The organism is Streptomyces sp. SID10853 (assembly GCF_010548145.1).
Taxonomy (GTDB): Bacteria; Actinomycetota; Actinomycetes; order Streptomycetales; family Streptomycetaceae; genus Streptomyces.
This window is the reverse complement of sequence record NZ_JAAGLN010000019.1, coordinates 1-51,523: the sequence shown is the minus strand read 5'-3', so window position 1 is coordinate 51,523 and position 51,523 is coordinate 1. Positions and strand designations below refer to the sequence as shown.

Below are 51,523 nucleotides of genomic sequence, written 5' to 3'. Positions count from 1 at the left end.
CTCCGGGCGCGACAGGCCCCACGGTCCCGGCGGCGCCCGCCGGTTTTCCGCCGCCCCCGCAGTCACCGCCCCCCGGCTACGGCTACCCTCAGGCGGTCCCGGCCCAGCCCGCGGCGGAGCCCGCCCGCTCGGCATCCGGAAACAGCGAAGGGGGCCGAGGCGGAGCGCAGCGGAGCGGCTATCCGCAGCCGGCCGCGGCCGCGGCGCCCGCACCCGACCCGTACTTCCGGCTCCCGCCGATGGGACCGCAGTTCCTGCCGAGGTGACCGCGGCCCCTGCCCGAGCGACCGCAGTTCCCGCGCAGGCGACCACGGTTGCCGCACGAGCGACCACAGTTCCCGCGCAGGCGACCACGGTTGCCGCACGAGCGACCGCAGCTCCCGCGCAGGCGACCGCAGTTGCTGCACGAGCGACCGCAGTTGCTGCACGGGGGACCGCACCTCCCGGGCGGCGGCACACGTCACCGCCGTGTCCGTTCGGCGCCGTCTAGATCTTGGTCTTGTAGCCCCGGCCCCACTGGAGCCCCCAGCCGTACAGCCGGTCCAGCTCGGCCTGGAAGCCGTACACGAACTTCACCTCGCGGCGCACCACCATGTCGCCCTTGACCTTGTCGATGGCGAAGACCGCACACGAGCGGGCCTGCGGATGACGCTCGTCCAGCTGGATCTCGATCCGCGGGCCGTTGCTCGGGTAGAGCGTCACCACGGCGTGCGTACGGTCGAAGGCAGGGGTCTGGTCGTAGATGTAGACGAAGACCAGCAGCCGTTTGATCTCGTCCCGGTGGTCCAGATTGACGTAGAGCGTCTCGCCGGACGGTGAGCCGAACCGGTCGTCACCGCTGAGCTGTACGTACGGCGATTCGTTGAGCCCGCCCAGGAAGTTCCCCAGCGGCTGCACCACACCCTTGGTGCCGTCCTCCAGCTCGTAGAGGCAGCCCAGGTCGAGGTCGACGTTGACGACACCCTGGGTGTGCGCCTGGACGACGTCCGGCTGGAACATCTTGGACGGATGGCGCAGCAGACTTCCGCGCTGCCGCGTGCTGCCGCCGAAGTCCGACGACCGCATCCGCCAGGACAGGTTCACCCGCAGATTTCCGGTGGTCGCGCCCTGTTTGGTCAGGGAGACCATCGGGTGCCGCTTGGTCAGCTCGATCGCGTTGGACGCCGAGCTTCCCGAATCGAAGTGCGGCGACTTGTCCCGTCGGAGACTGTCCCAGAAGGCCATGTCCCACCCCCAGCTTGCTCGGTGACTGCTACCCGGTTCTTCCCCGGACTTCTTCCCCCACGCACACGGACACGCACACAGGCACGCGCGCAGACACGCGCACGGGGCGGTCAGGAGGCTCTCGCGTCCTGGCCGCCCCGTTCAGAGCGTTCCGCAATCCGGTACGGGTCACACCCCGGACGGCACTTCCGTCCGGTCGCCCGAGCTGTCCCCGCCCTCTGCGGCGATCCGCTTGTTCCTGCGGACCGACGACAGGAACGACCAGGCGATCAGCACGACTCCGACGAGCCCGGTGATGACCTCGTTGATCTCGTACTGGATGGTGACGAGCAGGATCACCGAGAGCGCGCCGATCGCGTAGTGCGCGCCGTGCTCCAGGTAGACGTAGTCGTCCAGAGTGCCCTGGCGGACCAGGTAGACGGTGAGCGACCTGACGTACATGGCGCCGATACCGAGGCCGAGCGCCATCAGCACGATGTCGTTGGTGATGGCGAAGGCGCCGATGACCCCGTCGAAGGAGAAGGAGGCGTCGAGGACTTCCAGGTAGAGGAACATGAAGAACGCGGCCTTGCCGGCCATCATGACCGCCGGGACGTTCGAGCCGGACTTCTTGGCCTCTTCCTCGGCCTCCTGTTCGCGCTCCTCGTCCTCCTCCAGCCGGTTCTCGAAGTAGCCGGAGAGCCCGCCCACCACCAGATAGGTGATGAGCCCGGCGATACCGGAGATGAGGACCGTCTGTGCCTTGTCCGCGTGCGCCCCGCCGTGCTGGTGGGCGTGGGTGGCGAAGGTGAAGGACGAGATCAGCAGCACGGCGAGCGCGATGCAGACCGAGAGCATGTCGACCTTGCCGAGCTTCGCCAGCGGGCGCTCGATCCAGCGCAGCCACTGGACGTCACGGTCCTCGAAGATGAAGTCGAGGAAGATCATCATCAGGAACATGCCACCGAAGGCGGCGATCGACGGATGGGCGTCCGTGACCAGCTGCTGGTAGTGGTCCTTCTCGTTGAAGGCCAGCTTCACCGCTTCGATCGGATTGATCTTGGCGCTGATGGCGACGATCACGACGGGGAAGACCAGCCGCATACCGAAGACGGCGATGAGCACACCGACGGTGAGGAAGATCTTCTGCCAGAAGGCGTTCATCTTCTTCAGGATTCCGGCGTTGATCACCGCGTTGTCGAAGGACAGCGAGATCTCCAGGACGCCCAGGATCGCCACGATACCCAGGGCAGTCCAGCCGTCGTAGATCACCGCCACGGCAAGACCGATCACGGTGATCACGAATGACCAACCGAAGGTTTTCAGAAGCACTGGCTACCCCATCGTGTGTGTTACGGGTTCCCCCGCGCCGCGCGCGGTCCTGGTGTCGTTCCAGTCCCGCATTCTCCCGGGGCGCGAACCCTGGACTCCCCACACGAAATCCGGGAGATCTCCCGGATTTGAACCGTGCCGGAAGAATGCTTTAGGAAACATTGACCCCGAAGTCTAGAGCGATGCCCCGCAGCCCCGACGCGTACCCCTGTCCCACGGCACGGAACTTCCATTCCCCGCCGTACCGGTAGAGCTCGCCGAAGATCATCGCGGTCTCCGTCGACGCGTCCTCGCTGAGGTCGTACCGCGCCAGCTCCTGGCCGTCCGCCTGGTTCACCACGCGGATGAAGGCGTTGGCCACCTGGCCGAAGGTCTGACCGCGGCTGTCCGCCTCATGGATCGAGACGGGGAAGACGATCTTGTCGCAGTGGGCGGGCACCTTGGTGAGGTCGACGATGATCGACTCGTCGTCGCCCTCGCCCTCACCCGTGAGGTTGTCACCGGTGTGCTCCACGGAGCCGTCCGGGCTGGTCAGCTGGTTGTAGAAAATGAAGTACTCGTCGCCGAGCACCCTTCCCGACTGGCACAGCAGCGCGCTGGCGTCGAGGTCGAAATCCGCTCCGGTGGTCGAGCGTGCGTCCCAGCCGAGCCCGACCAGGACTTGCGTGAGGTTGGGTGCGGCCTTCGAGAGGGAGACATTGCCCCCCTTGGCGAGCGTAACGCCCATGATCGCTGATCCTCCCCGAGGTGTGAACGGTTGATCTGCGGGACCTGGCACGTCCGGCGCCGCACAGGGGTGCGGCGCCGGACGGTGTGAATCCTGCTCAGACGTTGACGCCGAAGTCCTGCGCGATACCGCGCAGGCCCGACGCGTACCCCTGGCCGATGGCGCGGAACTTCCACTCCGCGCCGTTGCGGTACAGCTCGCCGAAGACCATGGCGGTCTCCGTCGACGCGTCCTCACTGAGGTCGTACCGCGCCAGCTCGGAGTTGTCCGCCTCGTTCACCACGCGGATGTACGCGTTGCGGACCTGGCCGAAGCTCTGCTGGCGGCTCTCGGCCTCGTAGATCGAGACCGGGAACACGATCTTCGCGACGTCGGCGGGCACGCCGGAGAGGTTCACCTTGATGACCTCGTCGTCGCCCTCGCCCTCACCGGTGAGGTTGTCACCGGTGTGCTCGACCGAGCCGTCGGGGCTCTTGAGGTTGTTGAAGAACACGAAGTTCGAGTCGTTGGCGACCTTGCCCTCTTCGTTCGTCAGCAGGGCGCTGGCGTCGAGGTCGAAGTCACCACCTGTGGTGGTGCGCGCATCCCATCCGAGACCGACGACGACCGCGGTCAGATTGGGTGCGGCCTTGGTCAGCGAGACGTTGCCGCCCTTGCTGAGGCTGACTCCCACGAGTCCTCCCAATTGGTTTCGAGGGGCCGAGGAGGGCCCTTGCCCCCGTATTTACGTGGCATCGGATCAACGAACCGATCCTAGTGACCGGTTCCCGGACACGGCAGGCACTTCACCGGCCGGGTCAGAGGGTGTCGAGCGCCTTGGCGTACTCGTTCAGGTCACGCGCGTCGGGCAGACCGTTGACGACGGTCCAGCGGACGACGCCCTCCTTGTCGATGATGAAGGTCCCGCGCACCGCGCACCCCTTGTCCTCGTCGAACACGCCGTACGCCCGCGAGGCGGCGCCGTGCGGCCAGAAGTCGGAGAGCAGCGGATATTCGAGGCCCTCCTGCTCGGCGAAGACACGCAGCGTGTGGATGGAGTCGTTGGAGACGGCGAGCAGCTGCACGTCGTCGTTGACGAACTTCGGCAGTTCGTCGCGGAGGGCGCAGAGCTCGCCGGTGCACACGCCGGTGAAAGCGAAGGGGTAGAAGAGGAGCACCACGTTCTTCTCGCCGCGGAAGTCCGAGAGGCGGACGGTCCGGCCGTGGTTGTCCTTCAGCTCGAAATCCGGGGCCTCGGTGCCGACCTCGATCGCCATGAAAACGCTTCCCTTCGGTGGGGCCATTCGGATGATGCCCACCCTATGGCCTCACCCTCCGGGCCGAGGGGGGCGCCCGGTCCGGGGCGGGCGCGCCGGGCCCCGCCCCGGACAGGGGGAAGCCCCCGCCGGCAGGACGGCCGGCGGGGGCTTCTCGGGGCTTGCGGCGACTCAGCGCTTGCCGGACCTTGCCACCTTCGGTGTGACCAGACGGCTCCCCGTCCAGTCCTTGCCGGCGTTGATGCTCTTGGTCTGGGCCAGACCGGCTGTCTGGGATGCCTCGTTGATGTCGCTCGGCTCGACGTAACCGTCACGGCCGGTCTTGGGGGTCAGCAGCCAGACCGCGCCGCCGTCGTCGACCAGACCGATGGCGTCCACCAGCGCGTCCGTAAGGTCGCCGTCCTCGTCGCGGAACCACAACACGACAGCGTCAGCCACGTCGTCGTAGTCCTCGTCGACGAGTTCCTGGCCGATGACACTCTCAATACCCTCACGGAGTTCCTGCTCGACGTCGTCGTCGTAGCCGATCTCCTGGACCACTTGTCCGGGCTCGAACCCCAGGCGTGCTGCCTGATTGGTCCGCTCCTCCGCGTGGTCCGCGGTCGCGCTCACGGTTTGCCTCCTGATCGTTTTTGGGAATGCACCAGCCACGCGCGTGCGCGGGGCGTTGGCCGTAGTCCACACGGGCGGGACCGATCGCGCAAGTACCCAGCGGTCGAGACAGCCGAAACGGTGATGTTTCCTGGCACCTCGTCCCGGTCTCCGGCAGGTTCTGACGTTCCCTGGTGATTCATCCCACACCGTTCATCCGTATTTGCGGGGTTCCGCGTCATCGGATACGTCAATTGTGCCCCGGATCCCTCGGGGAATGTCTGAGCGGGTCGGGCGTAAGGTTGCGATTTCGCCCGACCCAGCAGCGGCCTCCGGACGGGATGTCCCGCCGAGCGGCGGTTACCCCTCGGTAGAGATGACGTCAGCGTCCCGGCGGTACACGATGGTGGCGGCGTACGTCCCGATACCGCATGACCGAACAGCGAAGGAACAGCGTGGTTTCCGGATCCGATCGCAACCCGATCATCATTGGCGGCCTTCCGAGCCAGGTCCCGGACTTCGATCCTGAAGAGACCCAGGAATGGCTCGACTCCCTCGACGCCGCCGTCGACGAGCGCGGCCGAGAGCGTGCGCGCTATCTGATGCTCCGCCTCATCGAGCGCGCGCGCGAGAAGCGGGTGGCCGTGCCCGAGATGCGCAGCACGGACTACGTGAACACCATCGCCACCAAGGACGAGCCGTTCTTCCCCGGCAACGAGGAGATCGAGCGCAAGGTCCTGAACGCCACCCGCTGGAACGCGGCCGTGATGGTCTCGCGCGCCCAGCGCCCCGGCATCGGGGTCGGCGGCCACATCGCCACCTTCGCCTCATCGGCCTCGCTGTACGACGTGGGCTTCAACCACTTCTTCCGCGGCAAGGACGACGGCCTCGGCGGCGACCAGGTCTTCTTCCAGGGGCACGCGTCCCCCGGCATCTACGCCCGCGCCTTCCTCCTCGACCGGCTCAGCGAGCAGCAGCTCGACGGGTTCCGCCAGGAGAAGTCGAAGGCTCCGTACGGGCTGTCCAGCTACCCGCACCCGCGGCTGATGCCGGACTTCTGGGAGTTCCCGACCGTCTCGATGGGCCTCGGCCCGCTCGGCGCGATCTACCAGGCCCGGATGAACCGCTACATGGAGGCGCGCGGCATCGCGGACACCTCCAAGTCGCATGTCTGGGCCTACCTCGGCGACGGCGAGATGGACGAGCCCGAGTCGCTCGGCCAGCTCTCCATCGCCGCCCGTGAGGGCCTGGACAATCTGACCTTCGTCGTCAACTGCAACCTCCAGCGCCTCGACGGCCCGGTGCGCGGCAACGGCAAGATCATCCAGGAGCTGGAGTCGCAGTTCCGGGGCGCCGGCTGGAACGTCATCAAGCTGGTCTGGGACCGGAGCTGGGACCCGCTGCTGGCCCAGGACCGCGACGGCACCCTGGTCAACAAGATGAACACCACGCCCGACGGCCAGTTCCAGACGTACGCCACCGAGAGCGGCGCCTACATCCGTGAGCACTTCTTCGGCACCGACCAGCGGCTGCGCAAGATGGTCGAGGACATGTCGGACGAGCAGATCCTGCACCTCGGGCGCGGCGGGCACGACCACCGGAAGGTGTTCGCGGCCTACACGGCGGCCAAGGAGCACAAGGGCCAGCCGACGGTGATCCTCGCGCAGACCATCAAGGGCTGGACGCTGGGGCCGAACTTCGAGGGCCGCAACGCGACCCACCAGATGAAGAAGCTGACCGCGGACGACCTCAAGCGCTTCCGTGACCGGCTGCACCTGCCGATCGCGGACAAGGACCTGGAGGACGGCAACCCGCCGTACTACCACCCGGGCCGGGACTCCGAAGAGATCCAGTACATGCACGACCACCGCAAGTCGTGCGGGGGTTACGTACCGACCAGGGTGGTGCGCGCCAAGCCGCTGCCGCTGCCGTCCGACAAGACGTACGCCATCGCGAAGAAGGGTTCGGGGCAGCAGTCGATCGCCACCACCATGGCGTTCGTCCGGGTCCTGAAGGAGCTCATGCGGGACAAGGAGATCGGCAAGCGTTTCGTGCTGATCGCCCCCGACGAGTACCGCACCTTCGGTATGGACGCGTTCTTCCCGAGCGCGAAGATCTACAACCCGCTCGGCCAGCAGTACGAGTCGGTGGACCGCGAGCTGCTGCTCGCGTACAAGGAGTCGCCGACCGGGCAGATGCTGCACGACGGCATCTCGGAGGCCGGCTGCACGGCGTCGCTGATCGCGGCCGGTTCGGCGTACGCCACGCACGGCGAGCCGATGATCCCGGTCTACGTCTTCTACTCGATGTTCGGATTCCAGCGCACCGGCGACCAGTTCTGGCAGATGGGCGACCAGCTGGCACGCGGCTTCGTGCTCGGCGCGACCGCCGGGCGGACCACACTGACCGGTGAGGGTCTCCAGCACGCGGACGGCCACTCGCAGCTGCTGGCGTCGACCAACCCGGCCTGTGTCGCCTACGACCCGGCGTACGGCTACGAGATCGCGTACATCGTCCAGGACGGTCTGCGCCGGATGTACGGCGAGACGGCCGACGGCAAACCGGGCGAGGACGTCTTCTACTACCTCACCGTCTACAACGAGCCGATCCAGCACCCGGCGGAGCCCGGCGATGTCGACGTCGAGGGCATCCTCCAGGGCATCCACCGCGTCAAGCCGGCCGAACGGGGCCAGATCCCGGCGCAGATCATGGCGTCGGGTGTGGCCGTCCCGTGGGCCGTCGAGGCCCAGCAGATCCTCGCCGACGAGTGGGACGTGAAGGCCGACGTCTGGTCCGCGACCTCCTGGAACGAGCTGCGCCGCGAGGCCGTCGATGTGGAGCGGCACAATCTGCTCCACCCCGAGGAGGAGCAGCGCGTCCCGTACGTCACGCGGAAGCTCTCCGGCTCGGAAGGCCCGTTCGTGGCCGTGTCGGACTGGATGCGTTCGGTGCCGGACCAGATCGCCCGCTGGGTCCCCGGCCCGTACCAGTCGCTGGGAGCCGACGGCTTCGGCTTCGCCGACACCCGGGGTGCGGCGCGCCGCTTCTTCCACATCGACGCGCAGTCGATCGTCGTCTCGGTCCTCACCGAGCTGGCGAAGCAGGGCAAGGTGGACCGCTCGGCCCTGAAGCAGGCCATCGACCGCTACCAGCTCCTGGACGTGTCGTCGGCCGATCCCGGTGTGGCGGGCGGCGACGCGTAGCCACCGCTGTTACGGCAGGAGGGCGGCGGGACCACGGTGGTCCCGCCGCCCTTCCGTGTTTCCGTGTGCCCGGCGGCGCCGCCGCCCTTCCGTGTGCTCAGCGGGCGCTCAGTTCTCCCAGATCTTGAAAGCCCTGACCTGGTAAGGGGAGTTCGGCAGCCAGGTGCCGCCTCCCGGGTACGTCTCGAACTCGCCGGTCTCCGCGCACTCGGCGGACTGGTACGTGGTGACGGGGCGCCCGGTGCGGTTGGCGACGGACTGGGCGGTCGTCCCCGCGGGGAGCGGCGTACAGCTGTCGATGCCGGTGCCGGACAGGTCGTAGGTGCTGCGGGCGCCCTTGAAGCCGCCCTTCTCCCAGAGGCAGAGCTCGCCGGTCGCGCACTCCCCCATCCGGGGCTGCGCGGCGGCCAGCGCGGTGCGCGGGCCGAGCGCCTGGGGTGCGGCCAGCACGGTGGCGGTGACGATCCCGGCCGTGACGGTGGTGCGGAGCAGCGCCTTGCGGATACCGGCGGCGGGCGCACCGCTCTTCGTGGTGTTCGTCCTGGTGTTCATGGTGGTCCCCCGTGTGGTGCGTCGCGTGGTGCGTCGTACGTGTGGATCTTCCGGACCGCAGCTTGGCCCGTGATCGCGTACCACCGGAAGAGCGCACCGCCCGTACCACCCTGATAGGCGACAGCCCCGCCGGAAGGGTCCGACGGGGCTGTGGTGGGCGCGAGGTTGACGCCGGAGCGTCAGATGTGGGCGGCGCCCGAAGCCGCCTCCGGGTTGTCACCGCGCTTGGTGAGCAGGGCCACGAAGATGGCCACGACCGCGACACCGGTGGCGACCAGGCAGGCCAGCCCCATACCGGACATGAACGTGTCGTGCGCGACGCTCGTGATCTTCGCGGCGAGTCCGGCCGGCGCCTGCGGCGGCACCGGGGCCATACCGACCTGGACGGCCTGTGATGCCTGGTCCAGCTGACCGGGCCCGAACGGGGGAAGCTTGGCCGCCGCCCAGTTGTCCGGCAGGGCGCTGTCGACCTTGGAGGCCATGACCGCGCCGAGCACCGCCGTACCGAGGCTGCCGCCGATCTGCATGGCGGCCTGCTGGAGGCCGCCGGCGACGCCGGAGAGCTCCATCGGGGCGTTGCCGACGATGACTTCGGTGGCGCCGACCATGACCGGGGCGAGCCCCAGGCCGAGCAGCGCGAACCAGATCGACATCGGGACGCTGCCGGTGTCCGTCTCCAGCGTGGACATGCCGTACATCGCGACGGCCGTGCAGAGCATGCCGCCGGCCAGCGGGATACGCGGGCCGAGCTTGGTGATCACCGCGCCCGCGAGCGGGGAGGCGACGATCATCATGCCGGTGAGCGGCAGCAGATGCAGTCCGGCGTCGACCGGGCTCATGCCGTGCACGTTCTGGAGGTAGAAGGTGACGAAGAAGAGGCCGCCCATGAAGGCGATGGCCATGAGCACCATCAGCACCACGCCCGCGGAGAGCGGCACGGAGCGGAAGAGCGCCATCGGGATGAGCGGCTCCCTGACCTTCGTCTCCCAGAACGCGAAGGCCGCGAAGCAGACGACCGATACGGCCAGGAACATCCAGGCCTTGCCGTCGCCCCAGCCCCACGCCGGGGCCTTGATGAGCGCCCAGACCAGACAGAACATGGCCGCCGAGAGCAGCAGGATGCCCAGGATGTCGAAGGACTTCGGGGCGTTGGCGGCGCGGTGGTCCTTGAGGATGAACGCACCCACCACGAGCGCGATCACACCGACCGGCACGTTGATGAAGAAGACCGACTGCCAGCTGACGTGCTGGACGAGCAGGCCGCCGATGATCGGGCCGCCGGCGGTGGAGGCGCCGATGACCATGCCCCAGAGGCCGATGGCCATGTTGAGCTTCTCGGCGGGGAAGGTGGCGCGCAGCAGGCCGAGCGCCGCGGGCATCAGCAGCGCACCGAACAGGCCCTGGAGGACCCGGAAGGTCACGACCAGGCTGACGCTGTTGGAGAAGCCGATGGCGCCGGACGCGGCGGCGAAGCCGACCACGCCGATGAGGAACGTCTGGCGGTGGCCGAAGCGGTCACCGAGCTTGCCGGCGGTGATCAGCGCCACCGCGAGGGCGAGGAAGTAGCCATTGGTGATCCACTGGATCTGGGCGAAGGTGGCCCCGAGATCCTTCTGGATGGCCGGGTTGGCGATCGCGACGATCGTGCCGTCGAGCGCGACCATCATCACGCCGATGGCCACGGAGAAGAGCGTCAGCCAAGGGTGGCCGCGGAGCCCCTTGGCCGGCGGTGCCGCGGCTTCCTGCGGCGCCGGGTCGACAGTGGTCTGACTAGTCATAAGAGTCAGATTAGTGTCAGCCGCTGACAGTTGACAAACCAATTCACAAGTCGGTAGCTGTCACGTAGCTCACAGGTAACCTGGAGAGACAAAGCACCCGAAACGGGAAGCAGTTCAGACCGGAACGGCCGCAGCCACGCCACGCCGCACCACCCCCGCACCCCCACAAGCCCCACCACCCCCACAAGCCCCCCCACACCGAAAGAGGACCAGAACGTGACGATGGAGCAGACGGAGCCGTCGACGCCGGGCGCGCCGACCGGACTGCGGGAGCGCAAGAAACAGCGCACCCGGGAGGCCCTGCTGCGCGTCGCGCTCGAACTCTTCACGTCCAAGGGGTACGAGCAGACGACCATCGACGAGATCGCCGATGCCGTCGAGGTCTCCCAGCGCACCTTCTTCCGGTACTTCGCCAGCAAGGAGGAGGCCGCCTTCGCGGTGCACGACCTGGTGGAGTCGCACTTCTTCACGGCGCTGGAGGCGCGCCCCCCGCAGGAGAGGCCGTTCGACGCGATGCGCAACGCGGTGCTCGCCTCCTGGGACAGCATCAGCCTGACCATCGAGGACCTGGTCCCCGTCGATCTGTACATGCGGATCTGCCAGGTCATCGAGTCCTCCCCTGCCCTGCTCGCGATCCATCTGCGCCGCTCGGCCGAGCTGGAGGACCGGATCGCGCAGCTGATCGCCGACCGCGAGGGGCTGGACATGGACACCGATCCCCGACCGCGGGTGGCCGTCGCGGCGTTCGACGGCGTGATGCGGGCCACCGGGCGGATCTGGGGCAAGGGTGAGGATCTGAGCATCACGGCCATGCGGACGGTCGCCCTGGCTCATCTGGACCAGATCGGGCCCGCCCTGGCGGGGAACTGGCGTACGACCGACGCACACAACATGTAGTCATTCGGTTACATTCCCGGCATGAAACGTGATGTGTCTCACTGACTTCGCAAGCGCCCTTCCCCGTCTCCTAGGGTGGCGGGCAGTGACTTCCTTCGACTCCTCCCCCACTCTCACCGTCTGGCGCACTCTTCTCGCGCTCGCGGTGGTGTTCGTCATGCTGGCCACGACCGGCTGGACCGCCGTACACCACCAGAGAACCGCCGGACCCCGCCAAGCCGCGCTGACCGCCTGGGGCCGGGGCTCCATCGCGGGTCACCATCTGCCGTCGGCCAACGCGTCGCCGCACCGGCTGGCGCATTTCTTCGCCTCGCTCACCGCGAGCGACCGGGCCCGGCTCGCCGACCGCTATCCGCTGGTGGTCGGCAACCTCAACGGCGCCCCGGTGGACCTGCGGTACGACGCCAACAGGCAGGCGCTGAAGCAGGCCGCCGCGCAGGAACACGAACGGCTGACCGACCCCACGCTGAACAAGCTCGGCCAGCAGGACGCGCTGCAGACCTACGACCGCTACAACGCGCTGGCGCAGCGCGGCCGGCAGATCCTCGCCTTCGACCCGACCGGTACCGGCCGGGTCGCCGAGGTGATGGGCGATCTGCAGCAGGCCCGGCACATCTCCATCGTGGTGCCCGGCGTCGACACCAATCTGCTGACCTTCCAGAAGACACAGGACGCCTACTACACCGCGCCGGTCGGCATGGCGACGTCGCTGTACAGCGCCGAGCACACCGCGGACCCCGGGTCGCGGACCGCCGTCATCGCCTGGGCCGACTACACCTCGCCCGTGGGTATCGGTGTGGACGCCGCGATCGGCAGGCTCGCCGCCGAGGGGTCGCTGCGGCTGCACGCGCTGGTCGACGCGCTGCCGGGCCGCGCGCCCATCGCGCTGTTCTGCCACAGCTACGGCTCGGTGCTCTGCGGCGTGGCCGCCCGCAACCTCCCCTCCCGGGTCAGCGACATCGCGGTCGCGGGAAGCCCGGGGATGCGGGTCGAGAACGCCGCGCAGCTGGGCACGGACGCCCGGGTGTGGGCGATGCGGGACAGCAGCGACTGGATCCAGGACGTACCGCATCTGGATGTCGGCGGCCTCGGCCACGGCGCGGACCCCGTCTCGCCGTCGTTCGGCGCGCGCGTCGTTTCGGCGGGCGCGGCACAGGGTCACACCGGCTATTTCACGCCTGGCACCGAGAGTCTGCACAACTTCGCGGCGGTGGGCACCGGCGAGTTCGATTCGGTGACATGTGCGGCCGGTGGAGACGCCTGTCGCAGCTGATTCTGCGGTGACCTGTGAGGTTCACGCGCGTAGATGCCTGTTCATCAGGTCCGCCGCAGAGGGGCGACGTGCGGGCGCACGCCGCCTACGATGTGCCACATGGGTGATGTACTGGCCGGAATTCAAGCCACCTGGGAGTTCGCGACCGACTCCGTGCTCATCCGCTTCGAACGGGGGATTCGCACGCCGAAGCTCTTCCAGGCGCTGCGTCAGCGGCGCATCCCCCACGAGGCGCTGGGGTCGGTGTCGGTGACCGAGGGCAGACGGGGGACGGTGGTGCTGCGCGCGGCGCCGCGCGCGGGGGCCGACCCGCTGATGGAGGCCGCGTCGGGGCAGCTGAAGGAGGGGTGCGATCCGTACCGGCTGGTGCTCCCGGCCGCGCAGCGGACACTCGCGGAGTACTACGCGGACGAGCTGACGGCGCGTCTCGTGCCGGACGCGGCGGAGCCGGCCGAGCGGTTCCTGGTGGCGGCGCCCGAGGCGCCGCTCCACTTCAAGGCGTACGACGGCAAGGCGTCCTTCGACGGGTCGCGGGTCTCGTTCCGCTGGTCCTGGACGGGCGCTTCGTCGGCCAAGTGGAAGTCCGGTGACCAGAACTTCCCGGTGGCCGAGCTGACCGGTGTGGACTGGCGCTCCCCCGACACGTTCGACGGATATCTGCGGATGCTGCGGCTGGGCGGGCCGGACACGGCGCAGGCCGACCAGGATCCCGCTGCGGTCGTCTTCGGGCTCGGTTACGGGCCGGTCCACGAGTCGCTGCCGTTCGCCGCCGCGGTGCTGGGGGCGGCCCGCCACTCCAGGCCGGTGCCGGTGCCCGCCGTCGCGACCGGCCGGCGGGACCCGGCGGACATCGCGGAGCGGATACGGCACCTGGGCGAGCTGCACTCGTCCGGCCTGGTGACGGACGACGAGTTCACCGCGAAGAAGGCCGAACTGCTGGCGGAGCTGTAGCGGTTGTCCGCAGGGACACCGCAGGGGGCCCGCACCGCGCGGGCCCCCTGCGGTGTCACGCCCCGGTACGGCTACTCGCGGGCCGTCGCCGTCGACGACATGTCCGGGTAGCGGTCGCCCTTGACCTCGCCCGCGATCGGTTCGAGGAGCGCCAGCTCGTCGCTGGTCAGCCGCAGCCGCGTGGCACCGGTGTTCTCGATGAGGCGGGCGCGCTTACGGGTGCCGGGGATCGGTACGACCGCCCGGAGTCCGTGTACCTCGGCCCGCTGCTGCACCCAGGCGAGAGCCACCTGCGCGGCCGTCACACCACGCGCCGCGGCGATCTTGTGGACCGGCTCCAGGAGCGCCGCGTTCGCCTTGGCGTTGTCGCCGGTGAAGCGGGGCTGGAACTTCCGGAAATCCTTGCCCGGCAGGTCCTTGGCCGCGTCCGCGAAGGACCCGGTGAGGAAGCCGCGGCCGAGCGGCGAGTACGGCACGACACCCACACCGAGGTCGGCGGCCGCGCCGACCAGGCTGCGCTCCACGTCCCGGCTGAACAGCGACCACTCGGACTGCACGGCGGTGATCGGGTGCACGGCGTGCGCCTCGCGCAGCTCGGCCCCTGTCACCTCGCTCAGCCCCAGGTACCTGACCTTGCCCGCGGCCACCAGCTCGCCCATCGCGCCGACGGACTCGGAGAACGGCACACCGGGGTCGCGCCGGTGCATGTAGTAGAGGTCGATGACGTCGACGTTCAGCCGGCGCAGACTCGCCTCGACGGCCTGCCGGATGTACGGCGCGTCGTTGCGCACCCCCCGGTAGTGCTCGTCGTCGGGGCGCCGCTCGACGGAGAACTTGGTGGCCAGCGTGATCTCGTCGCGGTGCGCTGCGACGAACGGCGCCAGGAAGGTCTCGTTGGCGCCCTGTCCGTAGATGTCCGCGGTGTCGATCAGGGTGACCCCGGCCTCGACGGTGGCCTCCAGGGTGTCCCTGGCCGCCGCCGCGTCGGTCTCCCCGTAGAACTCGCTCATGCCCATGGCGCCGAAGCCCTGCACGCCGACCTCCGGGCCGTCCTGGCCGAGCCGCACCCTGTCGATCTTTTCGATGCTCATCAGGTTCAGTACCTCTCCGACGCCCGCCGGGCGTCCGCGTAAGAGTCGATCTTGAAGTCGAGTACGGAGAGCGTGTCCTGGAGTTCCGCGATGCGCAGCCGCACTTCTCTGCGGGTCTCCTCCAGGAGCTCCTGGCGCTCTTCGAAGGTGCTCACGCCCTCGCGTACGAGTTCGGCGTAGCGGACCATTTTCGCCACCGGCATTCCCGTCAGCCGCAGCTTGCCGACGAGGGCGAGCCAGTCCAGGTCGCGGTTGGAGAAGCGGCGCTGGCCGGTGTGCGACCGGTCGACGTGCGGCATCAGCCCGATCCTCTCGTACCAGCGCAGAGTGTGCGCGCTGAGACCGGTGAATGCCACGACCTGGCTGATCGTGTACTGGTCCTGCCCGTCGGGGAGCCGGTCCGGGGCGGGCGGTGCCGCACGGAGACCCCGGTGGTCCGCCACGGGCACGGTCTCGGTCACAGTCATGTGCTCCCAGCTCCTTCATCCTCGCGACAGCCCCAACGCTAGATCCTTGGAGTGCACTCCAGGCAAGCAGAAACGGGGGGAACTTCACGGCCGGTTCCCGTAGCCTCGCCGACCATGAGCACAGCCCGCCGCGCGAACCCCGACGACGCCGCCGAACTCGTACGCCTGCGCAAGCTGATGCAGGACTCCATGTCCGGCACCCCGCACCCGGACACCAGCTGGCAGCCGGCCGCCCTCGACACGCTCCGCAGGAAGCTGAAGGACCCCGACGCGGACCTGACCGCGTTCGTCGTCGACCGGCCGGACGGCGGTCTCGCCGCGTGCGTGGTCGGCACCGTCGAGTACCGGCTCGGCGGCCCCGGCAATCCGCACGGCACGAGCGGTTATGTCTTCAGCGTCGCGACCGACCCGGACATGCGCCGCCGGGGGTACTCGCGGGCCTGTATGGAGGCGCTGCTCGGCTGGTTCCGGGAGCGCGGGGTGAGCAAGGTCGACCTGCGCGCATCGGCCGACGGCGAGCCTCTGTACGCCTCCCTCGGGTTCGTGAGGACCCCCGATCCGGCGATGCGGCTGACCCTGTAGTTAGGCTCCTGTCCCATGAAGAGCCTGGCGATGACCGAGAACTGGCCGGTACCCGCGGTGGCCGCCGCCGTCGTACGAGCGGACGGCAGCGTCCCCGGTACGGTCGGCCCCACCGGCCGGCGCTTCCCGCTCGCCTCGGTCACCAAGCCGCTCGCCGCGTACGCCGCCCTCCTGGCGTACGAGGAGGGCGCCGTCGAGCTGGACGAGCCCGCCGGTCCCCCCGGGGCCACGGTCCGCCATCTGCTCGCCCACACCAGCGGCCTCGCCTTCGACGAGAACCGGGTGATGGCCGCCCCCGGCGAGCGCCGGATCTACTCCAACGCCGGGTTCGAGGCGCTCGGCGACCATATCGCCGCGGCCACCGGCATCCCGTTCGCCGATTACCTCCGCGAGGGGGTGCTCGAACCGCTCGGCATGGCGGACACCTCGCTGGAGGGCTCCCCCGCGAAGGACGGCGTGTCCAGCGCCGACGACCTGGCGAGGTTCGCCGCCGAGCTGCAGGCGCCCCGGCTGCTCGACCCGCGCACCGTCGCCGAGGCCACCTCGGTGGTCCACCCGGGGCTCAAGGGCGTACTGCCCGGATACGGCCTCCAGAACCCGAACGACTGGGGTCTCGGCTTCGAGATCCGTTCCGCCAAGTCCCCGCACTGGACGGGCGCTTCGTCGTCACCGCGCACCTTCGGCCACTTCGGCCAGTCGGGGACGTTCCTCTGGGTCGACCCGGAGGCGGGGGCCGCCTGTGTGGCGCTGACCGACCGGGCCTTCGGGCCGTGGGCGGTCGACGCCTGGCCGCCGTTCACGGACGCGGTGCTGGCCGAGCTTCGCTCCTGACGCCGACGGTCTGCCAGAAGCCACACTGGTGTTCCTGGGCGAGATCGACCGGTTCCGTCCTCCCCGGTTGCAGCGACTGCACGTGCCTGCCGGTTCCGAATCGGGGCCAGGGCGCTGTGCCGGGGCCGTTCGGGTCGCCGGTGTAGGCGAACCGGGCCCAGTAGCGCACCATCGTGTCCGCGAGCCGGTGCTGGGCGGGGGTCACGGGACCGGGGAGCTGCTCGTCGTCGAAGAGGTACTCCAGCTCGCTGCCGTGGAACGCCCCGGTGGGAAAGTCCGGCTTCTTGAGCGTGCTGAACCAGGGGGCCTTCTCGTCGTCGAACTCGTAGGCATAGGTCGGCACTTGCCGGTCCAGGGCCTGGTCCCGGCCGAGGGCCGTGCATCCCCAGGCCCAGTCGCTGACGACGGTGGACAGCGCCTCGCCGGGCGAGTGGAAGCGGCCGGCGGGGTAGCGGGCCAGGACGCGGGCCGCGTCTGCCGGGGTGAAGAGGGTCCGGATCTGCTGCCGGTAGTCGGCGTCGGTCGTCGTCCGGCCGGTCACGGCTTCGATGGCCGCCGTGAACAGGCGGTGTTCGTCCCGGGTGGTGCCCTGGATGACCGGGACCCGGTTGAAGTGGCCGGTGGCGAAAGCCTGTTCCGGGCTCATCGGCAGGACCCCGGCGCCGACCGACGGCCCTGATCCGAGTCCGTAGTCGGACCACTTGAGAAGTTCGTCCACGTGTACGCGGCGCAGGCAGGCCGCCGCCGCCCGGGCGTCGGAGCAGCCGACCTTGGCCGCCAGGTCGAGCCCGTGCTTCTCGCGCTCCGCGCGCGGCAGCGGGAACCAGGTCGGCGGGCCCGGTGACCATTTGCGTCCCGTGCACTGGGCGCTCTGCAGGATCGCCTTCTGGAAGAGGCCCGCCGACCCCGGAGCCACGAGGTGCGCGCAGACGCTGGTGCCGCCGGCCGACTCGCCGAAGAGCGTGACGTTCGCCGGGTCGCCGCCGAATGACGCCGCGTTGCGCTTCACCCACCGCAGGGCGGCCTGCTGGTCCTCCAGGCCGAAGTTGCCCGACAGGTGCTGGGCCGCACCGTGGTCGAGCGCGGGATGGTCGAGGAATCCGAAGACCCCGAGCCGGTAGTTGAAGCTGACCACGACCACCTTGCCCATGGCGGCCAGGCGCTGTGCGTCGTAAAGGCTCCCGGCGCCGTTGATGAAGCCGTTGCCGTGGATCCACACCATCACCGGCAGCTTGCGGGCGCTGCGCACCGGCGTGGTGACGTTCAGATAGAGGCAGTCCTCACTGGTGCTCTGCCGGTCGATGAGCCCGGCCGCCTGTGCACACCGGTTGCCGGGTGCGGTCGCGGGCCGTACGCCCGACCAGGACGCGGCCGGCTGGGGCGACGCCCACCGCAGCCGCCCGACCGGCGGGGCCGCGTAAGGGATCCCCTGGAACATCCGGGTGTCCGTGCCGAGGCGGCCTTCGACCGAGCCGGTGTCCGTCCTGACCACGGGGGCAGCGCCGCCCCGGCCGGCCTCGGCGAGGTGTGCCGCCTGCGAGCTTCCGGCCGCGCTGCTGATCATGGCGCCGCAGAGCAGAGCGGTCAGCAGGGCCCGTAGGCGCGGCCGCACCGTGACCTGCGATCCGCTATGACCTGGTAAGCGATTCCAGCGGTTCCAGCCTGTGAGATTCACCGGCGTTCACATCCTCGAAGAGTTCGTGTGGGGCCCACACTAATATAAAGTGTGAGGCACCCACAAAGTCAATGCCCGTGGACAGACATGGAGATGAGCCCGATGCCGACAAGCGACGACGAGCGGCTGCCCCCCGGCCTCGCCCTGGCGTGGGGGCTGACCGCCAAGACGGGGCGGCTGGGCCGGAAGCCCTCGCAGAGCGTCGAGGGAATCGTCGAAGCGGCCGTCGGGCTGGCCGACGCCGAAGGCTTCGCGGCCCTGTCCATGCCGAACATCGCCAGGCGGCTGGGGCTCACCGCCAACGCGGTCTACCGGTACGTCAGCTCGCGCGACGAACTGCTGGTACTCCTCGCCGAGACCGCGTGGGGCCCGGCGCCGGACCTGGACACCGGCACGGACCAGTGGCGAGCCGCGGCCGCCAGGTGGACCAGGGCCATGATCGAGCGGTGCGACACCCACCCATGGCTGCCCGACCTGCCCATCCGCGGGGCGCCCGCGACCCCGAACCTGCTGCGCTGGACAGAAGTGCTGCTGGAAGCACTCACCGGCGCCGGGCTGAGCTCTGCCGAATCACTGGGGTGCGCACTGCTGCTCGACGGCTACGCGCGGCGGATCGCCAGTGCCCGCCGCGACGTGCGCGACAGCAGTGCGGAGCCGGTCCAGTCGGCCGCCGTGTCACGCTTCCTTCAACCGCTCCTGCATGAGCACGGATATCCGATTCTGGCGTCCATGATGACGCAGAGCGAATACGACGATGCCATCGGCGACGACGACGTGGACTTCGGCCTGACCCGGATCCTGGACGGAATCGAGGTCCTGATCGCCCGCCGGACGCAGACCCGCTGAACCACCGCCCGGCACCAGGGAGTTCAGCCCTCCCCCGGTACGTCTGCCGCCTTCGCGGTCAGACACTCGAACCACACGGTCTTGCCCGACCCGTCCCGGAGCGGCTCCACGCCCCAGCTGTCGGTGAGGGCGTCGACCAGGACCAGCCCCCGCCCGCCCTCGTCCAGTTCGTCGCCGACCGCGGCGCGGGGCAGTCCTGGGCAGCCGTCCGCGACCTCGACCCGCACGCCCCGGGCCGGGAGCCGGAAGATGTACGTCTGACAGCGGCGGCCCGGGACATGCCGTACGACATTGGCGATCAGCTCGGTGAGCGCCAGCTCGGCCACGTCGGCCACTTCGAGAAGTCCCCAGCCGGTGAGGTACATCCGCAGGACGCGGCGCAGATGCAGCGCCGAGTGCTCGCTCACCGCGAAGGCGGCACGGTAGGCCGACCCCGCGACGTCGGCCGGGGAACCAGTTACGTCATTCATGCCACCAGCGTGCGACGTACTGGTTACGCTCGGCTACGTACTGAACCGAACGCCGCACGGCGTTGCAGGCCGGAGGTGCCCACGTGGCCAACATCCACTCTCTCGACCCCAGCGCGTCCCCGTTGGACTACTTCGGCTGGGAGCTGCGCCGCCAGCGGGAGGCCAACAGCCTGAAACAGGGGCAGCTCGGCGACATCATCTTCTGCACGGGCTCCCTGATCGGCCAGATCGAGACCACGAAGAAGATCCCGACCCGCGATTTCGCCGAGCGCGTGGACGCTGCGCTCGGCACGGACGGGGTGTTCTCACGGCTGGTCGGCCTGGTCCTGCGCAGCCAGTTGCCGACGTGGTTCCAGCCGTATGCCGAGATGGAGGCGCGTGCGGCCTACATCTCCACGTACCAGGCACAGTTGGTGTACGGGCTTCTCCAGACGGAGGAGTACGCGCGGGCGGTGCTGGCCACCGGCCTGCCGGACGATCTCGAAAGCCTGGTGGCGGCCCGGATGGAGCGCCAGCGCATCCTGGAACGGGAACGGCCGCCGCTCACCTGGGCGATCCTCGATGAGGCCGCACTGTACCGGCCGATCGGCGGCCGGGACGTCATGCGGAACCAACTGGCCCGGTTGTTGAACTACGCCGATCACCGCTGGACGCGGATCCAGGTACTGCCCTTCGCGGCAGGTGAACACGCGAGCCTGGCTGGGTCGTTCAACTCTCTCCGCTTCGACGACGACCCAGAGCTCGTCTACACAGAAGACGTCATCTCCGGCCACATGACCGCCAACCCCGAGACCATCCGGGAAGCCGCACTCCGTTACGCTCACCTGCAGGCTGCCGCCCTCTCCGTTGAGGACTCGGCGGCGCTGATCACCCGCGTGATGGAGGAGCGTTATGGAGACCGGTCGCGACCTACAGAACGCGCGGTGGCGTAAGTCCAGCTACAGCGGAAACACCGGCGGCGACTGCGTCGAGTGCACGGTGACCGACGGCGCGGTGTGGCGGACGTCGTCGTACAGCGGAAGCACCGGCGGCGAGTGCGTCGAGGTGGCCGACGGCCTCCCCGGTACCGTGCCGGTCCGGGACAGCAAGAACCCCGCCGGACCCACGCTGTTCGTCCACGCCGCAGCCTGGCAGACATTCGTGGACGGGCTCCACTAGAGGACGGTCACCCCGGGGTGCCCGTCGCCGCCGTGATCAGGGCGGCGGCCGCCGCGCGGGAGGTCGCGGCCACCGAGGAGTCGTGGTCCATCAGGGCGGAGACGCCCGCGCCGTCGTAGATGAACTGGAGCTGGTGGGCCAGGGCTTCGGGGTCGGCGGCGCCGGCCTCGGCGGCGAGGCGGGTGAAGAGTTCGCGCATCCAGCGGCGGAAGGTGTCCGCCGCCTCATGGACCAGCCCGTCGGGGCTGGCCTCGGCGCCGGCACGGATGAAGGCGCAGCCGTGGAAGTCGGGCCGGTCGAACTGCCGCCCCTGGGACTCGAAGACCGCCAGCATCTGCTCGCGGGGCGTGTCGCGCTCCGCGACGGCCCGGGTGATCCGGTCGGCGGTGCCCGCGTGCCGGGTGTCGAGGTACGCCCGGACGAGCTGCTCCTTGCCGCCGAAGGTGTTGTAGAGCGACGCCTTGGCCACGCCCGCGTGCTCGATGACCCGGTCGATCCCGACGCTCTGCACGCCCTCGGCGTAGAACAGCTCGTTCGCGGCGGCGAGCAGGCGCTCACGCGCCGAAGGTTTCACGGTGCTCCGTGCGCTCGCCATGACGGTCACTCCTTCAGACAGATCTGTCTACCATTATGCCCCGGGCAGGACCGCCGCCCCGTCCCGGCCGCCGCGCACCAGCCCGAGCAGCGCGAAGGCCGCGAGGACGATCACGGCGAGTCCGTACTCCTGCGCGGTGGCGGTCAGCCCGCCCGCGTGGACGACGAGGAACCCGGCGACCACGGCGGGTACCCCCATGCCCAGGTACGAGACGACGAAGAGCAGCGACAGCACCCCGGAACTCTCGTGCGGCCGGGCCAGCGGCATCACCGTACGGATACCGCCCTGGAACCCGCTGCCGAAGCCGACACCCGCGATGGCGGAGCCGACGAAGAAGCCGGTGGCGGACGAGCCGCGGATCGAGACAAGGGTGAGGGCCACCCCGGCGATCAGCGCGAGTATGCCGGTGAGCATCACCGTCCGGGTCGTCGCCTTCCGCAGGACCACCACCGATACGGCGGCCACCCCGGCGAGCACGAACAGGCTCATCCCGCCCAGGACTTCGGAGCCGGAGCCGGTCAACTGCCGTGCGAGGGAAGGGCCGAGCGACCCGTACAGCCCGGCCAGCGCCCAGACGGCGAACAGCACCGGCGCGGCCACCAGCATCGGGCGGCGTACGGCGCGCGGCAGCTTGATCTCGGGCGCCAGGCTGGCCAGCGCCCCCGGCTTGCGGGTCACCGTCTCCCCCATCAGCGCGACGGCGACGGCCTGGAGGGCGAAGACCGCCAGCAGTACGAGGTAGACCAGATGCGTGGGGGCGGGCAGGAACTGGACGACGAGGCCGGAGACCAGCGCGCCGGTCGCCGTGCCGATGCCCGGGACGACCGCGTTGGTGATCGTGCCGCGCGGCCGGTCGATGTCCATCATCCCCGCCCCGATCGCGCCGAGCGCGGCGCCGGTCGACAGCCCCTGGACGATCCGGGCGACCAGCAGCCCCGGCACGCCTCCGGCGGTGGCGAACACGACCATCGAGACGGCCTGCGCCGCCAGCGCGGCCAGCAGCACCGGCCGTCTGCCGACGTGGTCGGAGAGCTTGCCCATGGTGAGCAGCCCGAGCAGCACGGCCACCGCGTAGACGCCGAAGACCACGGTGGTGGTGATCGGGTCGAAGCCCCATTCGGCCTGGTAGACGGCGTAGAGCGGGGTCGGTGCGCTGGAGGCCGCCAGGAACGAGATGGTGATCGACGCGAGGACGTACAGCGCCACATTCGGCGGCAGCCGCCGGCCCCGCGCGGATATGCCGGCCGGGCCGGATGCGGCAGCCGGTCCGGATCCGACAGCCGGTCCGGCGTCGGCGGGCGCCGCGTCCGAGGTGCGCGCCGGATCGGACGCCGGGCCGACCGAAAGATTCGTCATGACCATTCCCGTCCGAAGTGTGAGTAGACCTGTCTGTCTAGTGACAGTCATATTAGACAGACAGGTCTACTCGGTCAACCGACGGTCGAACGACGGAGTGCGGCGTCAGGCGGCCCGCGCCGCACCGAAGGCAGTGGCGAGCCCGCGGACCTTGTCGTGGGCGGCCGTCATGGACGCCTCGTGCAGGGGAAGGAGCGGGGCCATGGCCGGAGCCACCGGAGCCATGGTCAGCTCGGGTATCACGGTGGTGACGTCCAGGCCGAGAAGGTTGTCGTGACCCAGGACGGCCTCCAGGGTGGGCACCACGTAGTCGAGGCCCTCGTTGGGGGTGCCGGGGCCGTAGCCGCCGCCCCGGGCGGAGATCAGCACGGCCGGACGGCCCGCGACCGGGGAGGGGCCACCGAAGATCAGGGTGCGGTCCGTGACGATGATCTGGTCCAGCCACGCCTTGAACACCGACGGCATCGAGAGGTTGTACATCGGCACCGTGAAGAGGTAGGCGCCGGCGCCCAGCAACTCCTCGATCAGCTCGTCCTGGAGCGCGGCCGCCTCCGCCTGCTCGGGAGTGTGCCGGTCCGGGTCGGTGGTGCGGGCCGTGACGCCCGCGGCGCTCAGGTGCGGCACCGGCGAGGCGGCGAGGTCGCGGTGGACGACCGGGCCGTGCCACTGGTCACGGAAGGACTGAGCGACCTGACGGGAGACGGACGCCTCGCCGAGCGAGGAGGAGTCGATGTGCAGCAGGTACGACATGGCTGTGCCTTTCACGGAGACAGGGGGCGAGAGAGCGACCCGGCGGGTTCCGTCCCGGGCGGTGCGCAGCAGGTCGAGCAGGGTGCCGCTGTCCTGCTCTGACCTCCAATTCCTCTCATTTGTTCGTAGCGCCATGATGCGCCAGTATGGGAGCCGGTACAAAAGGCACACAGGTGTGCGCGACGGAGAGGAATGGGCGCCATGCAGGACAGCGCTGATACGGGGACGACGGCCGCGATCGGGCCGTGCGCGGGCATCCCCGCCGACCGCATGGACTTCATCCGGCAGGTCCTTGACCGGGTCGGCGACAAATGGAGCATGCTGGTCTTCGGTGTCCTAAAGCACGGCTCGTTGCGCTACACCGACCTCCAGCGCCAGATCCCGGGCATCTCCCAGCGCATGCTCACCCGCACGCTGCGCCAGCTCCAGGAGGACGGCCTGATCACGCGCACCGCCTACGCGGAGGTGCCGCCGCGTGTGGAGTACGCCCTCACCCCGCTCAGCCGCGGGCTGAACGAGCTCGTCATGCAGCTGATCGGCTGGGCCGCCGACCACCACGACGAGATCCGCGCCAACCGCGCCCAGGCCGGCAGCACCTCGCCCCGGTCCTGAACCGCGGCGCCCGCGCCGAGCCGGGCCCAGCGGCTCCGGACCCGTCCGCGGGCACAGCGACCCTGGAGCCGCCCGCGGGCCCAGCGGCTCCGGGCCCGCCCGCCGGGGCCGCCCGGCTCAGGCCGTCTCCAGCTCCCAGAGCAGCACCTCGGCCGCCGTGTCCGCCACCAGGTCGAGCCCCTGCGCCCCGCTGATCCTGACCGAGTCGCCGGGGGCCAACTCCACATCCCCCAGCCGGACTTCGCCCCGTACGACATGCAGGTACACCCCCGGCACGTCCGGCACCGCCACCCGCTCGCCCGGGGACGGCCTGCGGACCGAGAGCAAGGCGCCCGCCGCGGGAACCGCGTAGGGCGTGGCGTCCGCGATGCCGCGCACGGTCTCGTACGCGGGCTCGCCGCCCGGCTCCAGGGGTGCCAGCCACATCTGGACGAAGACCAGTGGCTCCCGGCCCTCGTTGCGCTCCTCGTGGCGCACGCCACCGGCCGACGAGAGGTGCTGGACGTCGCCGGCCCGTACGACCGTGGCGCCGCCCGTCGAGTCGCGGTGGGTGAGTTCGCCCTCGACCACCCAGGTGACGATCTCGGTGTGGCTGTGCGGGTGTTCGTCGAAACCCGCACCCGGCGCGAGCCGCTCCTCGTTGCAGGCCAGGACCGGCCCGAAACGCAGATTGTCCGGGTCGTAGAACGTGCCGAACGAGAAGGCGTGGCGGGAGTCGATACCGGCCGCGGGGTCGCCTCCGCGGTAGCGCTCGCCGGAGCGCCGTACATCCATCACGCCGCCCACCGTAGCCCCGCCACGCCATACCCGGGTCCGGATAAGGCAGTCTTGTCCACGTGCCCCGACCCGATTCCGCGCAGCCCGGACCCCCTCCCGCACATCCGCACGCCGCGACGCTGAAGAGGCTGGAGCAGTCATCCGGCCGGCTCTCGGCGAACGCCATCGCCAGGATGGACGAGACCCTGCCGTGGTACCGGGCCATGCCACCGGAGAACCGTTCCTGGATCGGCCTGGTCGCGCAGGCCGGTATCGCCGCCTTCACCGAGTGGTTCCGGCACCCCGAGGCGCCCCAGGCGATCTCCACCGATGTCTTCGGCACCGCCCCGCGCGAGCTGACCCGGGCCATCACCCTGCGGCAGACCGTCGAGATGGTGCGCACCACGATCGAGGTCATGGAGACCGCGATCGAGGAAGTCGCCGCCCCGGGCGACGAGTCGATCCTCCGTGAGGCGCTGCTGGTCTACGCACGGGAGATCGCCTTCGCGACCGCCCAGGTGTACGCGCAGGCCGCCGAGGCCCGCGGGGCCTGGGACGCCCGCCTGGAGTCGCTGGTCGTCAACGCGGTGCTGTCCGGCGAGGCCGACGAGGGAGCGGTGTCCCGCGCGGCAGCCCTCGGCTGGAACTCGCCCGACCATGTCTGTGTGATCCTCGGCACCGCGCCCGAGGGCGACAGCGAACTGACCGTCGAGGCGATCCGCCGCGCCGCGCGGCACGCCAAGGTCCAGGTGCTGACCGGGGTGCTCGGCAACCGCCTCGTCGTCATCGCGGGCGGCAACGACAATCCGCTCCAGGTCGCCAAGGCCCTCATCGGCCCGTACGCGGCGGGGCCCGTGGTCGCAGGACCGATCGTGCCCGACCTGCTCGCGGCCACCCGCTCCGCGCAGGCGGCGGCCGCCGGGCTCAAGGCCGGATACGCCTGGCAGGACGCGCCGCGCCCGGTGCTCGCCGACGATCTGCTGCCGGAGCGCGCCATCGCCTCGGACCCCGCGGCGCGTGAGCAGTTGGTGGAGGAGATCTACAGACCTCTGGAGCAGGCGGGGTCGGCCCTCCTGGAAACGCTGAGTGTCTATCTGGAGCAGGCGAGCAGCCTGGAGGGCGCGGCCAGGATGCTCTTCGTACACCCCAACACCGTTCGCTACCGGCTCCGACGTGTGACCGACGTCACCGGGTGGTCGCCCTCCGATGTGCGCTCCGCATTCACTCTGCGCATCGCCCTGATCCTGGGGCGCCTGGCCGACGGGGATACGCAGCTCTAGACTTTTGTCGGACACCAACAATTACCCCACCGGTTCTTCGTCCCTGTCCCCACGGGCCTTTGGAACCGTCCACAAGAGAGAGTGTGAGGGTGCTCGTACTCGTCGCTCCCGGCCAAGGCGCTCAGACGCCCGGCTTCCTGACTCCCTGGCTCGAACTCCCCGGTGCCGCCGACCGTATCGCCGCGTGGTCGGACGCCATCGGGCTCGACCTCGCCCACTACGGCACCAAGGCCGACGCGGACGCCATCCGTGACACAGCGGTGGCCCAGCCGCTGCTGGTAGCGGCCGGTCTGCTGTCCGCTTCCGCACTGGGCGACTTCGTGCCCGGCGCCGTCGCAGGACACAGCGTCGGCGAGATCACGGCCGCGGCTTTCGCGGGCGTGATCGACGACGCGGCGGCGCTCGGTCTCGTACGGACCCGCGGACTGGCCATGGCCGAGGCCGCGGCCGTCACGGAGACCGGGATGGCCGCGCTCCTCGGCGGCGACCCCGAGACCGTGCTCCCGCACCTGGAGAAGCTCGGGCTGACCCCGGCGAACGTGAACGGCGCAGGCCAGATCGTCGCCGCGGGCACCGCCGAACAGATCGCCGCGCTCGTCGACGACAAGCCCGACGGGGTGCGCAGGGTCATGCCGCTCAAGGTGGCCGGCGCCTTCCACACGCACCACATGGCTCCGGCGGTCGCCGGACTCGGCAGGGCCGCCCAGGACCTGACCGTCGCCGACCCGGCCGTCCCGTACCTCTCGAACGCCGACGGCGAAGTGGTCACGACCGGCGCCGACGTCATCGCCCGGCTGGTCAACCAGGTCTCGAACCCGGTCCGCTGGGATCTGTGCATGGAGACCGCCCAGAAGCTGGGCGCGACCGCGCTCATCGAGGTCTGCCCCGGCGGCACCCTGGTGGGCATCGCCAAACGCGCCATGCCCGGCGTACGGACGCTGGCGCTCAAGACACCCGACGACCTCGACGCGGCCCGCGCCCTCATCGCCGAGAACCGATCACCTGCCGCTGACGCGGCGGGGGCCTAAGGAGCCCGAGAGAGCATGGCGAAGATCAAGCCCAGCCAGGGCGCCCCGTACGCACGGATCATGGGAGTCGGCGGCTACCGCCCGACCCGGGTCGTGCCCAACGAGGTCATCCTGGAGACGATCGACTCGTCCGACGAGTGGATCCGCTCCCGGTCCGGCATCGCGACCCGCCACTGGGCCTCCGACGAGGAGACCGTGGCCGCGATGTCCGTCGAGGCGGCCGGCAAGGCCATCGCGGACGCCGGGATCCCCGCCGACCGGATCGGCGGAGTGATCGTGTCGACGGTCTCGCACTTCGCGCAGACCCCGGCCATCGCGACCGACATCGCCTACAAGCTCGGCACCGACAAGGCGCCCGCCTTCGACATCTCCGCGGGCTGCGCAGGCTTCGGGTACGGTCTGACGCTCGCCAAGGGCATGATCGTCGAGGGTTCCGCCGAGTACGTGCTCGTCATCGGCGTCGAGCGGCTCAGCGACCTCACCGACCTGGAGGACCGCGCGACGGCCTTCCTCTTCGGTGACGGCGCGGGCGCGGTCGTGGTCGGTCCTTCCCAGGAGCCGCACATAGGACCCACGGTGTGGGGCTCGGAGGGCGACAAGTCCGAGACGATCAAGCAGACCGTGCCGTGGTCGGACTACCGCGACGGCAAGGGCCGCGAGAAGTTCCCCGCGATCACGCAGGAGGGTCAGGCGGTCTTCCGCTGGGCCGTGTTCGAGATGGCGAAGGTCGCTCAGCAGGCCCTGGACGCGGCCGGTATCGCCGCGGCCGACCTGGACGTCTTCATCCCGCACCAGGCCAACATGCGGATCATCGACTCGATGGTGAAGACCCTCAAGCTGCCGGACCACGTCACGGTCGCCCGTGACGTCGAGACCACCGGCAACACCTCCGCAGCCTCGATTCCGCTTGCGATGGAGCGGCTCCTGGCGACCGGTCAGGCGAAAAGCGGCGACACCGCACTGGTCATCGGCTTCGGGGCGGGTCTCGTCTACGCCGCGACTGTCGTTACCCTCCCCTAGGGCATTCCGGAGGAATCCGGTTCGCCGTTCGGACACCCCGAGGTTCGAACACCCCGAGCAGTCCCCGACACACACCGCTACACATCGAAGGAGCGCCGTCATGGCCGCCACTCAGGAACAGATCATCGAGGGTCTCGCCGAGATCGTCAACGAGATCGCCGGCATCCCGGTCGAGGACGTCCAGCTGGACAAGTCCTTCACCGACGACCTGGACGTCGACTCGCTGTCCATGGTCGAGGTCGTCGTCGCCGCCGAAGAGCGCTTCGACGTCAAGATCCCCGACGACGACGTCAAGAACCTCAAGACCGTCGGCGACGCTGCCGACTACATCTTGAAGCACCAGGCCTGACCCAGGCCCGCGGCTGACGCCACCCGGCGGTGGCGCCGTGATTCAGATCCCTCTACACGTGGAGAAGAAATTCCAGTGAGCTCGACCAATCGCACCGTGGTCGTCACCGGTATCGGCGCAACCACACCGCTGGGTGGCGACAGCGCATCGACCTGGGAAGGACTGCTCGCAGGCCGTTCCGGCGTCAAGCCGCTCACCGACGAGCGCTTCGCCGAGCTGCCGGTCCGCATCGCCGCCCCGGTGGCTGTCGACCCGAGCGAGGTCCTGGCGCGCCCCCTCGCCCGCAAACTGGACCGCTCGGCCCAGTTCGCGGTGATCGCCGCCCGTGAGGCATGGGCCGACGCGGGCTTCACCGCGAAGGCGGGTGAGGACGACGCCGTCCGCCCCGAGCGCCTCGGCGCGGTCGTCGCCTCCGGTATCGGTGGCATCACCACCCTGCTCGACCAGTACGACGTGCTCAAGGAGAAGGGCGTACGCCGCGTCTCCCCGCACACCGTCCCCATGCTCATGCCGAACGGCCCGTCCGCCAACGTCGGGCTCGAACTCGGCGCGCAGGCAGGCGTTCACGCGCTGGTCAGCGCGTGCGCGTCCGGCGCCGAAGCGGTCGGCTACGCGGCCGAGATGATCCGCTCCGGCCGTGCCGACGTCGTCGTCGCCGGTGGCACCGAGGCGACCATCCACCCGCTGCCCATCGCGGCCTTCGCCAACATGATGGCGATGTCGAAGAACAACGAGGACCCCGAGGGGGCCTCCCGCCCGTACGACAAGGGCCGCGACGGCTTCGTACTCGGCGAGGGCGCCGGCATCGTGGTCCTGGAGTCCGCCGAGCACGCCGCCGCGCGCGGCGCCAAGGTCTACTGCGAACTGGTGGGCCAGGGCCTGTCGTCGGACGCCCACCACATCGCGCAGCCGGAGCCGACCGGCCGCGGTATCGCCGCGGCGCTGCGGCACATGCTGGAGACCACCGACCTGAAGCCCTCCGAGGTCGCGCACGTCAACGCGCACGCCACGTCGACCCCGCAGGGCGACGTCGCCGAGATCAAGGCGCTCCGCCAGGTGCTGGGCGACGACCTCGACCATGTCGCCATCTCCGCGACGAAGTCGATGACCGGGCATCTGCTCGGCGGCGCCGGCGGTATCGAGACCGTCGCCACGGTGCTGGCGCTGCACCACCGCACGGCTCCCCCGACCATCAACATCGTCGATCTCGACGAGGAGGTCGACGCGGACATCGTGCGGGACAAGCCGCGCACGCTGCCGCAGGGGCCGGTCTCCGCGGTCAACAACTCGTTCGGATTCGGCGGTCACAACGTGATGCTGGCGTTCCGTACGGTCTGACCGCACACGCGCCGGTCGCACAGCGCGGCACGACACAGCGCGACGCGACACGGCACAGCACGACACGCGCGGGCCCGCTCCTCCCTCTCCGGGAGGGGCGGGCCCGCGCGTTCATGTCCGGGCTCCCGGCGTCAGTGCTCGAAGCTCGCGAAGTAGGACGCGGCCATGTCGTCGCCGCCGTGGCCCAGCGCCTCCGCCCGGCGGAACCGCTCGCCGCCCGCGGCTGCCACGTCCAGCCGTACACCCGCCTCGCGCCCCGCCTCGACGATCAGCCGCGCGTCCTTGGCCGCCGTGGCGACCGAGAAGCTCGGCGTGTAGTCCTCGGTGAGGATGGCCTGTGCCTTCAGGTGCAGATAGCCGCAGTCCAGCGAGCCGCCGCCGACCGCGTCCAGGAAGCCGGCCGGGTCGACGCCGAGACCGGCCGCCAGCGCGAGCGCCTCGGCCGTGCCGTGGGTGAGGGCCAGCACCCAGCTGTTGCAGACGAGTTTCAGCCGGGTGGCCGCTCCCGTCGCGCCGTCGGCGCCGACCCAGACCGTACGGGCGCCGACCGCGTCGAGCACGGGGGCGACATCGCCGCGTACGGAGCTGGGCCCCGCCGCGAGAACCGTGAGCTGACCGCTCTCCGCCGGGGCCTTGGTGCCGAGGACCGGAGCGTCCACGAAGACCAGCCCGTGCTGCCTGGCCAGCGCGGCGAGCGGGAGGAGCGCCTCGGTGCCCGCTGTCGTGGACTGGAGCCAGACGGTCCCGGCGCTCAGCGAGGACCCGGCGGCGCTCATCGCTTCGAGGGCCGCCGCGCCGTCGTACAGCATGGTGATGATCACGTCCGCACCCTCGACGGCCTCACCAGGGGTGCCGGCGACGCGGGCGCCCGCGTCGGCGAGGGGCTCCGCCTTGGCGCGGGTCCGGTTCCAGACCCGGACGTCGAGCCCGGCGCGGCAGAGGTTACGGGCCATCGCGGCGCCCATGATGCCCGTACCGAGGACAGCTACTGAGGTGTTGTCAGCCATGGACCCACCGTAAAGCGGATTACACGACCTGGTGCAGCCAGCGCACCGGGGCTCCCTCGCCCGCGTACCTGAACGGCTCCAGCTCGTCGTCCCAGGGCTTGCCGAGCAGCCGTGCGATCTCGGCCTCCAGATCACTCTCGCCGCCCAGCGAGCGGGCCAGCGCGGCCCGCAGCCGGTCCTCGGGGATCAGGATGTCGCCGTGGATTCCGGTGACGGCGTGGAAGATGCCCAGCTCCGGCGTGGCGCTGTAGCGCTCGCCCTCGGCCGACGGGCACGGCTCCGACGTCACTTCGAAACGCAGCAGGTTCCAGCCACGCAGCGCGGAGGCGAGCTGGGACGCGGTGCCCGTGCCGCCCTTCCAGGAGAACTCGGATCTCCAGGTGCCGGGAGAGGCGGGCTGCCTGATCCAGTCGAGATTCACCCGCGCACCGAGAACACCCGCCACGGCCCACTCAACGTGCGGGCACAGCGCGCGCGGTGCGGAGTGCAGATACAGAACTCCACGTGTCGTCACCGGGACCTCCAGTGCGGTTCGAGGTTCGCCTTCCCCAGCGGCCTCTCGCCCGTTCTGCCCCGGGGTACAACAGTAAACAGCATCGGGAGTTAATCTCCTGAAATGGGACAGTATGTGACGTGATGTAATTTACCGGAACCGTGGAAGGCGAAGTTGCCACTGGTTCGACGGGGAAAAACTACCGCGCGACGGCCTCACTCGTGTGACGTACTGTCGGTCTCAGCCCTGTTGAACACAGAGCTTTCACTCGGCAGGACGCGCGGGTCGGCCACTTGGAGGGTGCAGAGGGTGCAGAGGAAGCCGGAATCCGCCCGGAGCCACCGCACACGCACGGCGGTCGCGGCGCTGACGGCGGTGGTCGTCCTCCCGCTCGGCGCGCTGGCCGGCTGTGACTCTTCCGACAGTGGCGGGAAACGTGCGCAGGCGCACCGCAACGGGCCGTCCGCACCCGCCCCGACCTGGGACAGGTCCCCCCGTTCGGTAGCCGCGGTAGGCGATTCCATCACCCGCGGCTTCGACGCCTGTTCGGTGCTCGCGGACTGTCCGAAGGTGTCCTGGGCGACCGGTTCTGACGCCCAGGTGCACAGTCTGGTCTCGCGGCTCGGCGTGAAGAAGAGCTGGAACGACGCCAGGACCGGGGCCCGGATGGCCGATGTGCCGGCCCAGATCGGCGCAGCGGCGGCGCACCGGCCCCAGCTGGTGACGATCATGGCAGGTGCCAATGACGCGTGCCGTGACTCGGTTTCGCACATGACACCGGTGGATGAATTCCGAACATCGTTTGAGACGGCGCTGAAACGTTTGGCCACCGCGCTGCCCAAGAGCGAGGTCTATGTGTCGAGCGTGCCGGACCTGAAGCGGCTGTGGTCGCAGGGGCGCGGTAACCCGCTGGGCAAGCAGATCTGGAAGCTGGGGATCTGCTCGTCGATGCTGCGGGACGCCGATGCGATGAACCCGGCAGCGGTGAAGCGGCGCGACGCCGTACGGGAGCGGGTCGTCGCCTACAACGCGGTCCTCAAGGACGTGTGCGCGTCGGACGAGCACTGCCGTTACGACGGCGGGGAGGTCTTCGGCTTCCGGTTCACCGGGGCGCAGCTGAGCCCCTGGGACTGGTTCCACCCCGGGAAGGACGGCCAGGAGCGGCTGGCGGAGATCGCGTACCGCAACGTCACGGCCGCGCGGCCCCCGGCGTAGGGTCCGGGGATGAGCAGCGCGCAGCCGGAGATCTTCGGCCGTCTCGACGACGGCACCTCAGTCCACCGCTGGACCCTGGAGCGCGGCGGTACCCGGGTGCGGGTGCTCACGTACGGCGGGATCGTGCAGTCCGTCGAGGTGCCCGACCGGGCGGGAGCGGTGGCCGGGGTGGCGCTGGGCTTCCCCGACCTGGCCGGGTATCTGGCCTCCCCCGGGCCGTACTTCGGGGCGCTGATCGGGCGGTACGCGAACCGCATCGCGGGCGGTGAGTTCGAGCTCGACGGGCGTACGTACCGGCTGCCCCGCAACAATCCGCCGCACAGCCTGCACGGCGGTGACCGCGGCTTCGACAAGCGGGTGTGGGAGGCGGCGGCCGCCGGGGACCACGGGGTGCGGCTCTCCCGGGTCAGCCCGGACGGCGAGGAGGGCTTCCCCGGGCGGCTGGCCGTGTCCGTGACGTACAGCCTGGCGGAGAGCGGTGCGCTGCGGATCGCGTACGAGGCGACGACGGACGCGCCGACCGTGGTGAGCCTGACCAATCACTCGTACTGGAACCTGGCCGGTGCGGGCTCAGGCAGCGCGGCCGGGCACGAGCTGCGGATCGCGGCCTCGCGGGTGACGCCCGTGGACGCCGAGCTGATCCCGACCGGCGATCTGGCGCCGGTCGACGGCACCCGTTTCGACTTCCGGCAGGCCCGGAAGGTGGGGCTGGGCTACGACCACAACTACGTACTCGACGGGGGCGGCGGTGCGGCCGCCGAGCTGTCCGATCCGGTCTCCGGCCGGGTGCTGACGGTCTCCACCAGCGAGCCGGGGCTGCAGCTCTACACCGGTGACCACATCGACGACGGACCGTTCGGGCCCGGCGCCGGGATCGCGCTGGAGACCCAGCGCTTCCCCGATACGCCGAACCGGCCGGAGTTCCCCGCTGCGGTGCTCCGGCCGGGCGGCGCGTTCGTTTCCGAGACGGTGTACGGGTTCTCCGCGCGGTAGGCGTACGCGCGGTAGGTACGCGGGGGACCCGTGGGCCGTCGGACGCGGGTTCCCGTGACCGTCGGCCGCGGGGACCCGTGGACCCGTGGACCCGTGGGCCCGTGGAGCGTCAGAGCGTGATCGTGACCGCCAGCCTGGTGTCGGTCAGGGAGCGGCCGGCCCGGATCTCGTAGCCGCCGGGGCGCTTCGTCCAGCCGCCCGTCTCCTCGTCCCAGGTCTCGAAGGCCCGGGAGGAGAGCGCGACGGCCACCTCGGCCGTCTCCCCCGGTTCCGCTTCCACGGTGGCGAATCCGGCCAGCGCGCGGACGGCCCGGTCCGTTCCTGGGTCGGCCGGGGCCGCGTAGACCTGGACCGTTTCGCGCCCGGCGCGGGCGCCGGTGTTGCGGATGCGGACGGTGGCGGTCTCCGCTGTCGCCGCCACCGACTCGTAGCTCCACTCGGTGTAGCCCAGGCCGTGGCCGAAGGGGTAGGCGGGCGTCGCACCGGCGCGGTCCCAGGCCCGGTAGCCGATGAACACGCCTTCTTCGTAAGGGAGTTCGCCGCCCTCCGGCTCGACCCTGCGGACCGGGGCGTCGTCCAGGACCGCCGGCCAGGTGGTGGGGAGCCGCCCGCCCGGCTCCGCCGCGCCGAGGAGTACGTCGGCGAGTGCCGCGCCGCCCTCCTGGCCCGGGAACCAGCTGAGCAGCACCGCCGCCACGTCGTCGCGCCAGGGCAGCTCCACCGGGGAGCCGGCGTTGACGACCACGACCGTGTTCGGGTTGGCGGCGGCCACGGCGCGCACCAGGTCGTCCTGGCGGCCGGGCAGCCTGAGGTCCTTGCGGTCGAAGCCCTCGGACTCGACCTCCTCGGTGGTGGCCACGACCACCACGGCGGTGTCGGCCGCGCGGGCGGCGGCCACGGCTTCGGCGATGAGCTCATCGGGGTCGCGCTGCGGGTCGCGGTGCATCAGCGAGAAGCCGATGGCCTGGAGCCGGGCTCCGGCGCTCTTGAAGACGGTGTACTCGAAGCCGATCGCGACCGGCTCACCGGCGGTGAGGGTGGCGGTGCCGCGCTCGACGGGGCCGCCGAAGACCGCGGCGAACGGGTCGGCCTCGTCGCCGGGCAGCTCGTCCGCCGCGAAGAGGACCTGCTCGCCGACGGTGAGCCGGAAGCCGCCGAGGCCGCGGGTGCCGAAGGTGTGCTCGCCGCTCTCCCTGGGCGTGAACGTGCCCTTGACCTCGATGGTGTGCAGCGCCTCGTGGGTCACTCCGTCGGGCAGATCGCTGCCCACCCACTGGATGCGCCCGCCGGGCACCGAGGCGGTGCCGATGATCCGGCCCGCCTTGTCACGGCAGATGGCGTGCAGGGCGAACCCCTTGCCCGCTGCGGCGAGTTGGCCGCTCGGGTCGGCACCGAGCGCGTAGCTGACGGCGCCCTCGGGGAGCGCGGCCGCCAGCCCGTCGAGGGGCGCGACCACCCGGGTCGGGAAGACGGTGGCCGAGCCGCCGCCGAGGATGCGGGCGTCGCGGGCGGCGGCGCCGATGAGCGCGACCTTGCGGGTCCGTGAGGCGTCGAGGGGCAGCGCGCCGCCCTCGTTGCGTACGAGCACGAACGCGCGGCGGGCGATCTCGCGGGCCAGCTCACGCCCGTCGGTCTCCGCCGGGAGATCGGTGACGACCGGCGGGGCACCGTCGAGGACGCCGGTCCTGGCGGCGAGCCGCAGGACGTTCCGTACCGCGTCGTCGACCGCGCTCTCGGGGACCTCGCCCGCCCTGACGGCGGCCGCCAGCGGCTCACCGTACGGGGTGACCGGGCCCGGCATCGCGACGTCGAGCCCGCCGAGGATGTCACCGGCGGTGGAGCGCGCGGCCGTCCAGTCGGAGACGTTGAAGCCGTCGAAGTGCCACTCGCCGCGCAGGACTTCGTTGACGAGGTAGCGGTGCTCGGTCATCGTCGTGCCGTTGACCGTGTTGTACGCGGTCATGATGCCCCAGGGGTGGGCGTTCTCGACGATGGCCTCGAAGGGTGCCAGATACAGCTCGCGCAGCGGGCGCGGGGCGATGAGGTTGTTGACGGTGAAGCGGTCGGTCTCCGCGTCGTTGCCGACGAAGTGCTTGACCGTGGTGCCGACGCCGCCGCTCTGCACCCCGCGCACGTAGCCGGTGCCGATCTCGCCGGTGAGGTACGGGTCCTCGGAGTAGCACTCGAAGTGGCGCCCGCCCAGCGGTGAGCGGTGCAGATTGACGGTCGGCGCGAGCAGGACGTGCACGCCCTTGCGCCGGGCCTCCTGGGCGAGGAGGACACCGGCCCGGTGGGCCAGCTCCGGGTCCCAGGTGGCGGCGAGCGCGGTCGGTGACGGCAGGGCGATGGAGGGGTCGTCGGCGGTCCAGCGCACGCCGCGGACGCCGATCGGGCCGTCCGACATGACGAGGGACCGCAGCCCGATCTCCGGGAGCGCCGGGAGGGACCAGAAGTCCTGCCCGGAGAGCAGCCGGGCCTTGGTGTCGAGATCGAGAGCGCCGAGAGCGGCCTCGACCGCGGCCTCGCGGACCCGGTCCGCTTCGTTGATGGGGGTGGCTGCCACCGTCGTACCTCCGTCTTGGCGTGCTGAAGTCCCGCAGTCCCGTGCGTGATGTCTCCATCCTGACCCGTGGACCGGTAGATCGGTAGGTTTCGTTATCTCTTCGTGATGCTCGATGTCGTACGGTCCTCGGAGAACACGTACGGGGAAAGGAGCCGGTGGATGGGGAGCGCCAGAGGCGAGGGGCGGCGGGCGGAGATCCTCCGTGCGGCCCTTGAGGTCATCGCGGAGCGCGGCTACCGCGGGACGACGCTCGGGGCGGTCGCCGAGCGGGTGGGCCTCACCCAGCAGGGGCTGCTGCACTACTTCCCGAGCAAGGACGCGCTGCTCGTCGCCGTGCTGGAAGCCCGCGACCGCTGGGATCCGGGTGCGTCGGCACGCTCCGGCGAGGCGTGGCCGCTCGAACTGCTCGGCTCACTCGTGGAGTACAACGCGATGCGGCCGGGGATCGTGCAGACCTTCGCCGCCCTGCTCGGCGAGAGCGTCACGGACGGGCATCCGGCGCGGGAGTTCTTCACCCGCCGCTATGTGCAGGTGCGGGGGTCGATGGCGGCCACCCTGCGCGGCGAGTTCGGGGACCGACTGCCGAGCGGGCTGACGCCGGATGAGGTGGCGCCGCTCCTGGTGGCGGTGATGGACGGTCTGCAGTACCAGTGGCTGCTCGACCCCGATTCGGTGGACATGCCCACCGCGTTCCGCGCCTTCACGACCCTGCTCGGCGGTGGCGCGGCGGAGTGAGGCGCGGGGCGGGCCTGTCGTTACGCGGTACGGGAGGGGGCGGGCCCGGGCCCGGCGGCCGGGGGCGCGGGTGCCGTCGGTGCGGATGACGTCGGTGCGGATGCGGTCGGTGCGGATGACGTCGGTGGGGACGCGGCGCCCGGCGCGGTGTCAGGGTCCGGCGCGATGCCAGGGCCGGGCACGGTATCAGGGTCGGGCGCCGTGTCCGGTTCGGCCCTCTCGCCCCTCAGGTCGCGCGCCATCAGCGTCGCCCCCGCCACCGCGCCCGGCATGAGGAAGACCGCGACCAGCGGCACCAGGAAGCACAGCGTCAGCGGGACCCCGAAGCCCAGGGTCAGCAGGCGGCGGCTCTTCAGCAGGGCCAGCCGCTCCCTGAACTCCAGACCGCGCCGCTGCAGCGCCACCGCCGTCAGCTCCTCGGCGAGGAAGAAGCCGGAGACGCAGAAGCCGATCGCGGGGACGACGGTCTGGCCGACGACCGGCAGGAATCCGGCGGCGAAGAGCAGCAGCCCGTAGAGCGCCACCCGCACCAGGACGCGGAGGCTGTCCCGCGCGGATATCCACAGTTCCCGCCAGAACGAGAGGCCGCTTTCCGGGACTTGGCCGCCCTCCGACGCGTCGACCCGCTCCGAGAGCGCCTCGTAGAAGGGCTGGCCGATCAGCAGGGTCATCGCGGTGAACGAGACGACGGCGAGCAGCAGGGCCAGCGCCCAGAGCAGTACGGTCAGAAAGCCCCGCAGCAGGCCCGGCCAGGGCGTGCTCCAGGTGTCGGCGAAGGGGGTCGCCCACGCGACGGCGTCATCCGCCCAGAACACGAGCGCGACCAGCGCCGCCACGTACAGGACGAGTGTGATCAGCCCCGGCAGCAGCCCGAATCCGTACTGCCTGCCACGCCGGCCGACCCAGCGCTGGCCCTTCACCAGATAACCGAAACCCGCCCCGAGATCACCCATGCGCCGCAGCCTATCGGGGAGCCTGCCGGGCGCTGTCGCCGAGCACGGGCCGCCCCCGGTGGCCGAGCCGGGTGGAGAGTTCGGCCGCGCCGTCCCGGGCCAGCCGCGCCAGCTCGCTCTCGCGCTCCTCGCTCCAGCGGATCATCGGGACCGAGATGGAGAGTGCCGCGACGACCTCGCCTGAGCTGTCGCGCACCGGAGCCGCCACACAGCTCACGTCCGGGTTGGATTCACGGTGCTCGACCGCGAACCCGCGCTCCCCGACCAGGTCGAGCGCCGCCCGCAGAGCGGCCGGATCGGTCACGCTGTGGGGCGTCATCGCGGTGAGTTCGCGCCCGGTGATCCGCGCGGTCAGCTCGGCGTCGGGCAGCGAGGCGAGCAGCATCTTGCCGACGGACGTGCAGTGCGCGGGCAGCCGACGCCCGGCGGCCGAGACCATCCGGACCGCGTGGGTGGAGTCGACCTTCGCGATGTAGATGACGTCGGTGTCCTCCAGGATGGCGACATGGACGGTCTCGTCGCAGGTCTCGGCGACCTCGCGGGCGACCCGCTGCCCCTCGGCTGCGAGGTCGAGCTGTTCCGCGTACCGGCTGCCGAGCTGGTACGTCCGTACGCCGAGCCGGTAGTGGCCCGGCTGCTCGGGGACCGGCGCCAGATAGGAGCGGGCCGCGAGTGTGGTGAGCAGCTCGTGCACGGTGGTGCGCGGCAGCTGAAGTCTGCGGGTCACATCGGGCGCGGAGAGCGAACCGTTCCCTTCGAGGAAGAGTTCGAGAACATCCAGCGCCCTGGTCACCGCCGGGACCAGTCGTCCCATGGTGGTCCACCCACCCCTTCTGTTCGCGTTCGAGATTCCGGCCCTTGTCCGGGATCGCGAACACACCGTACGCACAGCGCGGTTCGGCGGGCAACGGCCGGGCGGGCACGAGTGGGGGCCCGGGCCACAGCCGGGAGACGCACGCGGTGCGGCAGCACGCGGTGCGGCAGCACGCCGTACGGCAGCACGCGGTGCGGCAGCACGCCGTACGGCAGCACGCCGTACGGCAGCACGCGGTGCGGCAGCACGCGGTGCGGCAGCACGCCGTACGGACAAAGGCCGCCCCCGCCGGAGCGGGTGCGGCCCTTCCGTCCCGGCCGGAGCCGGGATCAGCCCGTCATGATCAGGCGACGGCGAGGTCGACCTTGATGTTGCCACGGGTGGCGTTCGAGTACGGGCACACCTGGTGCGCCTTCTCGATCAGCGACTGCGCGGTGGCCGCGTCGACGTTCGGGATGGAGGCCGTGATGGTGACCTCCAGGCCGAAGCCGCCCTGCTCGGTCTTGCCGATGGAGACGGCCGCGGTCACGGTCGAGCCGGAGATGTCGGCCTTCTCCTGGCGGGCGACGACACCCAGCGCACCCTGGAAGCACGCGCTGTAACCGGCGGCGAAAAGCTGCTCCGGGTTGGTGCCCGCGCCGCTCCCGCCCATCTCCTTCGGCGGGTTGACGACGACGTCGAGCTTGCCGTCGTTCGAGGCGACCCGGCCGTCACGGCCGTTCTCCGCGGTGGCGACGGCGGTGTACGCGACATCGATCTTCTGGATTGCCATGCGAGTTCCTTCTGTTGTGTACGCCGCGTCTCGCGCCCACGACCGCGGCGGCCTGGTGACGAGACTACTGGTTGACGGCGACGATCATCTTCCCGGTGTTCTCACCGCGCAGCAGACCGAGAAACGCCTCGACGCCCTGCTCGACACCTTCGACGACCGTTTCCTGGTACGTGAGCTCGCCGGAGGCGATCCAGCCGGCGACGTCCTCGACGAACTGCGGCTGGAGGGCGGCGTGATCGCCGACCAGCATGCCCTGGAGCCGCAGCCGCTTGCCGATGACCAGTGCGAGGTTGCGCGGGGCCGGGCTGGCCTCGGTGTTGTTGTACTGCGAGATCATCCCGCAGATCGTGGCGCGGCCGTGCACGTTGAACGAGGTGATGGCCGCTTCGAGATGCTCGCCGCCGACGTTGTCGAAGTACACGTCGATGCCGTCGGGGGCCGCCTCGCGCAGCTGCTTCGTCACCGGGCCGTTCTTGTAGTTGAACGCGGCGTCGAAGCCGAGGTCGTCGACGAGGTGCCTGACCTTCTCGTCGGAGCCCGCCGAACCGATGACGCGGGCCGCGCCCTTGATCCTGGCCATCTGGCCGACCTGGCTGCCCACGGCGCCCGCGGCACCGGAGACGAAGACCGTGTCGCCCTCCTTGAAGGAGGCGACGTCGAAGAGACCGGCGTAGGCGGTGAGGCCCGTCATCCCGAGCACACCGAGGTAGGCGGAGAGCGGCGCGGCCGAGGGGTCGACCTTGGTGGCGTGCTTGGCCGGCACCTGCGCGTACTCACGCCAGCCGAGCCCGTGCAGGACGTGGTCGCCCACCGCGAAGCCCTCGGCGTTCGACGCGATGACCTCGCCGACCGCGCCGCCGTCCATCGGCTTGTCGAGCTGGAAGGGCGGGGTGTACGACTTCACGTCGTTCATCCGGCCGCGCATGTACGGGTCGACCGAGAAGAAGAGGTTGCGGACCAGGATCCGGCCGTCGGCGGGCTCGGACACCGGAACCTCGCGCAGGGCGAAGTCCGCAGGGGTGGGCCAGCCGTCCGGACGGGCGGTGAGATGCCATGCGCGGCCGGTCGTGGGGAGTGCGGACATCGGGTACAACCTCCTGAGCAAAGCTTCATCCAAAAGCTTCATGGTGTGAAATATCTACTGCCTCAAACAACCATGCGCCTGGATATTTTAGATTGTCAAGCATGTGCGTACCATGGTGGGCATGGCCACTCGTACAGACCCGCTCACCCTGGAAGTCGTCGAGCTGATCGGTGAGGTCGTCGCCCGGTACCACGAGGAGTACGACGAGGCGGCGGCCGCGCACTCCCTCACCGGCGCCCAGGCACGCGTCCTGGGGCTGCTGTCCATCGAGCCCATGCCCATGCGCCGGCTCGCCGGCCATCTGAAGTGCGAGCCGTCGAACGTCACCGGGATCGTCGACCGGCTCGAAGCACGCGGCCTCGCCGAGCGCCGCCCCGACCCCGCCGACCGGCGGGTCAAGATCGCCGCCGCCACCGACGCGGGCCGGCGGACCTCCGGGGAGCTGCGCGCCACGATGGATTTCGCCCGGGAGCCGCTGGGTGAGCTGTCGGCCGGTGAGCGGACGGTGCTGCGGGACCTGCTGAAGCGGATGCTGGGGCGTACGGAGGGGTAGGGGCTTCGTCCACCGGACAGCCCCTGGTGGGGCTCGCCCGCACCCGCCGGGCCGGGGCCGCGCGGCGTAGCGGCAGGATGGGTGTATGCCGCCTTCCACGCCCCCGTTCGGGCCGCTCGACTTCCAGCTGGTGCTGCTGCGCCGGATGGCCGACCATCAGCCGGTGCTCGTCGATGACGCCCGCCGGGAGCTCGGCGTCGGCCTCGCGGAGATGCGCGAGGCGAACCGGCGCTGGCAGGCGATGGTCCGCTCGCCCCGGTCCCGTGGCGCCGCGCAGCGCTACCGCTCGGTGCTCGGCGAACCATCGGCCACCGCCCGCAGGAAGATCGGCGATCTGGAGTGCGACGCCCTGCAGTGGCCGGTACCGCTCTGGCCAGGACTGCGGTTCGAGGTGCTGACCGCGCCCGGCGGCGCGGTGTGGAACGAGTGGCTGGTCCGCGCCCCCGGCGCCGCCGCGCCGCCCCTGCACACGGCGGACGACCTGCGGCCCTGGTCCTGCACGGTGGACGAGGTGGCCCGCGCCTTCGCCCCCGTACGGCCGATGGAGGGCACCGCGCCGACCCGGTGGCGGCTGGCCCTCACCCTGCCCGGCGGGCACCCGGCCGTCGCCGAGTTCACCTGGGGGCTGCTCCAGGAGGTACGGCCCGCCGGCACACCCCGCTAAGGGCTGTCCGGTCACTCTTTCCGGTCACCACGGGCTCGTTTTCCGGCGAGGACTCCCATTCGGATCAGGGCACCACCCGGGCGGCTCAGCCCAGCGCGCGCTCCGGTTGCGGCCGTCGCACGATGCGATGAGGACCGGCCACCGCCGGTGCTCCACCTCAGCGTTTCTCGGGAGATCGTGCCGTGACCGTCAGTCTTGAGCAGTTGCGCCGTTGCCAGGTAGCCGTCGACCTGGGGGCCGCGCGGACCCGGGTGTTCGTCAAGGGCATGGGGCTCGTCGTGGACGAACCCAGCGTCGTCGCGGTGAACAGCCGGACGGGCGCGCTCATCGCCGTCGGCTCGTTCGCCGAGCAGATGACCGGCCGTACCCCCGGCTACATCCGGGTGGCACGCCCCGTCACGGGCGGCACCGTCGTCGACATCGACCTGGCCCGGCGCATGCTGGGGCAGCTCCTCGGTGACAAGCTGCGGCGCAGGCTGCGGCGCACCCCGATGCTGCGCGCCGCCGCGTGCACCCCGCACGAGTCGGACCCGCTGGCGCAGCGCGCCACGATCGAGACCCTGGTGGGGCTCGGCGCCCGGAAGGTCGAGCTGGTCGACACCCTCATCGCCGCCGCCGTCGGCTGCGGGCTGCCCGTCGAGCAGCCGACCGCCACCATGATCATGGTCTGCGGCGCGGCGACCACGCAGATCGCCGTACTGTCGCTCGGCTCGATCGTCACCGCCGAGCGGATCCCGGTCGGCGGTGAGGCCATCGACCGGGCCATCGTCCAGCATCTGCGCCAGCACCACGAGCTGCTGCTGCCGAGCCAGTCGGTACGGCCGCTGCAGGTGGCGCTCAGCGGGAACGGGCTGACCCTGGACGGGCCCGAGTTCACCGAGATCCACGGCCGGGACGTGGCCACCGGGCTCGCCCGTTCGGTCCGCGTCGACACCGCGGCCGTACGCGAGGCCGTCCACACCCCGCTGACCGCTGTGCTCGACGGCATCGGCCGGGTGCTGCGCGGCTGCCCGCCCGATCTGGTCGCCGACCTCTCGGACCGCGGCATCATGATGGTCGGCGGGAGCGCTCTGCTGCCCGGCCTCGAACAGATGGTGCGCAACGCGACGCGAATGCCGGTGCACATCGCCGAGCGGCCCGACGTCTGCTCGGTCCTCGGGCTCGGCGCGATGCTGGAGGGCAGGATCGAGCCCATGACGCTGGCGCCGCTGAGCAGCTGACGACCGCTCACCTGCCCCGGCGCCGCCGCCGGGGCCTGCGGACGACCGGATCGGACCCGGGGGACCACGATGACCGGTGACAGACGGCTGCCGGTGCTGCTCGAAGCGGTGCTGAGCGTCGGTACGGACCTCGAACTGCGCGGCACGCTCCAGCACATCGTGGACTCGGCGGCCCGGCTGACGGACGCCGGGAGCGGGGCGCTCGGCGTGGTCGACCCGGAGCGGGACCGCCTCAGCGACCTGTTCACGACCGGCACCGACGGCGACGCGCTGATCGGCATCGCCGACGACACCCCTGGTCTGCTGCGGCTCCCCGTCCGGGTCCACCAGCAGGTCTTCGGGACCCTGCACCTGGCGGACAAACACCGGGGGGACTTCGACCGGGACGACGAGGCGATGCTGCGGGTGCTCGCCGCCCAAGCGGGCATCGCGATCGGCAACGCCCGGCTGTACGAGACGGCCAGGCTCCGCGAGCGGTGGATCAAGGGGGCCGCGGCCGTCACCAATGCGCTGCTCACCGGCGAGAGCGCCACCGACGCGCTGACCACCGTCGCCGAACAGGCCAGGAGTCTCGCCGACGCCGTCGCGGGTGTGGTGCTCCTGCCCACCGCGAGCGGCGGGATGGAGATCGTCGCCGCCTCGACCTTCGAGGACCCGGGCGACCTCATCGGCGCCACGATCGCGCCGGGCTCCCCCGTCCTCGTCCAGTTGCTCAACGGGGACCCGGTGTACATCGAGGACTCGTCGACCGATCCCCGGATGACCACACATGTACGCGCCCGCTTCGGGCCGAGCATGATGCTGCCGCTGCAGAGCGGCGGCAAGCTGATCGGCACACTCGCGCTGCCCAGGCGGCGCAGCGGCCGCCCCTACAACGCGGCGGACCGGACGCTCGCCCTGCAGTTCGCCTCGCAGGCCGCGCTCGCGCTCGTCCTGGCCGATGCCCGGCAGAACCGCGAGCGGCTCGCGGTGTTCGAGGACCGCGACCGGATCGCCCGCGATCTGCACGACCTCGTCGTCCAGCGGCTCTTCGCGACGGAGATGATGCTGGAGTCGACCCGGCGGCGGGCGGCCGGTACGGAGCTGGGTGAGCTGATCGGCCGGGCGGTCGACGAGCTGGACTCGACCATCCAGGACGTCAGGACGGCGATCTTCGCGCTCCAGCAGCCGCCCGCCGACGCGCCGTCGACGCTGCGCGGCCAGGTGCTGCGGGAGACGGACGGCGCGCGGGTCCTGCTGGGGTTCGCGCCGTCGGTGCACTTCCTCGGCCCGGTGGACTCGCGGATCACGGACCGGACCGGTGCGGAGCTGCTGGCCGCCCTGCGCCGGGCGCTGGCCCGCGCGCACCGGCTGCCCGATGTCTCACAGGTGGCGGTGGTGGTCGACGCGCGGGAGGATCCGGTACGCCTGACCGTCACGCACGACGGGACACCGGAGGGAGCGGAGGGGAACACCCTGGTGTGGGAGGCGTCGTAGGTGTCGGGCGTCGTAGGTGTGGAAGGCGTCGTAACGGCACCTCTGTGCGGCTTACGGCACCGGCGACCTGGCGTCGTAGCGGAGGAAGCCGCGCCGGGTCAGGCCGAGGGTGGTGACCGCGAGGACGCAGGCGAGGCCGCCGCCGACCACGGCCGCGGTCGGGGTGGCCAGATCACCGGCCGAGCCCGCGAGGAAGTCGCCCAGGCGCGGGCCGCCCGCCACGACCACGATGAAGACCCCCTGGAGCCTGCCCCGCATCTCGTCCGGCGCCGCGACCTGCATCATCGTGTTGCGGAAGACCATCGACACGGTGTCGGCCGCACCGGCGAGCGCGAGGAAGAACAGCCCGAGCCAGAGGTTCCTGGTCAGGCCGAACACCGCGATGGCGAGCCCCCACCCGGCGACCGCGAGCACGATCGCGAGGCCGTGCCGGTGGATGCCGCCCAGCCAGCCGGAGAAGACCCCGCCGAGCAGCGCGCCCACCGCGGGGGCCGCGACCAGCAGCCCGGTGGTGCGGGCGTCGCCCCCGTACCAGAGGACGGCGACCGCGGGGAACAGTGCCCGCGGCTGGGCCAGGATCATGGCGCAGAAGTCCGAGAAGAACGTCATCCGGAGGTTGGGGCGGGTGGCCAGGAAGCGCAGCCCGTCCAGCACCGAGGCGCGGCTCTTCGATCCGGCGGCCCGGTCGGGGAGCATCGACGGCAGCCGCCACATCGCGTACAGGGCGGCCAGGAAGGAGACGGCGTCGATCAGATACGCGGCCTGGTAGCCCCAGAAGCCGACGATGAGACCGCCGAGCATCGGTCCGATCAGTGTCCCGAAGGTGCTGGTCATCGAGGACAAGGCGTTGGCCGCCGGCAGTTGTCCGCCCGGCAGCAGCCGGGGGATCATCGCGGATCTGGCCGGGGCGTTGAGCGCGGCGCAGACGGACTGGAGGGCCACGATGCCGTACAGGAACCAGACATGCTGGAAGCCGGCGAACGCGGCCGACGAGAGTGCGACCGAGAGGACCGCTGATCCGAGGGCGCTGTAGAGCCCGAGTTTGCGGCGGTCGAGTGTGTCGGCGATGGCCCCTCCGTAGAGGCCGAAGGCGACGAGCGGCACCAGCGAGAACAGCCCGACGAGGCCGACGGAGAAGCTGGACCGCGTGAGGTCGTAGACCTGGAGCGAGATCGCCAGGGCGGTCATGCCCTGCCCGACCCAGGAGACGGTGTTGCCGAACCAGAGCCGCCGGAAGTCGGGGGATGTGCGCAGCGGGGTGAGGTCGGCGAGTATGCGCCGACGTATCGGCGCCTCCTTGGGCGGGCGTATCTCAGTCACAGGGGATGCTAACCGGCGGCGCCCTCCGGACCGGACGCCCGGTCCGGTGAGCCCGGTCACCGCCGCCCCGCTCAGGGCGCCCTGGTCACCCAGCGGGCGAGTTCCGCGTCGGTCGCCTGCCGCACGCTGGTGCCGCCGGGGATGTCCACCTTCAGCGGCATGACGTACGGGCGCCGGTGGCTCGCGTCGTAGTGCCCGTCGGAGAGGTGCGGGGCGTCCGTCGGGAGGTATCCGGCGAAGTACAGGGACCACTTGCCCTTGTTGTCGACGACGGAGGGCACCCCGGGGGCGAGGACCTGGTCCGCCACGTAGTGCGGCCACGCCTTCTCCTGGGTCTGGAGGAGGTAGTCCACTTCGGTGCCTCCCGGCTTTCCCCACACTCCGGCGGTGTCCTTGGCGGTGATCCTGCGGTACGAGGAGCCGTGCGGGGGTATCAGGGTGTCGGACCACGCCAGCCCCGCCTTGTAGTCGGGCTCGTTGTACGCGCCGGTCGAGTAGGCCATCAGGTACTTTCCGTCGACCTCGGTGATGTTGCCCGTCTCGATGAGCTTGAACTTCTTGGGCTGGTCCAGGCCGAAGAAGTACTCCGAGCCGTAGCCGCCCTGTGCCTCCTGGGGCCCGAGCAGCAGCACGGGGCCGGTTTTCGCGGGGCGGGAGGGGGAGGCCATCTCCTGCGCCACGATCCCGTCGTGCTGGGGCGATGCGGTGAGCAGCTTGCTGTAGACGAGGTAGAGCCTGCCGCCGTCCTCGATGTACTTCCCGTCGTAGTTGGCCTTCTGCGGATGGGCGAAGGACCCGGCGATCAGGGAGTCGGCGGCCCAGGCCGTCGGGACGGCGGAGGGCGACGGGTGCCTGGCGTGTGCGTGGACCACCACGGTCCACGGGGCGGCCTGCGGGTGGGCGGGGTTCTTCACGTACATGGTCGCCGCCATCTCCCAGGCGCCGGAGTCCCGTTGGTAGATGTTGGTGTTGATGACGGCCGTCGTCCGTGACCCGTACCGCTTGGCGGCCCTGACCAGGGCGGGCCCCGGCGTCACCGTGACCTTCTTGCCGACCGTGCAGTGCGCGGTGGTCCCGGTCGGACAGTCGAGCAGTGCCTTGGTGGTGCCGGAGAAGTACTGGCTGCCGCCGCCGCGGTAGGGCGCGGCCCGGTGGATGGGATAGGGGTCGGAGAAGTAGACCCCCTTGTCCTTCGACCCGGGGTCCGTCAGGGGCCGGATGCCGCTGCCCGTGGTCGTCGATGTCCCTTGCGGGGTGCCGGACGAAGTGCTGTGCGGGGTGGAGTGGTGGGTGCCGGACGAGGTGCATCCGATGGCGGCCAGGGCGACGGCCGCGAGTACGGCGGTCAGCCGGAGCCGCGGGCCGGACCGGCCGCAGGTGCGGGCGGTCGCTTTGGGTGGGTGCTGCACTGCGTGCGCCTCCTGGTGTCGGCGGGCGTCGACCGCCCGGGGCGTCCGCCGTGACCACCAGCGAGCCGCTCGCTCACACCGGGACGTGGGTCAGTCCTTCGCCCGGTGTGCTGCGCTGAGACCGCTGAACAGCCAGTGCACGGCGTCGCCGTAGAGATTCTCGGGGACCAGCTCCGGATCCATCCGGCGGAGCTGGACAAGTCCTTGGAACAGGGCCATCACGACCGTGGCGACGCCGTCGAACGGGACGTCGCCGGACTGTCCGCGCTCCTTGGCCCGGTCGGCCAGGACCGTGCTCAACGCGTCCCGGTTGGCGCGGAACTGCGAGGCCATGCGCTCCTGGAACTCGGGGCGGCGGATCGCGTACAGCCAGAACTCCGCCTGGAGCGGGGCCAGATCCATGTCCTCGCCCGCGACGTCGACCAGCAGACGGGACAGCAGTGCCTGCTCGTCCTCGACACTGCCGCTCCGGTCGGACACGATCTCGGCGGCCTCGGCGAGACGGCTGCCGCTCCGCTTCGAGAGCAGCTCGACGAACAACTCGTCCTTACTGGCGAAGTTCGAGTACAGCGCCCCGGTGGAGAAGCCCGCGCTCTCCGCGATGTCGTCGACCGACGCCCCCGCGAAGCCCTTGCGGGCGAACACCTGCGCGGCGGCCTCCAGCAGCAGGGCCCTGGTACGCGCCTTGGTCTCCGCCCGGGTCAGGCGTCTCGGACGCTCGTCTTCGTCTCTCATATAGCGAACTCTATCGAAATAGCAAGAATTACGTCAATTGTCCCGGCGTGGACCTCGCGGGCGCGGACGGCGCGAGGTGAGTGAAGTAGTGCCGGTCCCCCAGCGGGCCGAGCAGCATGACCGCGAGGCCGAGGCCGACCGCGACGACGAGCGAGGCGTTGCCGACCGTGTCCATGAGCTGATCCTCGACCACGGCCGCGATCACGACCAGGACGGCCTTCGACGCGACCAGGGGCACCAGGTGGACCTCGATGCCCTTGCGCTTGAGCCGGGACTTCAGCAGGAACATCACCACGGCGAAGACGGCGATGGTACGCAGCGCCTCCTCCCACACCGGCCTGCCGCGGTTGAGGTACCAGAACCCGCCGATCAGCAGGCCGCCGAGCACATAGCGGATGACTTTCGACGAAGACGTCATTTCTTCACTCCGAGAGAGGTGTGGAGCCGCCCGGACCGGCGCCCGGCCGAGTGCCATGGTCCGACCCAGCGGCTTTCATATAGCCAACGCTATTCGGATAGTGACTCCTATGTCAAACGCTCCAACGGTGAGGTGTGCGGCAGGCGGGCAACGCGAGGACCCCGGCCGCGGGGCCGGGGTCCTGGGTCAGGGTGAGGCGGTGACAGGCGGGAGCCGAGGGACTTCAGGTACTCCAGGGACTTCAGGTACTCCAGGCACTCCAGGGACTTCAGGTACTTCAGAGGCCGTTCAGTTGGGGCGGGGTCCTCCACAACGCCAGGGCCTCGATCCCGGCCCGCTCGCCCCCGAGTCCCGGGCGCCCGGCTCAGGCCGGGTCGGCCGGGTCGGCCAGGTCGGCCAGGTCGGCCAGGTCGGCCAGGTCGGCCGGGTCTTCCAGGGCTTCGATGAGGAGACGGGACAGACGGCGGAACTCCTCGGCGTTGGCCCTGTCGAACTTCTCCAGCGCCGGAGCCAGCCGGGCCTCGATCCGGATGAAGGTCTCATCCACCACCTTGCGCCCCTTGGCCGTGAGGTGGTTGTCCACCACCCGGCCCCGGGCCGGGGAGCGCTCCACCAGCCCCTCCTCCTGCAGGGTCCGGACGAGACGGCTGACGGCCTGCGGTGTGTGGACCGCGGCGCGCGCGAGCTCCGAAGCGGAGGCGCCGGGGGTCCGCTTCAGCTCCCGCAGCACCGTCCACTGCCCGAGGGTGAGCCCCAGGGGGTGGATGACCTGCTCGATCCGGTCGGCGAAGTGGTGCCGAATAATCCTGGACAGTGCACCGATTTCGATCCCCTGAGGCAGCGGGTCGCCCGAGTTCTTCATCTTTGACATGGTACTCATCGCGTTCTATATTGAATCGGAGTTCAATATAGAACCACGGTTCTAGATCGGCCGGCTGCCCGCTCCGGCGATCGAAGTGCTCGAAGTGCTCGAAGTGTCCGCGTCAGGCCAGGGCACAGACCCTGGGCCGTCAGATCTGTGGAGTCTGTGGAATCGGCCCGGCTTCCGCCCCTGCCCACATCCGTATCCGGAGACAGCCCATGCCCGTACCCGCAGCCGCCCGTGCCACACCGGAGTCACACGCGCGACAGTCAGCCCTGCCCGGCCGGCTGGTCATACTCCTGGCCACGTCCTGCGGGCTGACCGTGGCCAACCTCTACTACGCCCAGCCGCTCCTGGAGATGCTGCGCCGGGCCTTCCAGCTCCAGGACTCGACCGCCGGCCTGCTGATCACCCTGACCCAGCTCGGCTACGCCGCCGGCATGGTGTTCCTGGTCCCCCTCGGCGACCGCATCGAGACCTCCCGTCTGGTCTCCGTCCTGCTCGCCGTCACGGCCCTGGCCATGGCCGCCGGCGGCCTCGCCCCCACCTTCACCGTCCTGCTCATCGCCGCGCTCGTCGCGGGCGCCACCTCCGTCGTCGCGCAGGTGCTCGTCCCCTACGCCGCCGACCTCGCCCCCGATCACCTGCGCGGCGCCGTGGTGGGCAAGGTGATGAGCGGACTGCTCGCCGGGATCCTGCTCTCCCGCACCGTCGGCAGCCTGCTCGCCGACCTCGCGGGCTGGCGCACTGTCTACCTGGTCTCCGCCGCCCTGATGGCGGTCCTGGCCCTTGTCCTGCGCCGCACGCTGCCCCACCGGGCCCCCACCAGCACCGACTCCTACACCGCGCTGCTGCGTTCCACGGCCCGCCTGATCCGCGTGCACCCGCAGCTGCGCCGCCGGTCCTTCTACCACGCCTGCATGTTCGCGGCCTTCAGCGCGTTCTGGACGACCATCTCCTACGTCCTGACCACCGCGCCGTACGACTACTCCCAGCTCCAGGTCGGCCTGTTCGCCTTCGTCGGTGCCGCCGGCGCGCTCGTCGCCCCTCTCGCGGGCCGCCTCGCCGACCGAGAGCTCGCGCACCGGCTCACCCCCGTGACCTGCCTGCTCGCCTCCGCCACCCTCATCTGGGCCGGCCTGGCCGCCCACCAGATCCTCGTCCTCGCCGCCGCCGCGGTCCTCCTGGACTGCGCCGTGCAGTGCTCCCTGGTCTTCGGACAGCACACCATCTACCAACTCGACGCGGACGCCCGCGCCCGGATCACCAGCGTCTACATCGCCACCTTCTTCATCGGCGGCGCCATCGGCTCCCAACTCGGCACTCTCGCCTACCACGTGAGCAACTGGCGTGCGGTCACCCTCACCGCGGCAGCCTTCCCCGTCGTCGCGGCGCTCGCCTGGACCACCGACCGCTCCCACACCAGCAGGAAGCGCCGGCCAGCAGACACCACATGAAGCCTGCTCCGCCTGCCCTCGCCGTCCTCGACCACCCGAACCGACAGGCCTAGACCTCGACCAGGGTGATCTCGGTGGCCTTGACACTGGTCCACACCGGTACGCCGTCCGCGAGGCCGAGTTCGAGCGCGGCCTGCGGGGTGATCTCCGCGACCAGGTCGGGCGCTTCGGCCGAGGTGATGAGGACGCGGAGCCTGCTGCCCGCCGAGGTGATCTCGCGTACGGTGCCGGGCCAGACGTTGCGCGGGCTGCCCGACGGCCGGTCCCGGTGGACGGACACGGCTTCGGGCGCGATGATCGCCAGCGCCTTCGCGCCCTCGTCGAGCCGGTCGGCGACGACGAGCCGGCCGCCGCCGGTGAGGGTGAGGCCGTCGCCGGACGCGGTGCCGGTCCAGGCGTTGCGGCCGAGCATCCGGGCCACCCACGGCGACCGCGGGTGCAGGGTGACCTCGGCGGGCGGGGCGTCCTGGAGCGTACGGCCGTCGTCCAGTACGAGGACCCGGTCGGCCAGCGAGACCGCCTCCACCGGGTCATGGGTGACGATCAGACAGACCCCGGCGAAGCCGCTGAGATGCGAGCGCAGGGTGTGCCGTACATGGGCCCGGGTGGTCTGGTCGAGGGCGGCGAGCGGCTCGTCGAGAAGCAGCAGCCTGGGGCGGGCCGCCAGCGCCCTGGCGAGGGCGACGCGGTGGGCCTGGCCGCCGGAGAGCTGGGAGGGCTTGCGGGCGGCGAGGTGACCGACGCCGAGCCGCTCAAGCCACTGGGCCGCCTCCCTGCGTGCCTCGGCGCGCGGCACCCGGCGCGAGCGCAGCC

At 70.6% G+C, this 51,523-nt stretch carries 52 protein-coding genes and 1 pseudogene; 24 read left to right on the top strand and 29 right to left on the bottom strand.

What is annotated here, in order from left to right; genetic code table 11:
• A pseudogene (locus G3I19_RS36815) lies at positions 1-266 on the top strand (TerD family protein); the annotation flags it as partial.
• Between the two features lie 220 nt (positions 267-486).
• Here G3I19_RS36815 and G3I19_RS06720 read toward each other — a convergent pair.
• From G3I19_RS06720 to G3I19_RS06695, 6 genes are all read right to left on the bottom strand, one after another.
• Positions 487-1,224 carry a Tellurium resistance gene (locus G3I19_RS06720; RefSeq protein ID WP_164260523.1) on the bottom strand — a complete coding sequence of 246 codons (738 nt, stop codon included), beginning with the start codon at positions 1,222-1,224 and terminating at the stop codon, positions 487-489.
• 168 nt (positions 1,225-1,392) lie between these two features.
• Positions 1,393-2,535 carry a DUF475 domain-containing protein gene (locus tag G3I19_RS06715; RefSeq protein ID WP_164260521.1) on the bottom strand — a complete coding sequence of 381 codons (1,143 nt, stop codon included), beginning with the start codon at positions 2,533-2,535 and terminating at the stop codon, positions 1,393-1,395.
• Between the two features lie 151 nt (positions 2,536-2,686).
• Positions 2,687-3,262, bottom strand: coding sequence for a TerD family protein (locus G3I19_RS06710; protein WP_164260519.1), 576 nt, complete (start codon positions 3,260-3,262; stop codon positions 2,687-2,689).
• A gap of 97 nt (positions 3,263-3,359) precedes the next feature.
• Positions 3,360-3,935 carry a TerD family protein gene (locus tag G3I19_RS06705; protein WP_164260517.1) on the bottom strand — a complete coding sequence of 192 codons (576 nt, stop codon included), beginning with the start codon at positions 3,933-3,935 and terminating at the stop codon, positions 3,360-3,362.
• Positions 3,936-4,059: 124 nt separating this feature from the next.
• On the bottom strand, positions 4,060-4,518 hold the full coding sequence (locus G3I19_RS06700; protein WP_164260515.1) for a peroxiredoxin: 459 nt from the start codon (positions 4,516-4,518) through the stop codon (positions 4,060-4,062).
• 171 nt (positions 4,519-4,689) lie between these two features.
• Positions 4,690-5,130 carry a DUF3052 domain-containing protein gene (locus G3I19_RS06695; protein WP_164260513.1) on the bottom strand — a complete coding sequence of 147 codons (441 nt, stop codon included), beginning with the start codon at positions 5,128-5,130 and terminating at the stop codon, positions 4,690-4,692.
• Between the two features lie 434 nt (positions 5,131-5,564).
• Between G3I19_RS06695 and aceE the strand changes: the two genes are divergently transcribed.
• Positions 5,565-8,312 carry a pyruvate dehydrogenase (acetyl-transferring), homodimeric type gene (gene aceE / locus G3I19_RS06690; RefSeq protein ID WP_164260511.1) on the top strand — a complete coding sequence of 916 codons (2,748 nt, stop codon included), beginning with the start codon at positions 5,565-5,567 and terminating at the stop codon, positions 8,310-8,312.
• A 108-nt stretch (positions 8,313-8,420) separates the two neighbouring features.
• Here the strand turns inward: aceE and G3I19_RS06685 are convergent, their stop codons facing one another.
• Positions 8,421-8,864, bottom strand: coding sequence for a peptidase inhibitor family I36 protein (locus G3I19_RS06685; RefSeq protein ID WP_164260509.1), 444 nt, complete (start codon positions 8,862-8,864; stop codon positions 8,421-8,423).
• Positions 8,865-9,043: 179 nt separating this feature from the next.
• On the bottom strand, positions 9,044-10,642 hold the full coding sequence (locus G3I19_RS06680; RefSeq protein ID WP_164260507.1) for a DHA2 family efflux MFS transporter permease subunit: 1,599 nt from the start codon (positions 10,640-10,642) through the stop codon (positions 9,044-9,046).
• A 222-nt stretch (positions 10,643-10,864) separates the two neighbouring features.
• Here G3I19_RS06680 and G3I19_RS06675 point away from each other — a divergent pair, with 222 nt between their 5' ends.
• The 3 genes from G3I19_RS06675 (at position 10,865) to G3I19_RS06665 (ending at position 13,763) form a co-directional block, all read left to right on the top strand.
• Positions 10,865-11,539, top strand: coding sequence for a TetR family transcriptional regulator (locus G3I19_RS06675; protein ID WP_164260532.1), 675 nt, complete (start codon positions 10,865-10,867; stop codon positions 11,537-11,539).
• Positions 11,540-11,624: 85 nt separating this feature from the next.
• Complete coding sequence (locus G3I19_RS06670) at positions 11,625-12,812, top strand: alpha/beta hydrolase (protein WP_164260505.1); 1,188 nt, start codon at positions 11,625-11,627, stop codon at positions 12,810-12,812.
• 99 nt (positions 12,813-12,911) lie between these two features.
• On the top strand, positions 12,912-13,763 hold the full coding sequence (locus G3I19_RS06665; RefSeq protein ID WP_164260503.1) for a DUF4429 domain-containing protein: 852 nt from the start codon (positions 12,912-12,914) through the stop codon (positions 13,761-13,763).
• 71 nt (positions 13,764-13,834) lie between these two features.
• Here the strand turns inward: G3I19_RS06665 and G3I19_RS06660 are convergent, their stop codons facing one another.
• Together G3I19_RS06660 and G3I19_RS06655 are read right to left on the bottom strand one after the other, a co-directional pair.
• Positions 13,835-14,854, bottom strand: a complete 1,020-nt coding sequence (locus G3I19_RS06660; protein ID WP_164260501.1) for an aldo/keto reductase — start codon at positions 14,852-14,854, stop codon at positions 13,835-13,837.
• Between the two features lie 5 nt (positions 14,855-14,859).
• Positions 14,860-15,321, bottom strand: a complete 462-nt coding sequence (locus G3I19_RS06655) for a MerR family transcriptional regulator (protein ID WP_164260499.1) — start codon at positions 15,319-15,321, stop codon at positions 14,860-14,862.
• A gap of 114 nt (positions 15,322-15,435) precedes the next feature.
• Here G3I19_RS06655 and G3I19_RS06650 point away from each other — a divergent pair, with 114 nt between their 5' ends.
• Complete coding sequence (locus tag G3I19_RS06650) at positions 15,436-15,903, top strand: GNAT family N-acetyltransferase (protein ID WP_164260497.1); 468 nt, start codon at positions 15,436-15,438, stop codon at positions 15,901-15,903.
• 15 nt (positions 15,904-15,918) lie between these two features.
• The gene (locus G3I19_RS06645; protein ID WP_164260495.1) at positions 15,919-16,734 is read left to right on the top strand and encodes a serine hydrolase domain-containing protein; all 816 of its coding nucleotides are present in this window, start codon (positions 15,919-15,921) and stop codon (positions 16,732-16,734) included.
• Here the strand turns inward: G3I19_RS06645 and G3I19_RS06640 are convergent.
• On the bottom strand, positions 16,700-18,346 hold the full coding sequence (locus G3I19_RS06640; protein ID WP_343235010.1) for a carboxylesterase family protein: 1,647 nt from the start codon (positions 18,344-18,346) through the stop codon (positions 16,700-16,702). The genes G3I19_RS06645 and G3I19_RS06640 overlap by 35 nt on opposite strands.
• A gap of 165 nt (positions 18,347-18,511) precedes the next feature.
• Here G3I19_RS06640 and G3I19_RS06635 point away from each other — a divergent pair, with 165 nt between their 5' ends.
• On the top strand, positions 18,512-19,255 hold the full coding sequence (locus G3I19_RS06635; protein ID WP_164260492.1) for a TetR/AcrR family transcriptional regulator: 744 nt from the start codon (positions 18,512-18,514) through the stop codon (positions 19,253-19,255).
• Between the two features lie 23 nt (positions 19,256-19,278).
• On the opposite strand, the gene G3I19_RS06630 is transcribed toward G3I19_RS06635, so the two are convergent.
• On the bottom strand, positions 19,279-19,725 hold the full coding sequence (locus tag G3I19_RS06630) for an ATP-binding protein (RefSeq protein WP_164260491.1): 447 nt from the start codon (positions 19,723-19,725) through the stop codon (positions 19,279-19,281).
• A gap of 83 nt (positions 19,726-19,808) precedes the next feature.
• Here G3I19_RS06630 and G3I19_RS06625 point away from each other — a divergent pair, with 83 nt between their 5' ends.
• Together G3I19_RS06625 and G3I19_RS06620 are read left to right on the top strand one after the other, a co-directional pair.
• A complete protein-coding gene (locus tag G3I19_RS06625) occupies positions 19,809-20,657 on the top strand; it encodes a helix-turn-helix transcriptional regulator (RefSeq protein ID WP_164260489.1) in 849 nt (282 codons plus the stop codon).
• Entirely contained in the window at positions 20,617-20,883 is a 267-nt protein-coding gene (locus G3I19_RS06620; protein WP_164260486.1) for a DUF397 domain-containing protein, read from the top strand. The genes G3I19_RS06625 and G3I19_RS06620 overlap by 41 nt, the downstream gene beginning before the upstream one ends.
• A gap of 7 nt (positions 20,884-20,890) precedes the next feature.
• Here the strand turns inward: G3I19_RS06620 and G3I19_RS06615 are convergent, their stop codons facing one another.
• The 3 genes from G3I19_RS06615 to G3I19_RS06605 form a co-directional block, all read right to left on the bottom strand.
• On the bottom strand, positions 20,891-21,478 hold the full coding sequence (locus G3I19_RS06615; RefSeq protein WP_164260484.1) for a TetR/AcrR family transcriptional regulator: 588 nt from the start codon (positions 21,476-21,478) through the stop codon (positions 20,891-20,893).
• Positions 21,479-21,511: 33 nt separating this feature from the next.
• Positions 21,512-22,834 carry an MFS transporter gene (locus tag G3I19_RS06610; protein ID WP_164260482.1) on the bottom strand — a complete coding sequence of 441 codons (1,323 nt, stop codon included), beginning with the start codon at positions 22,832-22,834 and terminating at the stop codon, positions 21,512-21,514.
• Positions 22,835-22,939: 105 nt separating this feature from the next.
• Positions 22,940-23,584 carry an NAD(P)H-dependent oxidoreductase gene (locus tag G3I19_RS06605; RefSeq protein WP_164260528.1) on the bottom strand — a complete coding sequence of 215 codons (645 nt, stop codon included), beginning with the start codon at positions 23,582-23,584 and terminating at the stop codon, positions 22,940-22,942.
• 201 nt (positions 23,585-23,785) lie between these two features.
• On the opposite strand from G3I19_RS06605, the gene G3I19_RS06600 reads away from it, so the two are divergent.
• Positions 23,786-24,196, top strand: coding sequence for a helix-turn-helix domain-containing protein (locus G3I19_RS06600; protein ID WP_239074018.1), 411 nt, complete (start codon positions 23,786-23,788; stop codon positions 24,194-24,196).
• Between the two features lie 117 nt (positions 24,197-24,313).
• On the opposite strand, the gene G3I19_RS06595 is transcribed toward G3I19_RS06600, so the two are convergent.
• The gene (locus G3I19_RS06595; RefSeq protein WP_164260478.1) at positions 24,314-24,973 is read right to left on the bottom strand and encodes a pirin family protein; all 660 of its coding nucleotides are present in this window, start codon (positions 24,971-24,973) and stop codon (positions 24,314-24,316) included.
• Positions 24,974-25,032: 59 nt separating this feature from the next.
• Here G3I19_RS06595 and G3I19_RS06590 point away from each other — a divergent pair, with 59 nt between their 5' ends.
• The 5 genes from G3I19_RS06590 to fabF all read left to right on the top strand — a co-directional run bounded on the left by G3I19_RS06590 (position 25,033) and on the right by fabF (position 29,967).
• A complete protein-coding gene (locus tag G3I19_RS06590; RefSeq protein WP_164260477.1) occupies positions 25,033-26,232 on the top strand; it encodes a helix-turn-helix domain-containing protein in 1,200 nt (399 codons plus the stop codon).
• Between the two features lie 89 nt (positions 26,233-26,321).
• Complete coding sequence (locus G3I19_RS06585) at positions 26,322-27,260, top strand: ACP S-malonyltransferase (RefSeq protein ID WP_164260475.1); 939 nt, start codon at positions 26,322-26,324, stop codon at positions 27,258-27,260.
• Between the two features lie 15 nt (positions 27,261-27,275).
• Positions 27,276-28,280: a ketoacyl-ACP synthase III gene (locus G3I19_RS06580; protein ID WP_164260473.1), complete on the top strand. Its 1,005-nt coding sequence runs from the start codon at positions 27,276-27,278 to the stop codon at positions 28,278-28,280.
• 100 nt (positions 28,281-28,380) lie between these two features.
• The gene (locus tag G3I19_RS06575; RefSeq protein WP_164260471.1) at positions 28,381-28,629 is read left to right on the top strand and encodes an acyl carrier protein; all 249 of its coding nucleotides are present in this window, start codon (positions 28,381-28,383) and stop codon (positions 28,627-28,629) included.
• 75 nt (positions 28,630-28,704) lie between these two features.
• Positions 28,705-29,967, top strand: coding sequence for a beta-ketoacyl-ACP synthase II (gene fabF / locus G3I19_RS06570; protein ID WP_164260469.1), 1,263 nt, complete (start codon positions 28,705-28,707; stop codon positions 29,965-29,967).
• Between the two features lie 131 nt (positions 29,968-30,098).
• On the opposite strand, the gene G3I19_RS06565 is transcribed toward fabF, so the two are convergent.
• Together G3I19_RS06565 and G3I19_RS06560 are read right to left on the bottom strand one after the other, a co-directional pair.
• Complete coding sequence (locus G3I19_RS06565) at positions 30,099-30,974, bottom strand: NAD(P)-dependent oxidoreductase (RefSeq protein ID WP_164260467.1); 876 nt, start codon at positions 30,972-30,974, stop codon at positions 30,099-30,101.
• Between the two features lie 19 nt (positions 30,975-30,993).
• Positions 30,994-31,488 carry a DUF3145 domain-containing protein gene (locus G3I19_RS06560; protein ID WP_164260465.1) on the bottom strand — a complete coding sequence of 165 codons (495 nt, stop codon included), beginning with the start codon at positions 31,486-31,488 and terminating at the stop codon, positions 30,994-30,996.
• 288 nt (positions 31,489-31,776) lie between these two features.
• On the opposite strand from G3I19_RS06560, the gene G3I19_RS06555 reads away from it, so the two are divergent.
• Together G3I19_RS06555 and G3I19_RS06550 are read left to right on the top strand one after the other, a co-directional pair.
• Entirely contained in the window at positions 31,777-32,682 is a 906-nt protein-coding gene (locus tag G3I19_RS06555; protein ID WP_164260463.1) for an SGNH/GDSL hydrolase family protein, read from the top strand.
• 9 nt (positions 32,683-32,691) lie between these two features.
• Positions 32,692-33,675 carry an aldose epimerase family protein gene (locus G3I19_RS06550; protein WP_164260461.1) on the top strand — a complete coding sequence of 328 codons (984 nt, stop codon included), beginning with the start codon at positions 32,692-32,694 and terminating at the stop codon, positions 33,673-33,675.
• Between the two features lie 109 nt (positions 33,676-33,784).
• Here G3I19_RS06550 and G3I19_RS06545 read toward each other — a convergent pair whose 3' ends face one another.
• A complete protein-coding gene (locus G3I19_RS06545; protein WP_164260459.1) occupies positions 33,785-36,238 on the bottom strand; it encodes a glycoside hydrolase family 3 C-terminal domain-containing protein in 2,454 nt (817 codons plus the stop codon).
• 159 nt (positions 36,239-36,397) lie between these two features.
• Between G3I19_RS06545 and G3I19_RS06540 the strand changes: the two genes are divergently transcribed.
• On the top strand, positions 36,398-36,973 hold the full coding sequence (locus tag G3I19_RS06540) for a TetR/AcrR family transcriptional regulator (RefSeq protein ID WP_164260457.1): 576 nt from the start codon (positions 36,398-36,400) through the stop codon (positions 36,971-36,973).
• A 20-nt stretch (positions 36,974-36,993) separates the two neighbouring features.
• On the opposite strand, the gene G3I19_RS06535 is transcribed toward G3I19_RS06540, so the two are convergent.
• From G3I19_RS06535 to G3I19_RS06520, 4 genes are all read right to left on the bottom strand, one after another.
• Positions 36,994-37,926, bottom strand: coding sequence for an EI24 domain-containing protein (locus G3I19_RS06535; protein ID WP_164260456.1), 933 nt, complete (start codon positions 37,924-37,926; stop codon positions 36,994-36,996).
• 10 nt (positions 37,927-37,936) lie between these two features.
• A complete protein-coding gene (locus G3I19_RS06530) occupies positions 37,937-38,740 on the bottom strand; it encodes an IclR family transcriptional regulator (RefSeq protein ID WP_164260454.1) in 804 nt (267 codons plus the stop codon).
• A 343-nt stretch (positions 38,741-39,083) separates the two neighbouring features.
• Positions 39,084-39,512: an organic hydroperoxide resistance protein gene (locus tag G3I19_RS06525; protein ID WP_164260452.1), complete on the bottom strand. Its 429-nt coding sequence runs from the start codon at positions 39,510-39,512 to the stop codon at positions 39,084-39,086.
• A gap of 64 nt (positions 39,513-39,576) precedes the next feature.
• The gene (locus G3I19_RS06520) at positions 39,577-40,596 is read right to left on the bottom strand and encodes an NADP-dependent oxidoreductase (protein WP_164260450.1); all 1,020 of its coding nucleotides are present in this window, start codon (positions 40,594-40,596) and stop codon (positions 39,577-39,579) included.
• Positions 40,597-40,717: 121 nt separating this feature from the next.
• Between G3I19_RS06520 and G3I19_RS06515 the strand changes: the two genes are divergently transcribed.
• The 4 genes from G3I19_RS06515 (at position 40,718) to G3I19_RS06500 (ending at position 44,509) form a co-directional block, all read left to right on the top strand.
• Complete coding sequence (locus tag G3I19_RS06515; RefSeq protein WP_164260448.1) at positions 40,718-41,149, top strand: MarR family transcriptional regulator; 432 nt, start codon at positions 40,718-40,720, stop codon at positions 41,147-41,149.
• A gap of 85 nt (positions 41,150-41,234) precedes the next feature.
• The gene (locus G3I19_RS06510; RefSeq protein ID WP_164260446.1) at positions 41,235-41,813 is read left to right on the top strand and encodes a hypothetical protein; all 579 of its coding nucleotides are present in this window, start codon (positions 41,235-41,237) and stop codon (positions 41,811-41,813) included.
• Positions 41,814-41,995: 182 nt separating this feature from the next.
• Positions 41,996-43,033 (top strand): rod shape-determining protein, encoded by a 1,038-nt coding sequence (locus tag G3I19_RS06505; protein ID WP_164260444.1) that lies wholly within the window; start codon positions 41,996-41,998, stop codon positions 43,031-43,033.
• A 69-nt stretch (positions 43,034-43,102) separates the two neighbouring features.
• Entirely contained in the window at positions 43,103-44,509 is a 1,407-nt protein-coding gene (locus G3I19_RS06500; RefSeq protein WP_164260442.1) for a GAF domain-containing protein, read from the top strand.
• A 51-nt stretch (positions 44,510-44,560) separates the two neighbouring features.
• Here G3I19_RS06500 and G3I19_RS06495 read toward each other — a convergent pair whose 3' ends face one another.
• From G3I19_RS06495 to G3I19_RS06475, 5 genes are all read right to left on the bottom strand, one after another.
• On the bottom strand, positions 44,561-45,829 hold the full coding sequence (locus G3I19_RS06495) for an MFS transporter (RefSeq protein ID WP_164260440.1): 1,269 nt from the start codon (positions 45,827-45,829) through the stop codon (positions 44,561-44,563).
• A gap of 71 nt (positions 45,830-45,900) precedes the next feature.
• A complete protein-coding gene (locus G3I19_RS06490) occupies positions 45,901-47,238 on the bottom strand; it encodes a hypothetical protein (protein WP_164260438.1) in 1,338 nt (445 codons plus the stop codon).
• Positions 47,239-47,328: 90 nt separating this feature from the next.
• Positions 47,329-47,973: a TetR family transcriptional regulator gene (locus tag G3I19_RS06485; protein WP_203599244.1), complete on the bottom strand. Its 645-nt coding sequence runs from the start codon at positions 47,971-47,973 to the stop codon at positions 47,329-47,331.
• Positions 47,974-48,001: 28 nt separating this feature from the next.
• Positions 48,002-48,391 carry a hypothetical protein gene (locus G3I19_RS06480; protein ID WP_164260436.1) on the bottom strand — a complete coding sequence of 130 codons (390 nt, stop codon included), beginning with the start codon at positions 48,389-48,391 and terminating at the stop codon, positions 48,002-48,004.
• Positions 48,392-48,755: 364 nt separating this feature from the next.
• Positions 48,756-49,271: a MarR family transcriptional regulator gene (locus G3I19_RS06475; protein ID WP_164260434.1), complete on the bottom strand. Its 516-nt coding sequence runs from the start codon at positions 49,269-49,271 to the stop codon at positions 48,756-48,758.
• Between the two features lie 200 nt (positions 49,272-49,471).
• Here G3I19_RS06475 and G3I19_RS06470 point away from each other — a divergent pair, with 200 nt between their 5' ends.
• Positions 49,472-50,710, top strand: coding sequence for an MFS transporter (locus tag G3I19_RS06470; RefSeq protein WP_164260432.1), 1,239 nt, complete (start codon positions 49,472-49,474; stop codon positions 50,708-50,710).
• A 49-nt stretch (positions 50,711-50,759) separates the two neighbouring features.
• Here G3I19_RS06470 and G3I19_RS06465 read toward each other — a convergent pair.
• Positions 50,760-51,523: TOBE domain-containing protein (locus G3I19_RS06465; RefSeq protein WP_164260430.1), on the bottom strand; the 764-nt coding region annotated here is incomplete at its 5' end.

Bases quoted from the DNA above. Each gene is read 5' to 3' on its own strand.
- G3I19_RS06720 (WP_164260523.1), bottom strand. From the start codon at position 1,224: ATGGCCTTCTGGGACAGTCTCCGACGGGACAAGTCGCCGCACTTCGAT.
- G3I19_RS06710 (WP_164260519.1), bottom strand. From the start codon at position 3,262: ATGGGCGTTACGCTCGCCAAGGGGGGCAATGTCTCCCTCTCGAAGGCC.
- G3I19_RS06700 (WP_164260515.1), bottom strand. From the start codon at position 4,518: ATGGCGATCGAGGTCGGCACCGAGGCCCCGGATTTCGAGCTGAAGGAC.
- G3I19_RS06685 (WP_164260509.1), bottom strand. From the start codon at position 8,864: ATGAACACCAGGACGAACACCACGAAGAGCGGTGCGCCCGCCGCCGGT.
- G3I19_RS06680 (WP_164260507.1), bottom strand. From the start codon at position 10,642: ATGACTAGTCAGACCACTGTCGACCCGGCGCCGCAGGAAGCCGCGGCA.
- G3I19_RS06675 (WP_164260532.1), top strand. From the start codon at position 10,865: ATGGAGCAGACGGAGCCGTCGACGCCGGGCGCGCCGACCGGACTGCGG.
- G3I19_RS06665 (WP_164260503.1), top strand. From the start codon at position 12,912: ATGGGTGATGTACTGGCCGGAATTCAAGCCACCTGGGAGTTCGCGACC.
- G3I19_RS06660 (WP_164260501.1), bottom strand. From the start codon at position 14,854: ATGAGCATCGAAAAGATCGACAGGGTGCGGCTCGGCCAGGACGGCCCG.
- G3I19_RS06655 (WP_164260499.1), bottom strand. From the start codon at position 15,321: ATGACTGTGACCGAGACCGTGCCCGTGGCGGACCACCGGGGTCTCCGT.
- G3I19_RS06650 (WP_164260497.1), top strand. From the start codon at position 15,436: ATGAGCACAGCCCGCCGCGCGAACCCCGACGACGCCGCCGAACTCGTA.
- G3I19_RS06645 (WP_164260495.1), top strand. From the start codon at position 15,919: ATGAAGAGCCTGGCGATGACCGAGAACTGGCCGGTACCCGCGGTGGCC.
- G3I19_RS06635 (WP_164260492.1), top strand. From the start codon at position 18,512: ATGCCGACAAGCGACGACGAGCGGCTGCCCCCCGGCCTCGCCCTGGCG.
- G3I19_RS06630 (WP_164260491.1), bottom strand. From the start codon at position 19,725: ATGAATGACGTAACTGGTTCCCCGGCCGACGTCGCGGGGTCGGCCTAC.
- G3I19_RS06620 (WP_164260486.1), top strand. From the start codon at position 20,617: ATGGAGACCGGTCGCGACCTACAGAACGCGCGGTGGCGTAAGTCCAGC.
- G3I19_RS06615 (WP_164260484.1), bottom strand. From the start codon at position 21,478: ATGGCGAGCGCACGGAGCACCGTGAAACCTTCGGCGCGTGAGCGCCTG.
- G3I19_RS06610 (WP_164260482.1), bottom strand. From the start codon at position 22,834: ATGACGAATCTTTCGGTCGGCCCGGCGTCCGATCCGGCGCGCACCTCG.
- G3I19_RS06605 (WP_164260528.1), bottom strand. From the start codon at position 23,584: ATGTCGTACCTGCTGCACATCGACTCCTCCTCGCTCGGCGAGGCGTCC.
- G3I19_RS06600 (WP_239074018.1), top strand. From the start codon at position 23,786: ATGCAGGACAGCGCTGATACGGGGACGACGGCCGCGATCGGGCCGTGC.
- G3I19_RS06580 (WP_164260473.1), top strand. From the start codon at position 27,276: ATGGCGAAGATCAAGCCCAGCCAGGGCGCCCCGTACGCACGGATCATG.
- G3I19_RS06575 (WP_164260471.1), top strand. From the start codon at position 28,381: ATGGCCGCCACTCAGGAACAGATCATCGAGGGTCTCGCCGAGATCGTC.
- G3I19_RS06565 (WP_164260467.1), bottom strand. From the start codon at position 30,974: ATGGCTGACAACACCTCAGTAGCTGTCCTCGGTACGGGCATCATGGGC.
- G3I19_RS06550 (WP_164260461.1), top strand. From the start codon at position 32,692: ATGAGCAGCGCGCAGCCGGAGATCTTCGGCCGTCTCGACGACGGCACC.
- G3I19_RS06540 (WP_164260457.1), top strand. From the start codon at position 36,398: ATGGGGAGCGCCAGAGGCGAGGGGCGGCGGGCGGAGATCCTCCGTGCG.
- G3I19_RS06535 (WP_164260456.1), bottom strand. From the start codon at position 37,926: ATGGGTGATCTCGGGGCGGGTTTCGGTTATCTGGTGAAGGGCCAGCGC.
- G3I19_RS06530 (WP_164260454.1), bottom strand. From the start codon at position 38,740: ATGGGACGACTGGTCCCGGCGGTGACCAGGGCGCTGGATGTTCTCGAA.
- G3I19_RS06525 (WP_164260452.1), bottom strand. From the start codon at position 39,512: ATGGCAATCCAGAAGATCGATGTCGCGTACACCGCCGTCGCCACCGCG.
- G3I19_RS06520 (WP_164260450.1), bottom strand. From the start codon at position 40,596: ATGTCCGCACTCCCCACGACCGGCCGCGCATGGCATCTCACCGCCCGT.
- G3I19_RS06515 (WP_164260448.1), top strand. From the start codon at position 40,718: ATGGCCACTCGTACAGACCCGCTCACCCTGGAAGTCGTCGAGCTGATC.
- G3I19_RS06510 (WP_164260446.1), top strand. From the start codon at position 41,235: ATGCCGCCTTCCACGCCCCCGTTCGGGCCGCTCGACTTCCAGCTGGTG.
- G3I19_RS06500 (WP_164260442.1), top strand. From the start codon at position 43,103: ATGACCGGTGACAGACGGCTGCCGGTGCTGCTCGAAGCGGTGCTGAGC.
- G3I19_RS06485 (WP_203599244.1), bottom strand. From the start codon at position 47,973: ATGAGAGACGAAGACGAGCGTCCGAGACGCCTGACCCGGGCGGAGACC.
- G3I19_RS06480 (WP_164260436.1), bottom strand. From the start codon at position 48,391: ATGACGTCTTCGTCGAAAGTCATCCGCTATGTGCTCGGCGGCCTGCTG.
- G3I19_RS06475 (WP_164260434.1), bottom strand. From the start codon at position 49,271: ATGAGTACCATGTCAAAGATGAAGAACTCGGGCGACCCGCTGCCTCAG.
- G3I19_RS06470 (WP_164260432.1), top strand. From the start codon at position 49,472: ATGCCCGTACCCGCAGCCGCCCGTGCCACACCGGAGTCACACGCGCGA.